The following is a 57,671-nucleotide window of genomic DNA, read 5'->3' on the forward strand; positions in this document are numbered from 1 at the left end:
AGCCCTGGCCGGGGAAGACGAACACCACCCGGCCGGTGACGGTGGGCTCACCGCGTACCAGGTCGGTGGCGGGCTGACCGGCGGCGAGCGCGTCCAGGGCGGCGGCGACACCGGCCTGGTCGGCGACGACCACCGCCCGGTGGTCGAAGCCGGACCGGGTGGTGGCCAGCGACCAGGCCACGTCCAGCGGCCGCTGGTCGGGGCGGTCGGCGAGGTGGGCGCGCAGCCGGCGGGCCTGCCCGGCCAGCGCCTCCGGGGTACGCGCGGAGAGCAGCCACGGCAGCGCCGCCGGCCCGGCCGGCGGTTGCGGGTCGGCGGCCGGCTCGGGCGGCGCGGCCTCGACCACCACGTGGGCGTTGGTGCCGCTGATGCCGAACGAGGAGACGCCGGCGCGGGCCGGCCGGTCGGCGCGCGGCCAGGGCCGGGCCTCGGTGAGCAGGTCGACCGCGCCGGCCGCCCAGTCGACCCGGCTGGTGGGGCGCTCGGCGTGCAGCGTGCGGGGCAGCCGGCCGTGCCGCATGGCGAGGACGACCTTGAGCACGCCGGCCACGCCGGCCGCGGCCTGGGTGTGGCCGAGGTTGGACTTGACCGAGCCGAGCAGCAGCGGCGCGACGTCGTCCGGCCGCCGGCCGTAGGTGGCCAGGAGCGCCTCGGCCTCGATCGGGTCGCCGAGCGGGGTGCCGGTGCCGTGCGCCTCGACCGCGTCCACGTCGGCGGGGTCGAGGCCGGCGGCGGCGAGCGCGGCCCGGATCACCCGTTCCTGGGACGGCCCGTTCGGGGCGGTGAGCCCGTTGGACGCGCCGTCGGAGTTCACCGCGGAGCCGCGCACCAGGGCCAGCACCGGGTGGCCGCGCCGGCGGGCGTCGGAGAGCCGTTCCACCACCAGCACGCCGACGCCCTCGGACATGCCGAACCCGTCGGCCTCCTCGGCGAACGCCTTGCACCGGCCGTCCGGGGCGAGGCCGCGCTGGCGGCTGAATCCGGTCAGCCCGGCGGGGCCGGACAGCACCGACACGCCGCCGGCGAGGGCCAGGTCGCAGTCGCCCTGCCGCAGCGCCTGCGCGGCCAGGTGCAACGCCACCAGGGACGCGGAGCAGGCCGTGTCCACGGTGACCGCCGGCCCTTCCAGGCCGAGCGCGTACGCGACCCGTCCGGACAGGACGCTCGCGGCGGTGCCGGTGAGCAGGTGCCCCTCGTCGGCGGTGGTCTCCCCGTCGTCGGAGGTGGCGCCGGGGGCGATCCGGTCGGTGTAGTCCTGGCCGTGGGTGCCGGCGAACACGCCGGTACGGCTGCCGCGCAGCGTGTCCGGGTCGATGCCGGCCCGTTCCAGCGCCTCCCAGGACGTCTCCAGCAGCAGCCGGTGCTGCGGGTCCATGGCCAGGGCCTCGCGCGGGCTGATGCCGAAGAACGCGGCGTCGAAGTCGGCCAGGCCTGTGAGGAAGCCGCCCGCGCGGGTGTAGGTGCGGCCGGGGGTGCCGGGCTCCGGGTCGTACAGGTCGGCCAGCGGCCAGCCCCGGTCGGTGGGCAGCTCGCCGATCACCTCGCCGCCGGCGTCGAGCAGCCGCCACAGCTCCTCCGGGGAGCCGATGCCGCCGGGGAACCGGCAGGCCATGGCGACCACCGCGACCGGTTCGTCCAGCGCCACGGTGGTGGCGTCGGCGACCTCGGTGGCGGTGGTGCCGAGCAGCCGGGCGTGCAGGTGCGCGGCGAGCAGTTCCGGGGTGGGGTGGTTGAACACCGCGTGCGGGGCGAGCCGGACGCCGGTGGCGGCGGCGAGCCGGTTGCTCAGTTCCACCGCCATCAGCGAGTCGAAGCCGAGGTCCTTGAACGGCCGGCGCGGCTCGACCAGCTCCGGACCGGCGTGGCCGAGGACCGTCGCGCAGCGGGCGCGGACCAGGTCCAGCAGCAGCGCGGCCCGGTCCGGCTCGCCGAGTCCGGCCAGCCGGTCGGCGAGGCCGGTTCCCGTCCCGGCGCCCGGCTCGGCGACGACGGCCCGGCGCGGGGGCGGCGGCAGCAGCGCCCGCAGCAGTGCCGGCACCTCCCCTCCGGCGCGGACCGCGGCCAGGTCCAGCCCGATCGGCACCAGCTGCGCCGGTCCGGCGCGCAGCGCGGCGTCGAACAGCGCCAGTGCGGCGGGGGTGTCCAGCGGCCGGGTGCCGGCGCGGGCGAGCCGGGCGAGGTCGGCGGCACCGAGCCGGCCGGCCATCCCCTCGGTCTCGGCCCACAGGCCCCAGGCGAGCGCGGTGCCCGGCAGCCCCCGGTCGCGGCGGTACGCGGCGAGCGCGTCGAGGAACGCGTTGCCGGCGGCGTAGTTGCCCTGGCCGGGGCTGCCGAAGGTGGCCGAGGCGGAGGAGAACAGCACGAACGCGGCCAGGTCGAGGTCGGCGGTCAGCTCGTGCAGGTGCCAGGCGCCGTGCACCTTGGCCCGCAGCGCCACCGCCCAGCGGTCCGGGTCGAGGTCGGTGAGCAGGGCGTCGGCGGTGGCGCCGGCGGCGTGCACCACCGCGACCAGCCGGTCGGCGAGCGGGGCGAGCACGGCGGCGAGGGCGTCCCGGTCGGCCACGTCGGCGGCGACCAGCCGGACGGTGACACCGGCCCCGGTCAGCTCGTCGATCCAGAGTGCGGGCCGGGCGGTGCGGCCGAGCAGCACCAGCTCGCGCACCCCGTACGCCTCGACCAGGTGGGTGGCGACGTGCCGGCCGACGCCGCCGGTGCCGCCGGTGACCAGGACCGCGCCGCTGGCCAGCGCGGGCGGCGCGTCGGTCTCCGGTTCACCGGCCGGGCGCAGCCGGGGCAGCAGGGCCCGGCCGTCGCGCACCGCGATTTCCGGCTCGTCGTCGGCGGCGGCGAGCGCGGCGCGGACCGTGGCGTCGTCGGTGGCGTCGAGGTGCAGCAGCAGGAACCGGTCGGGGTGTTCGGCGCGGGCGACGCGCAGCAGGCCGGCGGCCGGGGCGTGCGCCGGGTCGCCGTCGCGGACCGCGACCGCCAGCGTGGTGTCGGAGGCGCGCGGGTCGTCGAGCCAGCGGCGCAGCACCCCCAGCAGGTCCCGGCCGATCGTGTCGGCCCGCTGCGCGACGGTGGCGGCCGGGTCGCCGTCGGGCAGGCGCAGCACCAGCACCGGGGGCAGCGGCCCGGCCGGGGGTACGGCGTCGGCGAGCGTCCACGTGGGCACCGGCCCGGTCGGCGCGGGCGTCCAGTCCACCGTGTACAGGCCGGCCGGGGCGGTCTCCGGGGTCGGCGCGCCGGCCGCCGGCGCCGCCACGGCCCGCAGCGCGATCCGGTCGACGTCGAGCACCGGGCGGCCGGCGTCGTCGACGGCGCTGAGCGTCACCCCGTCCGCGCCGGCCGGGGCCAGGGTGAGCCGCAGCGCGTACGCGCCGGTGGCGTGCCGGCGCACGCCGGTCCACCCGGTCGGCTCGATCCGCTCCCCCGGCCCGGCGGGCGGGGCGAACCCGGCCAGCGGGAGCAGGCGCAGCGCGGCGTCGAGCACGTCGGGGTGCACGCCGTACCGCTCGGCGTCCGGGTCGGCGGCGTCGTCGGGCAGCCGCACGTCGAGGTGCAGCCGGTCCCCGGCGGTCCAGGCGGCCCGCAGCAGCGGGTGCGCCGCGTCGACCGGCCGGGCGCCGGCCGGCGGCCAGGTCACGGCCGGTACACCCGGCGCGGCGAGCGGATCGGCCGGGGCGAGCGTGGCGTCGGCGACGGCCCGCCAGGGCTCGTGCTCGCCGGCGCGGATGTGGCAGCGGGCGACCCGGCGGCCGGTCCCGTCCGGTCCGGCGACGTCGATCTGGAGGTCGACGGCCAGCCCGGCGGGCAGCGGCACCGGTTCGGGCGTGCGCAGGCGCTCCAGCACCGGCGCGTCGAGCCGCTCCCCGAGGTGGCTGAGCGCGTCGAGCAGCGCGGACCCGGGCAGCAGCGGCGCGGCGCCGTCCGGCGTGGCCGGTCGGGAGGTGGTGAACCGGCCGGTGGCGACCACCTGGCCGGTGCCGGCCACCGGCAGCACGGTGGCGAGCAGAGGGTGCCCGGTGTCGCCGGTCGGCGCGCCGGGTGCGGCGGGCAGCCAGTAGTGCCGGTGCCGGAACGCGTAGGTGGGCAGCGGGACGGGCGCGTGCGGGCCCGGCCCGGCCAGTGCGGCCCGGTCGACCGGCACGCCACGCACGTGCAGCCCGGACACGGCGGTGAGCAGCGCCACCGGTTCGGGCACGCCGCCGCGTAGGGTCGGCACGCAGGCGAGGTCGTCGCCGCCGTCGGCGAGGCAGTCGGCGGCCATCGCGGTGAGCACGCCGCCGGGACCGACCTCGAGGAACGTGGTGGCGCCCTCGGCGCGCAGCGCGCGGACGCCGTCGCGGAAGCGCACGGTGTCGCGGACGTGCGCGACCCAGTGCTCGGGCGAGGCGAGCCGGGCCGGGTCGACCGGCGCGCCGGTGAGCGTGGACACCACCGGCACCTGCGGCGCGCGGTAGGTCAGTCCGGCGGCGACCGCGCGGAACGCGTCGAGCATCGGCGCCATCCGGGGCGAGTGGAACGCGTGCGACACGCGCAGCCGGCTGGTCCGGCGGCCGGCGGCGCGCAGCGTCGCGGCGACCGCGTCGACCGCGTCGGCGTCACCGGAGAGGACCACGGCGGTCGGCCCGTTCACCGCGGCCAACCCGACCCGGTCGGTGAGGTGGGGTCGCACCTCCGTCTCGTCCGCCTCGACCGCGACCATCGCGCCGCCGACCGGCAGCGCCTGCATGAGCCGGGCCCGCGCGGCGACCAGCGCCGCCGCGTCGGCGAGCGGGAACACGCCGGCCACGTGCGCGGCGGCCAGCTCGCCGATCGAGTGGCCGAGCAGCAGGTCGGGGCGGACGCCCCAGGATTCGAGCAGCCGGTGCAGCGCCACCTCGACGGCGAACAGCGCGGGCTGGGTGTAGCCGGTCTGGTCGAGCAGGTCGGCACGGGCGTCGCCGGCGGGGGCGAGGACCACGTCGGCGACCGGGTGCGGGACGTGCCCGGCGAGGTGCCGGTCCAGTTCCGCGCAGGCGGCGTCGAACGCCTCGGCGTAGACCGGGTACGTCTCGCGCAGCTCCCGGCCCATGCCGGGGCGTTGCCCGCCCTGCCCGCCGAACAGCACGGCGAGCCGCCCGTCGCCGACCCGGCCGGTGAGCACCCCGGCCGGTTCCGCGTCGCCCCGACTCAACGCGGTCAGCCCGGCGCGGGCGTCGGCCGGGTCGCGGACCAGCAGCGCCGCCCGATGCTCCAGCGCCGCCCGGGTGGTGGCCAGCGCGTACGCCACGTCGGCCGGGTCGGCCTCGTGCCGGTCGAGCCAGGTGGACAGTCGGGCCGCCTGGTCGCGCAGGCCCTCCCGGCTGGCGGCGGAGAGCAGCCACGGCACGGTGGCGGGCGTGGCCCGGTCGGCGGTCGGCGCGGCCGGCGCGGCGGGTGGGGCCTCGACGATGACGTGGGCGTTGGTGCCGCTGATGCCGAACGAGGAGACGCCGGCCCGGTGCGGGCGGTCGACCTCGGGCCACGGCCGGGCCTCGGTCAGCAGCTCCACCGCGCCGGCCGACCAGTCCACCTCGCGGGTCGGCGCGTCCACGTGCAGCGTGCGCGGCAGCGTCCCGTGGCGCAGCGCCAGCACCATCTTCATCACCCCGGCCGCGCCGGCCGCCGCCTGGGTGTGCCCGAGGTTCGACTTGAGCGAGCCGAGCAGCAGCGGCGTGGCCGCGTCCCGGCCCCGGCCGTACGTGGCCAGCAGCGCCTGCGCCTCGATCGGGTCGCCGAGCCGGGTGCCGGTGCCGTGCGCCTCGACCGCGTCCACGTCGCCCGGTCCGAGCCCGGCGGCGGCCAGCGCCCGGCGGATGACCCGTTCCTGGGCCGGGCCGTTGGGCGCGGTCAGCCCGTTGGACGCGCCGTCGGAGTTGACCGCGGAGGCGCGCAGCAGCGCCAGCACCGGGTGGCCGTGACGGCGCGCGTCGCTGAGCCGTTCCAGCAGCAGCACGGCGACGCCCTCGGACCAGCCGGTGCCGTCGGCGGCGTCGGCGAACGCCTTGCACCGGCCGTCCGGGGCGAGGCCGCGCTGGCGGCTGAACTCGACGAACGCCTGCGGGGTGCCCATCACGGCGACGCCGCCGGCCACCGCGAGGGAGCAGTCCCCGGCGCGCAGCGCCTGCGCGGCCAGGTGCAGCGCCACCAGCGAGGACGAGCAGGCGGTGTCCACGGTCACCGCGGGCCCCTCCAGGCCCAGCGCGTACGCGACCCGCCCGGACACCACGCTGCCGGCGGTGCCCACGCCGAGGTAGCCCTCGGTGCCGGGCGGCGCCTGCCCCACCTGGGCCGCGTAGTCGTGGTGCATCACGCCGGTGAACACACCGGTGGCGCTGCCGCGCAGCGCGGTCGGGTCGATCCCGGCCCGCTCGAACAGCTCCCAGGACGTCTCCAGCAGCAGCCGTTGCTGCGGGTCCGTCGCGAGGGCCTCGCGCGGGCTGATGGCGAACAGGGTGGCGTCGAAGTCCCCGGCGCCGGCCAGGAACCCGCCGACCCGCGCGTACGAGGTGCCGGGCCGGTCGGGGTCGTCGGAGAAGAGGTGGGTCAGGTCCCAGCCCCGGTCGGTGGGGAACCCGGTCAGTCCCTCCCGCCCGGAGTCCAGCAGGTCCCACAGCTCCTCGGGGCCGGTGACGCCGCCGGGCAGCCGGCAGGCCATGGCGACGATGGCCACCGGGTCGTCGGTGACGACCGGGCCCGACCGGTGCCCGGCGTCCGGGGCGGCGGCGCCGCGCAGCAGCGTGGCCAGGTGCCGGGCGAGCGCGGCGGGGGTGGGGTGGTCGAACGCGGCGGTGGCGGACAGCCGCGCCCCGGTGGCCCGGTTCAGCCGGTCCCGCAGCGCGACCGCGCGGACGGAGGTGAATCCCAGGTCGGTGAACGCCCGGTCCGGCCGGACCGCGCCCGGCCCGGGCAGCCCGGCGACCTCGGCGGTGCTCGCGCGGACCAGGTCGGCCAGGACCCGGTCGCCGGCGGCGGTGGTGAGCGCGGCGAGCCGGCGGCGCAACGCGTCCGCGTCGCCGTCCGCGCGGGCCGGGCCGCGCCACGCCGGGTGGGTGGCCACCCGGTCGGCCGGTTCGGCCACCAGCACCAGGTCGTCGCCGTCGTGCGCGGCGTCGAACGCGGCCGTCTCGGCCCACGCCGGTCCGGCCACGCCGACCAGCCGGGCCGGCAACCCGGCCGCGTGCCGCCGGGCGACCAACGCGTGCAGCGCGGCGACCGCGCCGGCCGCGCTCTCCCGTCCGGCCGCGCCGAGCAGCAGGTCGGCGGGGACGAGCACGGTGTACGCGGTGGCGCCGGCGTGCCGGGTGCGCAGGTCCAGCCGGCCGGCGAGGTCGAGCAGCCGGGCGGCGCGGTCCGGGTCGTCCAGGTCGGCGTCGGACAGCCGCAGCACCGCCGCGCCGAGCGGTGGGGTGGACGGGTCGTGGTGACCGGCCGGTCCCGCGTCCGCGTCGGGGAACCGGTGCGCGGTGATCTCGGCGCCGGTCCCGGCGAGCGCCGGCGCCCGAGCGGTCCGGTCGACGGGGGCCAGCCACACGGTGCGGGCGCCGTGCGCACCGGTCAGGTGCCGGGCCAGCGTCGCGCCCTCCTCGGTGTCCGCGCCGACGAGCGCCACCGGCACGGACGGGTCGAGCACCGTGGCGGCACGCTCCCGGGCCGGCGCGCCGGCCGGCGCGGGGGCGGCGTACCGGGCGGTGCCGGCGCGCAGCGCGACCTGCGCCGCTGCGGCGTCCACCACTGACGGCAGCAGCGCGGTCGAGCGGGGGTCGCCGTCGGTGTCGACGAGCACGATCCGGCCCGGGTCCGCGGCCTGCCGGCAGCGCGCCCGGGCCCACGCGACGTCGGCGGCCGGGACGAGGTCGGGGTCGTCCGGCGCGTCGGCCGTGGACGCGTCCACCGCGCCGCTGGTCAGCACCAGCACCCGGGCGTCGGCGTACCGGCCGTCGTCGAGCCACCCGTCGAGCGCGGTCGGGTCGGCGTCGACCACCACCAGCACGTCGGTACCGGCGTCGGGCGGTCCGGTGTGGACGCCCGCTCCCTCGGTGGCGAGCGCGGCGGCGACGGGCTCGGCGTCGGCGCCGACCACCGCCCAGCGCCGGCCGACGTCGGCTGCGGCGGCCGGTTCGAGGGGCCGCCAGGTGAGTCGGGTCAGCGCCTCGTGGTGGGTGCCGTTGACCCCCCGCAGGCGGGCCGGTCGCTCCCGCAGCAGCCGCCGGGTGACCTTCCCCGAGGCGGTACGGGGCACCGCGTCGATCTCGTACAGCTCCTGCGGCACCTTGTGGTACGCGAGCCGTTCCCGGCAGGCGGCGTACGCGGCGGCCGGCGCGAAGCCCTCCGGCGCGGGCACCACGTAGGCCACCGGCACCTCGCCGAGCACCTCGTGCGGGCGGCCGGTCACCGCCACGTCGGCGACGCCGGGCACGGCCCGCAGCACGTCCTCCACCTCGACCGGGTGCACCTTCTCCCCGCCCCGGATGATCAGTTCGCGGTGCCGGCCGGTGACGAAGAGGTTCCCGTCGCCGTCGCGGCGGGCCAGGTCGCCGGTGCGGTACCAGCCGTCGCGCAGCGCCGCCGCGGTCGCCTCGGGCAACCCGTGGTAGCCGACCATGACCCCCGGCCCGCGCACCCACACCTCGCCCTCGTCGCCGGTCGCCACGTCCCGGCCGGTCTCCGGGCTGACCAGGCGGACGTCGACGCCGGTCACCGGCTGCCCGCACGAGCCCTCGACCCGGGGCCGGTCCGGCCGGGTCACCGCGATCGAGCCGCACGTCTCGGTGCTGCCGTACGCGTCGAGCAGCGGCGCGTCGAAGACCTCCTCGAACGCGCGGCGCAGCTCCCCGGTGGTGATCGCGCCGCCGACCAGGCAGATCCGCAGCGCCGGTGCGCGGAACCCGTCCGCGCGGGCGGCGGCGACCAGGTGGTGGTACATGGCCGGGACACCGGCCAGCACGGTCGCCTCGTCCTCGGCGACCGCGCGCAGCACGTCGGCGGCGGCGAACCCGTCGACCAGGCGGGCGCTCGCGCCGACCGCGGTCACGCTCAGCACGCAGCCGATGTGGGAGAGGCTGTGGAACAGCGGCAGCGGCCAGACCACCCGGTCGGCGGAGGTCAGGTCCGGCACCGGCACATAGCAGGCGGCCACCGACCACAGGCAGGTGCGCTGGGTGGAGAGCACGCCCTTGGGCCGGCCGGTGGTGCCGGAGGTGTAGAGCATCCAGGCGACCTCGTCCAGGCCGAGGTCGTCGCGGGCGTCGGCGACCGGCGGCGCGTCGACGAGCGCCGGCCATGGGGTCGCCCCGTCCGGGTACGGCCCGTCTCCGGTCACCCAGATCCGCAGGTCGGGCCGGTCCGCGCGCAGCCGCCGGAGCTGGTCGAGGTGTCCCGGGTCGGTGACCACCAGCACCGCGCCGGAGTCGTCCAGCAGGTGGGCCAGCTCCGCGTCGGTGCTGCGCGGGTTCAGCGGTACGCCGACCGCGGCGGCCCTGGTCACGGCCAGCCAGGTCTCCACCGTCTCCACCCGGTTGCCCAGGCAGAACGCGACCCGGTCGCCCCGGGCCACACCGGCGTCGACCAGGTGCCCGGCCAGCCGCCGGGTGACCGCCTCCAGCCCGGCCCAGTCCACCGCCCGGTCCGCGTCGCGGAACGCCACCCGGTCCGGCAGCCGGTCGGCGTGGGCCCGGAGCAGCTCCGGCACCGGCTGGACCAGGTCACTGCGCAGCATGTCACCACATCCGTCCCTCGCCGTAACGGCCCAAGTCTGGCCAGCGGCCCGGCGGCGACCTACCCCTGTCGCCCCCTAACCGGACCCCGGTTCCCGGCCGCGCGCGGGTGGTCCGGCGGGGCGGCGCGGTGATGATGGGCTCGCCCCGAGGACGCCGCGTACCCACCGCCGACAGTCGAGGTGCCATGGACCGCTCCTGGTTGTTCGCCGACCTCGCCGTGCCCGGCACGGGGTGCGTGGACGTGCGGGCGGCCGAGCTGGTCGGCACCGTGGTGGCGCGGCTGGTCGCCGAGGTGCGCACCGCCGACCCGGGGGTGTGCTGGTTCTTCGACCGCCTCGACTCCCCCGCCCCGACGCGGCTGCGGCTGGGCCTGCACGCCGGGCCCGCCGCGCTCGACCTGGCGCGCGACCGTCTCGGCCCGGCCGCCCGGCCGGCGCCCCCGGCGTACACGGTGCGGGACCCGGCGCGCGGCGGTCCGCTCGCGCACGCCGGCAGTGAGCTGGCGTTGACGCTGCTCGGCGGCGAGCCGCCGTGGCTGGCCGGGCTGGAGCTGCCGCTGGCGGTGGCGCACCTGCGGCACCTGTGCGGGTTGGTGCCGGCCGGCGACCGGGCGGCCTTCCTGTTCCTGCACTGGCAGGACCGCAGCCGCCCGCTGACCGGGGCGCAGCGCCGGGACCTGGCCGCGCAGGCGCAGGCCGGCGCGGACAAGATCGTGCTGGCCGCCGGCGACCTGCCGCTGGCCGAGGACCCGGTGGCGGCGGCCTGGGGTCGCTACCTGGACCGGGTCGGCGAGGTGGCCGCGCAGGACCACCCGGCCGCGCCGCGCGGCTTCCTGATCGCGACGCACGCCCAGCTGAGCCACCGCCGGTGGGGCATCGACCCGGCCGTCGACTCGCTGGCCGCGCTGGCGCTGCGGATGGCCGGGCCGGGCGTGTCCGCACCCGGCGGACGGGCCGGCTGACAGTGGTTTCCTCGACCGACGGGAGAGTCGCATGACCGTCCAGGGCAGCGTGGGCGCCCGTACCGTCGACGTGGAGCTGGGCGACCGGTCGTACCCGGTGGTCGTCGGGCCCGGGGTACGGCACCGGCTGGCGGCGGAGGTGGCGCGCGTCGGCGCCCGCCGGGTCGTGGTGGTCTCGGCCCGGCCGCCGGAGTGGACGCCCGACCCGGGCGTGCCGCACCGGGTCGTGCCGGCCCGCGACGGCGAGCACGACAAGACGCTGGCCACCGTGGAGTCGCTGTGCCGGGCGTTCGCCGGGTTCGGGCTGACCCGCGCCGACGCGGTGGTCTCCTGCGGCGGCGGCACCACCACCGACGTGGTGGGTCTGGCCGCCGGCCTCTACCACCGGGGCGTCGCGGTGCTCCACCTGCCGACGTCGCTGCTGGCCCAGGTGGACGCCAGCGTGGGCGGGAAGACGGCGGTGAACCTGCCCGAGGGCAAGAACCTGGTCGGCGTCTACTGGCAGCCGCGCGCGGTGCTCTGCGACACCGACTACCTGGGCACGTTGCCGGAGGTGGAGCGGCGCAACGGCTACGGGGAGATCGCCCGCGCCCACTTCATCGGCACCGGCGATCTGCGCGGGCGGACCGTGACCGAGCAGATCACCGCGTGCGTGGCGCTCAAGGCCCGGGTGGTGGCCGCCGACGAACGCGACGCGGGACTGCGGCACATCCTCAACTACGGCCACACGCTGGGGCACGCGCTGGAGCGGGCCACCGACTTCCGGCTGCGCCACGGCGAGGCGGTCGGCGTCGGGACGGTCTTCGCGGGCCGGCTGGCCGGCCGGCTGGGCCGGATCCCCGCCGCGCGGGTCACCGAGCACCACGAGGTGGTCGCCGGCTACGGCCTCGACACCGGCCTGCCGTCGGGGGTGGACGCCGACGAGCTGATCGCGTTCATGCGGCGGGACAAGAAGTCCACCGCCGGCCTGTCCTTCGTGCTCGACGGCCCGGCGGGCCCGGAACTGGTCCCCGACGTGCCGGAGGCCGAGGTCCGCGCCGCACTCACGAGCATCTCCACACCACGTCTCCAGTGACCGGACGTCGTCGAACAGTAGTAAGCTTCGATGCGAAGGAGGGGAGTATTCCCTCGCGTCGGCCTCGTCAGCACGGAGCGCCCGTCAGGGCAATCCCGGGGCCGGTGGCGCTGTTCCTCACGTGGCGCGGAAGAGACCTCCGAGAGGCGTGAGCGACGCGGTCCCCATGAGGATCGCGGTGAGCACGAGGGAGGCACACCACCAGACGTCGTCGGCCGGCCACTGACCTGTAGGCCGGCAAGTCCCGGGCTGAAGGGTGAACCCCGCAATGAACAGATACTGCTAGCGGGACGCAACCGTGGGAGACGCCGCGCGACTGGTCGCAGCGGTCGTTTCCCTCGTGATCTCGACCGGGCTGCTCCTGTTGACGCTCGACCTCGTGAGGAAGTCGACCAAGACAGGCGGAGCCTTCGAGATCTCGTGGCAGCCGTTTGCGTTCCATATCAAGTTCTGGGCCAAGGCGCCGGAAGGGCACCTTGGCGACACCGCCGGGGAAGAGCGACCACCACCAACGTCGACGAGCGACCAGCCGTCGACATCGGTGGGTGAGCTCGCACGGCCGGTGTCACCACCTCCGAACCCCTCCGACACGGGAGGGGGTGACGGCGGCTGAACCAGCCCGGGCACGCTGGCTTGGCACGTCTCCTGGAGACTCCGGCCAAGCCAGCGCCCACCATCTCGCCGAGGTGGCGGTGTCAACCGCGCTCGGACCCCGCCATCTCCCCGAGCTGGTGTGGATCACGGGCGGCGCAGTGGGTGAGCAGCTCGTCGGGTTTGTGGGCGACCAGGTCGGGGCCGGCCGCGAGCAGGGCCGTCACGTCGCCGCCGTGCCAGGTGGTGGCGACCGTGGTCACCCCGGCCTCCCGGCCGCTGGTCAGGTCCGTGATCGCGTCACCGACCATCATCGCCGCGGTCGGCGGCATGCCCAGCAGGTCCAACGCGCGCAGCACGATGTCCGGGGCGGGCTTGGGCCGGGGCACCTCGTCCGAGCCGATCACGTGGTCGAACAGGGCGAGCACGCCGAGCAGGTCGAGCAGCGACCGGGCGCGCGGCCCGCTCTTGCCGGTGGCCACCGCCATCCGGATCCCCCGCTCGTGCAGCGCCTCCAGCGTCTCGCGGACACCGGGGAACAGCGGCACCCGGTGGGCCAGCCGGTAGCTCTCCCGGACGAACGGTCCCTCCATCTCCAGCGGCAGCCCCATCAGCCGCATGATGTCCGGGAAGTACCGCCCCATGTGCCGGTTGTACTCCTCGAACGGCGCCGGCCCGCCGCCGACCACCTCGGCGTACGCGATGCTGAACGCCTCACGCATCACCGCCGAGCTGTCGACCACGACCCCGTCGAGGTCGAACACGACGGCCCGGATCGGGCCCGGTCGGGGGGCGAGGACGGCGGCGCCGGCGGTGGACGGCGGCTGGCTCATGGCTGCTCCCGGTGGGTGAGGTCGCCGGTGGTTCTCACCGGTCGCGCGCTCCCGCCAACGCGTGCACCGGCGGGGTGGGCCGGGCGCAGCGGTAGACGCGTTCGATGGCGTCGATGGTGCGGCGGGCGTCGGCCGCGGCCACGCCCCGGCTCGCCGGGTCGGCGAGCAGGTCGGGCAGGGCGTCGAGCTGCCGGTCGTACTCGGCGCCGATGGGCTCGGCGGGCAGCGGCAGGCGGACCGTCTCCCCGTCGCGGGTACGGGTCAGCTCCGGCGTGGCGTCCCGGTTGGGGCTGAACCCGAACGTGCAGCGCAACGTCACCGACCCGGCGGTGCCGTGCACGGAGACGGTGGTCCGGTCGCGCGCCTCGTGCGACGCCCAGCAGGCGTGCAGGGCGGCGGACGCGCCGTCGGCGGTGAGCAGGAAGGCCCGGGCGGTGTCCTCGACGTCGCCTCGCCCGCCGGTGCCGGCGGTGCCACGCCAGGCGGCCCGCGCGGCGTCGTCGTTGACGAAGTCGTCGGAGACGCTGCCCACGACGTGCGCGACCGGGGCCGGCCCGAGCAACGGCAGCACGGTGTCGAGCAGGTGCCAGCCGAGGTCGACCAGCGCGCCGCCGCCGGAGAGGTCGCGCCGGGTGAACCAGCCGCCGGCGTCGGGCACGCCGCGGGCGCGTACCCAGGCCACGTCGACGTGCCGGACCGGACCGAGACCGGCTGCGGCGTCGACCAGGGCACGCACGTCGGCCCGGTAGCGCGCGGCGCTGCCGGCCAGCAGCACCGCCCCACCGGAGCGCTCCGCGTCGGCCAGGTCGTCCGCCTCGGCCGAGGTGAGGCAGACCGGCTTCTCCAGGAACACCGGTACGCCCCGGCGCAGCAGCCGGGCCGCGACGACGGCGTGCAGGTGGTTGGGCACCGCGACCACCACGAGGTCGGCCGCGCCCGCGGGCAGGTCGGCCACGTCCGCGTACGCGTCGGGGACGCCGTGGTCGGCGCGCGCCCGGTCCCGGGCGGCGGCGTCCGGGTCGACCACGGCGGTGACCGTGAACCGGGGGTGCGCGGCGAGCCGGGGCAGCCAGATCTGCCGTCCGGCCCAGCCGAGGCCGGCCACCGCGACCCGGACGGTACGCCCCGGCGCGGCGGCCGGCTGCGACCCGGTCATCCGGCCAGCACGTCGGCGAGCACGGCGGCGATCAGGTGCATCTGCTCCTCGGTGCCGAGCAGCGTGCGGTGGTGCAGCCAGATGCAGTCGGCGTGGATCTGCTCGGTGTTCGGGCACCGTGCCGCGATCTGCTCGACGGTCTCGTCCGGCGCGCCGGCCAGCCAGAACCCGTCGCACCGGTAGATCGCGCGGAACGCCACGAACGCCGGGATGCCCCGGGCGATCAACGCGTCGACCACGGCCCGACGGCGTTCGATGGTGATCCCGGGTACGCGGAACATGGCCATGTAGTGCGGGTTGCGGTCACCGCGTTCGTCGCGGCCCTGCGGCACCACGCCGGGGATCTCGGCGAGCAGGCTCGCCAGCAGCGGCCAGCGCTGCTCGCGCAGCGCGATCTGACCGTCCAGCCGGGACAGTTGGGCGCGCAGCACGGCGGCGCTGAACTCGTTCATCCGGTAGTTCGAGCCGGTGGTGCGGTGCAGGTAGTCGCGGTCGGTGCGGGGCCGGCCGCAGCTGTGCACGAGGAACGCCTTCTCGTAGCTCTCCTCGTCGGGGAAGAGCACCGCGCCGCCCTCGCCGGCGGTCATCAGCTTGCCGTTCTGGAAGCTGAACGCGGCGACGGAGCCGAGTTCGCCGACCCGCTTGCCCTGCCACCGCGCGCCGTGGGCGTGCGCGGCGTCCTGGAGCAGCGCGACTCCGGCGTCTGCGGCGATCTTGTCGAGCGCGTCCATGTCGGCGAACTGCCCGGCCATGTGCACCGGCATCACCACCCGCGTGCGCGGGGTGATGGCGGCGGCGACCGCGTCCGGGTCGACGCAGTAGGTGTCCGGGTCGACGTCGACGGGCACGGCCACCGCGCCGAGGCGCTGCGCGGCCAGCGACGAGGAGATGAACGTGAAGGCGGGGACGATCACCTCGGTGCCGGGGCCGACGCCGAGCACCTCCAGCGCCACCTCCAGCGCGTGGGTGCCGTTGGTGACGGCCAGCGCGTACGGCGCGCCGTGGTACGCGGCGAACTCGGCCTCGAACGTGTCGACCTCGTCGCCCCCGACGCGCCACCACTGGCCCTGTTCCAGGGCCCGGACGAGGCCGGTCCGCTCCTCGTCGCCGAACTGCGGCCAGGCGGGGAACTCCGGCGCCGGCAGATCACTCATGATGTCCCACTCCCTGCTCCCGATAGGAACGGCCCGGCTGGGACGCTAACCGAGCCGGCAGGCCGCTGACCTCCCCTAACGGCCCCTAGCCGCCCCTAACCGCCCCCTGCCGGCGGTGGCCGGTCGGCGCGTCGGGCCGATACTCCGAGGACCTGTCGTCGTCCGCTCCCGGTGAGGTGCCACGTGTCCGAGGTGCTCCTGCTCAACGGCCCGAACCTGGGCATCCTCGGCCGGCGGGAGCCGGAGATCTACGGCACCGACACGCTGGCGGACATCGAGCGGGCGGTCGGCGAGGAGGTGGCCGGACGGGGCTGGCGGGTCGTGGCGAGACAGCACGACTGCGAGGGCGAGATGATCCGTACCATCCAGGACAGTTATGAGACGGTGGGCGCGATCGTGAACCCGGGCGCGTTGATGATCGCCGGTTGGAGCCTGCGCGACGCGTTGGCCAACTATCCCCGCCCGTGGCTGGAGGTCCACCTGTCCAACGTGTGGGCCCGGGAGAGCTTCCGACACGACTCGGTGCTCGCCCCGCTGGCCGCGGGGGTGATCGTGGGTCTGGGCGCGCTCGGCTACCGGCTGGCGGCCCGCGCGCTCGTCTCCACAGTGTCCTGACCGACCGCCCCACCGCACCCATCCCGGTCGCCCGTCGTGGCGACCCGACCCCCGAGGATCCCCGTGACCGTCGCGATCATCGTTCTCACCGTGCTGCTCGCCATCATCCTGGTGCCGCTGGCCGTGCAGAAGCTCACCGGCAACGCGCAGATGCGCCAGCGGATGTCGCACCTCGGCGTCTCCGCCGGGCTGACCCGCGTGATCGGCCTGCTGGAGCTGGCCGGCGTCGCGGGGCTGCTGCTGGGCCTGAAGTTCTGGCAGCTCGGCCTGGTCGCCGCGGTGGGCGTCACCGTGCTGCTGATCGCCGCCGTGGCCTACCACCTGCGCGCCAAGGACGACGGCAAGGTGATCATGGTGCCGCTGTTCTTCGCGTTCGCCGCGGCCGCGCTGGCGTTCCTGCACCTGCTGGCGCACTGAGGCCGGCGTGACGGGAGGGCCGGGCGCCGCGCTGCTGGGCGTCGACGTCGGCGGGACGAAGGTCGCGCTGCGCGCCGAGGCGGCCGGCCGGCCCGCGTACGAGCGAATCGTCACCTGGCCGACCGGCGCGGACCCGGCCGCCGACCTGTCGCTGCTGGCCACCGAGGCGGCGGCGCTGCGGGCCGGCTTCGGCCCGGTCGCCACGGTGGGCGTGGCCATGCCGGCCACCGTCGACCGGGGCGGCGCGGTCGTCGCCTGGCCCGGCCGCCCGAGCTGGGTCGGGTTGGACCTGGCCGGCGCGCTGCGCCGGCTGTTCCCGGACACCCGGACCGGGTACGCCGACGACGGCGACCTGGCGGCGCTGGCCGAGGCCCGGCACGCGGGCCGGGACGACGTGCTCTACCTGGGGGTGGGCACCGGGGTCGGCGGCGGGATCGTGCTCGGTGGCCGCAACGTCCCGGCCGGCGCGTCCGCCGAGGTCGGACACATGGTGGTCGACGTCGACGGAGAGCGGTGCGACTGCGGACGGGCCGGTTGCCTCCAGGCGACCGCGTCCGGGCCGGCGACGCTGCGCCGGGCCGCGCGCCTGCGCGGCGGGCCGGTGGACCACCGGCGGCTGCGCGACGGGCTGCGCGACGGGCGGCCGTGGGCGGTGGAGGCGATCCGGCCGGCCTGCGCCGCGCTGGCCGCCGCCGTGGTGAGCCTCGGCGAGCTGCTCGCCGTCGACCTGGCGGTCGTCGGTGGCGGCTTCGCCGCCGGGCTGCCCGGTTTCGTGCCGTTGGTCGGGCGCCTCGCCGCCGCCGGCGGCCGGGCGGGCCGACCCGCGCCCCGGGTGGCCGCAGCCGCGCTCGGCGGGCTCTCGTCCCTGCACGGCGCGCTCCACCTCGCCCGCGACCTCGCGGACGCACCGGTCCCGACCGGGCCCGGGTACCTCACCAGGGAGGCCAGCCAATGATCAGGATCGGGGTCGTCGCGGGCAGCACCCGCCCGGGCCGCAAGGCCGACGCGGTGGCGCGCTGGGTGTGCGACGTCGCCGCCGGGCGTACGGACGTCACCGCCGAACTCGTCGACCTGGCGGACCATCCGCTGCCGCACTTCGCCGAGGCGCTGCCCCCGTCGATGGCGCCCTCGGGCCGGCCGGCGATCCGCCGCTGGGGGTCGACCGTCGCGGCGCTGGACGCGTTCGTCTTCGTCACCCCGGAGTACAACCACTCGGTTCCCGGCGTGCTCAAGGACGCGATCGACGCGCTCTACCAGGAGTGGCACCACAAGCCGGCCGGGCTGGTCAGCTACGGGGTGCACGGCGGGACCCGGGCCGCCGAGCACCTGCGGCTGGTGCTCGGTCAGGTGTCGGTGCCGGTGGTCCGTTCCCAGGTGGCGCTCTCGCTGCACACCGACTTCGTGGCGTTCCGCGATCTGCGGCCCGGACCGCACCAGCGGGAGGCGGTGGGCACCGTGCTCGACGAGGTGGCGGCGTGGGCCGGGGCGCTGCGGACGCTGCGCCGACCGCAGCCGGTGCGATGACCGTGATCGGCGGCGCCACCCGTCTGTACGCGCTGCTCGGCGACCCGATCGCCCAGGTGCGGGCGCCGGGCCTGCTCAACCCGGTGCTGACCCGCCGCGGCACGGACGCCGTGCTGGTGCCGGTGCACGTGCCGGCCGCCGCCCTGCCCGACGTGGTGGCCGGGCTGCGCCGGGTGGCCAACCTGGACGGGATGCTGGTGACCGTGCCGCACAAGGCGGCCCTGCTCGGTCTGGCCGACCGGGTCACCGACCGGGCCCGGCTGGCCGGCAGCGTCAACGCGCTGCGCCGGGAACCGGACGGCACCTGGTCGGCGGACACGTTCGACGGTGACGGGTTCGTCCGCGCCCTGGTGGCGGCCGGGCACGATCCGCGCGGCCGGCGGGTCTGCCTGGTGGGGGCCGGCGGTGCGGGCAGCGCCATCGCGGTGGCCCTGCTCGACGCCGGGGTGGCCGCGCTGCACCTGACCGACACCGACCCGGCGCGCCTGGCCGCGCTAGGCGGGCGGCTGTCGGAGGCGTACCCGGACCGGGTGCACGGCGCGTCCCGGCCGCGGCTGGCCGACGCGGACCTCGCGGTCAACGCGACGCCGCTGGGGCTGCGCCCGACGGACCCGCCGCCGTTCCCGGTGGCCGAGCTGCCGGCCCGGGCGGTGGTGGCGGACATCATCATGTCGCCGGCGGAGACGCCGCTGCTGCGCGCGGCCCGGGATCGGGGCCTGGCCGCCCACCCCGGCGAGCCGATGCTGGCCCACCAGATCGACGGCTACCTGGACTTCTTCGGCCTGTAGAGGCGTCAGGACCCGGTCGCGGCCCGGTCGGCGGCGCTGCGCAGTACGCAGAACTCGTTGCCCTCGGGGTCGGCGAGCACCGCCCAGCCGGAGCCGTCCGGGTGGCGCCGGTCGTCGACCAGGGTGGCGCCGAGGCCGAGCAGCCGCTCCACCTCCGGCTCGCGCGAGGTCTCCGGGCGCAGGCAGAGGTGGATCCGGTTCTTCGACGTCTTGGGCTCGGGCACCTGGTTGAAGTGCAGCACCGGGCCCTCCGCCAGCAGCACCTGGGCCTCCGGGGTCACCCGGTCGGTCCTCCGGGTGCAGCGGCCGCCCGGTCACCTCGCTCCAGAAGCGCGCCAGCCCGTAGGCATCCGCACAGTCGATCGCCACGTTCTGCACCACCGAAACCATGACCGGGAGCCTTCCGGACCGGCGTCCCGGACGCCACCGGATTCCGCCGTCGGCGGTCGCGGCGGGTCAGGCCGGGCCCGGGCGTCCGGCCCGCGCCCGGGCGACGATCCGCCCGCGTTCGGATTCCGGGAACCGGTCGAGCATGGCCCGCAGCTCGTCGGCGCTCACGTCGGCCCCGAACGACTCGCTGCCCGGTTCCAGCCGTACGCCCTCGGCCAGCGGGCCCGCGACGACCGGGTCGAAGCCGAGCCGGTCCACCAGGGACGCGACCACGGCGAGGTCGTCCTGGCGGTCACCGGCGATCGCGATGGCCTTGCGGCCGTCCGCGCCCGCCGGCCGGGCCTCGTCCTCGAGGTCGTGGTAGCCCATGTGGTTGAACGCCTTCACCACGCGTGACCCGGGCAGGTAAGCCTGCACGGTCTCACTGGACGAGGTGCGCGGGTCGGTGAGGTCGTCGCGGATGCCGTCGATCTCCCACCAGTAGTTCATGGCGTCGACGACGAGCTTGCCGCGCAACGCGTCGACCGGGACGCTCCGGTACTTGCCCAGCGGCAGGGCGAGGACGACGACGTCGGCGCGGGCGGCCGCGTCGGCCGCCGTGGTGGCGACCGCGCCGGGCGTCAGCACCTCGACGGTGAGGGCGATCTTCGCCGGGTCGCCGGAGCCGGCGATGAACACCCGGTGGCCGGCGGCCACCGCGAGCCGGGCGAGCACCGTGCCCACCTTGCCGGCGCCGAGGATGCCGAGGGTCTGCGATCCGTCCACTGTTCTCCTTCCGGGCCGGCGTCAACCGGCGAGCATGTCGCGGACCAGCGGGATCACCCGGCTGCCGTACAGCTCGACGGCGCGCATGCGGGCGCTCACCGGCTGGGCGCCGGCGGTGTAGATGAGGTCGAACCGGCCGACGCCGAGGGCGCGGATCGCGTCGGTCATCCGGCGGGCCACGGTCTCCGGCGAGCCGATGTAGAGGGAGCCGTGCGCCACCTCGGCGTCGAACTCGGTACGCCGGATCGGCGGCCAGCCCCGCAGCTTGCCGATCCGGTCCCGCATGATGCGGTAGTGCGGCCAGAACAGCTCCCTGGCCTCCTCGTCGGTGTCGGCGACGAACCCCGGTGAGTGCATGCCGACCGGGTGGGCGGTGGTGCGGAACTGCTCGGCGGCCCGCCGGTAGAGGTCGAGGTAGGGCGCGAACCGCTCGGGTGAGCCGCCGATGATGGCGAGCATGAGCGGGAAGCCGTAGTGGGCGGTGCGCACCACGGACTGCGGCGAGCCGCCGACCCCCACCCAGGTGCTGAGGCGCCCCGACTCGGTCTTCGGGAAGACGTCGGCGTGCTCCAGCGCGGCGCGCGTCGTGCCGCTCCAGGTGACCGGCTTCTCCTCCAGCAGCTTCGCGAAGAGTTCGATCTTCTCCTCGAACAGCACGTCGTAGTCGCTCAGGTCGTAGCCGAACAGCGGGAAGGACTCGGTGAACGAGCCCCGGCCGAGGATGACCTCGGCCCGGCCGTTCGACAGTGCGTCCACGGTCGCGAAGCGTTGGAACACCCGCACCGGGTCGTCCGAGCTGAGCACCGTCACCCCGGAGGCGAGCCGGATCCGGGAGGTACGGGTGGCGATCCCGGCCAGCACGGTCTCCGGGGTCGACACCGAGTACTCCGGCCGGTGGTGCTCGCCGAGGGCGATGACGTCGACGCCCAGGTCGTCGGCGAGCACCGCCTCGTCCACGACCTGCCGGATCGCGGCGGCGTGCGACAGCGGCCGACCGGCGTCGTCCTCCGGCACGTCGCCGAAGGTGTCGAGGCCGAACACGAGGTCAGACATGGGTGGGCTCCTTCGCCAGCAGCTCTCGTACCCGCGGGGCGGCCTCGCCGCCGAGCAGCTCGATCGTCCGTGCGCGCGCCTTGCGGGGCAGGTGGGTGATGTCGTACTTCAGGTCGAAGCGGCTCAGGCGCAGGTCCCGGGCGGTCGCGGCGATCTTTCGGGCGACCGTCTCGGGCGACCCGACGTAGAGCGCCCCGTGGTCGATCTCGGCCTCGTAGCGCCGGCGGTCCGGCCGGTAGAAGCCGCGTTCCTCGGCGAGCCGGGTCACCACCGGCTGCCAGTACCGCCACCAGGTCTCCACCGCCTCCTCGTCAGTATCGGCGACGAGACCCAGCGAGTGCTGGCCGATCGGCCGCACCGGGTGGCCGGCCCGGGCGAGCGCCCGCCGGTAGAGCTCGACGTGGCCGGCGAACCGCTGCGGGCGTCCGCCGATGACCGCGAGCATCAGGGGCAGGCCGTAGCGGGCGGCGCGGAGCACCGAGTCCGGGCTCCCGCCGACGCCGATCCAGGTCGGGATGCCGCCCGCCGGCATGCGCGGGTGCAGGCGCTGCCCGACCAGCGGCGTCCGTACCGTGCCGCTCCAGGTGACCGGTTCGTCCCGCTGGAGCCGGACGAACAGGTCGAGCTTCTCCTCGAACAACCGCTCGTAGTCGGCGAGGTCGTAACCGAACAGGGGGAACGACTCGGTGGCCGACGCCCGGCCGAGGACGATCTGGGCCCGACCGTTCGACACCGCGTCGAGGGTCGAGAACTCGTGGTAGAGCCGGACCGGGTCGTTGGTGCTCAGCACCGTGACCGACGTCCCGAGCCGGATCCGGTCGGTGGCCGTCGCGATCGCGGCCAGCAGCACCGGCGTGGCCGAGTCGGTGTGGCCCTCCCGGTAGTGCTCGCCCACGCTGAACACGTCGAGCCCGACCGACTCGGCCAGCCGCGCCTCCTCGACGAGCAGGCGGACGGTCTCCGCGTCGGTCAGGATCCGGTCGCCGTCGGTGGCGACCTCGCCGAACGAGTTGAGCCCCAGGGCGAACGTCTCCGCTGTCATGTCCCCTCCTCCGATGACGGACGATTGACATGTCAAACACGGTAGCCTGCGGATTGACATGTCAATTGGAGGAAGAGGATGACGAACACCACACCCCGTCCGGGCCGTGGGCGCCGGCTTCCGAGCCGGGAGGAGCTGCGGATCTGGCGCGAATTCGTCGAGACCACGGAGGCGCTCCGGTCCCGGGTCGCGTCCCGGCTCCAGGTCGAGTCGTCACTGACACCGGGCGACTACGCCGTGCTGCTGGCGCTCAGCGAGGCCGAGGACCGGCACCTGCGCTCCTCGGAACTGGCCGCCCGGATCGGCTGGGAGCGCAGCCGGCTCTCCCACCACCTGGGGCGGATGGAACGGCGCGGACTCGTCCGCCGCCAGGAGTGCGCCGCCGAGCCGCGCGGTGCGGAGGTCCACCTGACGCCCGCCGGGGCGGCGGCGTTCGGTGGAGCCACCGCCCCGCACCTGCGCGCCATCCGCGAACTCTTCGTCGACGCGCTCACCGCGGACCAGCTCCGGGCCGCCGGCGAGATCGCCGCGGCGCTGCGCGCGCACCTGGACGCCGCACCCGGAGCCCCGGGCGGGCGTCAGTCGACGCGTCCGGCGTCCTGATCGCGGACGGCCATGTCCCCGGTCGCCGGGGTGCCGTCGGCGAGGCCGTAGCGCAGGTAGACGGTGCCCTTCGGGTTGGCCACCGGCGGCTCGACCAGGGTCACGTTCGTGGGCACCGCTCCCCCGTCGAACACCTTCTTCCCGACGCCGAGCACGATCGGGTGCACCCAGAGGTCGATCCGGTCGAACAGCTTCTCCCGCAGGAGCGTCTGCACCAGGTTCAGACTGCCGACCACCTTCACGTTCTCGTGCCGGTCCCGGAGCTCGCGCACCGCGCCGACCAGGTCCGGGCCGAGCTGCGTCGACCCGGCCCAGGACAGGTCCGGCCGGCCGCGCGAGGCCACGTACTTCGGGATGCGGTTGAACAGCGCGGCGATCCCGTCGTCCGGCCCGCCCTCCTGGTGCGGCCAGTAGGCGGCGAAGATGTCGTACGTCCGGCGGCCGAGCAGCAACGCGTCGGTGCCCTCGTACGCGGCCTGGACCTGCGCCCCGGTGACCTCGTCGATCAGAGGCGCCTGCCAGCCCCCGAACGGGAACCCGACCGGGTCCTCGTCGGGGCCGCCCGGCGCCTGCCCGACCAGGTCGAGCGTGGCGAACATTTCGATGTGGATGAGGCCCATGCCCTACTCCCGTGCCGTGGTGTGTCGGTCGGACGGTAGACCGACGCGGCTCGGCGAACTCATCGGCGCGTGGCAGGGTCTACGGCGTGCGGGCCGCGGCGGCCCGGCGGACCTGCCGGCGGGCCTCGTCGGCCGGCACGCCGGTGGCGCGGAGCACGTCGTTGGCGGCGGTGCGCAACTGGGAGACCACGATGGTGCCGGAGAAGCCGATGTCCTGCCGGCACGCCGCACCGGCGTCACGCACCGCGCGCAGCACCCGCTCCCGGGCGGCGTGCGGTTCCTGGGCGCCGAGGAACTCCCGGTGCAGCAACCGGATCGCCGTCCCGAAGTGCTCCAGCGCGGCCGGCAGGTCGGCCGGCACCGGCTCCCGGTCACGCAGGGCGGTGCCGACCCGGCGGACCAGGGCCCGGCTGTTGCGGAACGCCCGGTCCAGGTGCTCCGCGCCGTTGCGGTACGCGGCCAGCGCGCGCCGTCGCCGCCAGCGCACCGGGGAGAACCGGACCACCTCGTCGGCGGCGCCGACCACCTCGTCGATCCGGTTCAGCTCCGGTTCGGCGGCGCGCATCCGGGCCAGCACGGCGTCGGCCGCGCGGGCGTCGCCGCGGGCCAGCGCCTCCGCCGACGCGGTCATCTCCCGGGCGAACGTGTCCAGCGCCGGATCGGCTACCCGGCGCACCGTGCGCAGCGGGTTCAGCGGCGCCAGCACCAGCACCACGAGCAGGCCGACCAGGCCGCCGACCAACGCATTGATCGTGCGGGGCAGTTCCAGGTCGGGTGAGACCGGGGTGAGCGTGGCGACCAGCACGGCCGTACCGCCGGCCTGGGTGACCAGCGCGCCGGTGCCGCGGACCACCACCGCGGCGCTGACCGCCAGGAAGACGATCGCACCGGTCTGCCAGGGGCCGGTGCCGAGCAGGTGGATCAGCACGTCCCCGACGACGATGCCGAGCACCACCCCGACGACGAGTTCGACGGTGCGCCGGGTCCGGCCGCCGAGCGCGGCGGCGATGACACCGACCGCCGCGGCGGGCGCGAACGTCGGGTCCGGGTTACCGAGCACCTCGCGGGCGATCAGCCAGGCCAGCGCGGCGGCCAGGCCCGCCTGGACCGCCACGATGAAGTACGTGCGTACCCGCTGGCGGCTGGCCCGACCGGCCTCGCGGACCCGGTCGCCCAGCCGGTCGGTGGCTTCCCGCATGCGCCGGGGTACCCGCCGCCGCCCGGTCGAACCTCACCCCGGGTACGCCATCGTGCCGGTCAACGCCACCACGCCGGGCAGCCGGGTGTCCTGACGCAGGAACTGCACCACCACCGGCACCGGGGACCGCAGCACGCAGCCGTACGCCCGGTCCAGCCGCACCGCCTCCGGGTCGATCAGGTCGTTGACCCGCAGGTGCCGGATCCGGCGCGCGCCGACCAGCACCCGGTACGGACCGACCGGCTCGGCGTCCTCGTAGTAGAAGTCCAGCGTCAGGTCGGCGTCGTGGTCGGTGGTGTTGAGCACGCAGAGCTGGTCGAATCCGGTGAACTCCGGCTCCGGCCCGTGCGCCGGGAACGGCACGTGCCCGCCGGGCACCACCCAGATCCGGGCGCCGACCGGGGCGGTCACGACTCCTCCAGCAGTCGGGCCAGGTCCGGGGTGAGGAACACCCCGTCCGGGTCGAGCCGGCGGCGCACCGCCCGGAAGTCGTCCCAGCGGGGATAGAGGGGGCGCAACTCCCGCGCGCGGAGCCAGTGCCTCTTGCCCCAGTGCGGCCGGCCGCCGTAGTGCCGGAAGACCGCCTCCATGTCCCGGAAGTACTCCTCGTACGGCAGGGAGGTGTTCTGCAGGCAGGCGATGGTGGTGGTGGGCCGGCCGTAGGCGTTGCTGAGCCAGATGTCGTCCGGCGCGATGGTGCGCACCAGCACCCGCCAGCCGGCCACCCGGCGGTGCCGCTCGCGGATGCGGCGGCGCACCTCGGCGAAACAGGCCGGGAACGCCTCCGACGGCAGCATGTACTCGATCTCCTCGAAGCGCAGCTCCCGGTTGCGGGGAATGGTGCGGTGAGTGGGCCCGACCTGGCTCTGCCGGGGCTCGCCGTCCGGCTGGCCCGTCCCGGGCCACAACGGCCGCTGGTTGGCCTCGTCGGTCCGGTTGATCACGCGGATCTGGGTCCGGTCGCTGCGCGGATACCAGTAGAAGTCCATGTTGCGGTTGGTGTGCTGAAGTTCGGCGAGGTGGTCCAGGGTCCAGTCCAGGTGCGCGCACCAGGAGCGGCGGTGCAGCTCGTAGCGGGGCTGCACGTCGAGCGTGATCCGGGTGACCACGCCGAGAGCGCCGAGCGAGAGCCGGGCGGCCGGCAGCAGGTGCGGGTTGCGCTCCGCGTCGACGTCCAGCGTGTCGCCGGTGCCGGTGACCAGGCGTACGCCGGTGACCTGGGTGCTCAGGTTGCCGAAACCGAGGCCGGTGCCGTGGGTGCCGGTGGCGGTCGCCCCGGCGATCGACTGGTAGTCGACGTCGCCCAGGTTGTCCATCGCCAGCCCGGCGTCGTAGAGCCCCTCACCGAGCGCCTTGAGCTTGGTGCCGGCCCAGGCGGTGGCGAGCCGGCCGTCGTCGGAGATCACCCCGGCCAGCCGGTCCAGGCCGAGCAGGATCCCGTCGGTACGCACCAGCGGGCTGGACGAGTGCCCCGAACCGACCGGCCGCACGGTGGTCCCGGTCTCCCGGGCCTGGCGCACCAGCGCGCGCACCTCGTCCTCGTCGGCCGGTTCGACCCACCGCTGGGGAGTGAAGGACAGGCTGCCGGACCAGTTCACGAACGCGCGTGTCACTCGGCCCCCTCCCCCGGCGGCGGTCGGCGCCCGCTTACCCACGCCCACCCCGGGTAGTCACCGGTGTGCCCTTCCCACCGATCGACGCGTACGCGTTCCTGTCCGACACGCACACCACCGCGCTGGTCGCGCCGGACGGCGCGGTCGAGTGGCTCTGCGTCCCGGACGCGGCGGGCGACGCGCTGCTGGCCCGGCTGCTGGACCGGGACGTCGGTGGCCGGTGCACGCTCACCGTGGCCGGCGCTCCGATGCCCCGGCGTCGCTACCTGCCGGACACGCTGGTGCTGGAGAACCGGTGGTCCGGCCCGGCCGGCGCGGCCGTCGGCGAGGACCTGCTGGCCGTCCGGCCGGGCGCCGTCGACCGCCCGATCCACGCCGAGCGGGTGCTGGTGCGCCGCCTGCGGGTCACCGCCGGCACGCTGCGGGTCCGCGCGGAGCTGACCCCCCGCCCCGGGTACGGCTCACGCCCGGTGCGCTGGCGGCGCGACGGACCCGGCTGGCACGCCGAGGGCACCGCGCTGCGGCTGCGGACCGACCTGCCGGTGACCGTCGAGGGCGGCGCCCTGGTCGCCGAGGCGGAGCTGCGCGCCGGGCAGAGCGCCACGCTGCTGCTCGGGTACGCCGACCGGGCACCCGACCCCGCCGACGCGGAGGCGTTGCGGGACCGGACGTGCACCACCTGGCGGGACTGGTCGGCGCGCGGCGACTACCGTGGCTTCGCCGCCGACGCGGTGCGCCACAGCGCCCTGGTGCTGCGCGGCCTGTCGTACGACGAGACCGGCGCGTTGCTGGCCGCCCCGACCACCTCGCTGCCGGAGGAGATCGGCGGCGTGCGCAACTGGGACTACCGCTTCACCTGGCACCGGGACGCGGCGCTGCTGCTGCTCGCGTTGTTCCGGCTCGGGCACGCCGAGGAGGGCCGCCGCTACCTGCGCTTCCTGCTCGGGATCTGCGCCCGGCAGGAGCCGCTCGCCCCGCTGGTCGGCATCCACGGCCATTCCACCGCGGAGCGTGAGCTGCCCCACCTGTCCGGCTACGCCGGCTCGGCGCCGGTCCGGGTGGGCAACGGGGCGGCGGAGCAGACCCAGTTCGACACGTACGGGCACGTCCTCGACGCGGCGCTGGCGTACCAGCAGCTCACCGGCGAGCTGACCGAACCGCAGTGGGGACTGCTGCGCCGGCACGTGGAGACGATGGCGCGGCGGTGGCGGGAGCCCGACCACGGGGTGTGGGAGATCCGCGGTCCGTGCCGGCACTACGTCAACTCCAAGGTCATGACCTGGGTCTGCCTGGACCGGGGGATCCGCCTGGCCGGGCTGCTCGGAGACCGGGACGCGCCGGTGGACCGGTGGCGCCGGGAACGCGACGCGCTGCACGCCGAGGTGGTGCGACGGGGCTACGACGAGCGGATCGGCAGCTTCGTCCTCGCGTACGGCTCGACCGAGCTGGACGCCTCGCTCCTGCGCATGCCGCTCGTCGGCTTCCTCCCCGGCGACGATCCCCGGGTCGTCGCCACGGTCGACCGGATCCGCGCCGACCTGGCCGTGGCGCCCGACCTGATCCGGCGGTACCGGGTCGACGACGGGTTGCCGGGCACCGAGGGCGCGTTCCTGCTCTGCTCGTTCGAGCTGGTGTCCGCCCTGGTGCTGGCGGGCCGTCCGGGCGAGGCGCGGGAGATCTTCGACCGGTTGGCCGGCCGGGCCGGACCGCTCGGCCTGCACCCGGAGGAACGCGCGCCGGACGGCACGGCGCTGGGCAACCACCCCCAGGCGTTCACCCACCTGGCGCTGGTCGAGGCGGCGCTGAACCTGGACGCGGCCGGCGACCGGGACGCGCTGCACGCGTGGGCCGAGCGTACGGGCAGCGTGTCGGCCTGATCCGGCACCCCGCCGGGAACCAGACGGCCGGTACGGACGACTATCCCTACATGGCGTGTGAGCGGTGGCGGGAGATCCTGTCGGCACAGCTGGACGGTGAGGCGTCCCGGTCGGAGACCGAGGCGGCCGAGGCGCACCTGAGCGGCTGTGCCGGCTGCCGGGGCTGGTTCGAGTCGGCCGCCGCGGTCACCCGACGCGCCCGTACGCAGCTGGCCCCTCGGGTGCCCGACCTGGTCGAGGCGGTGCTGGCCGCCGCGCCCCCGCCCCGGCCGAGCCGGCGCCAGCGGGTGGCCCTCGGACTGCGCGGCGCGCTCGGCCTGCTCGGCGCGGTGCAACTGGTGCTCGGCCTGGCGCAGATCGGCCGGGAGGCGGTGGTCGCGCACGCGCACACCTCCGGCCAGCACCTGTGGCACGAGTCGGCGGCGTGGAACGTGGCCGTCGGCGCCGGCTTCCTCTACGTCGCGCTGCGCCGCACCACCCCGTCCGGACTGCTGCCCATGCTCAGCGCGTTCGTCGCCACGCTGGTGCTGCTGTCGGTCAACGACCTGATCACCGGCCAGGTGGCGCTGACCCGGCTGGTCAGCCACGGCTTCCTGCTGGTCGGCTGGGCGGTGATGCTGGTGCTGTCCCGGCCGGGCTGGCGTCCCGGCGACACCCCGCCCGGGCGGGGCCGGTCGACCGGCTCGCGGTGGGCGCTGCGGACCGAGGAGCCGGCCGCGCCGGCCCCGCTGCGGCTGGTGCCGCCCGGCCCGTACACGGCACAGGCCCGCGACCGCCGCGCCGCCTGACCGCGCCCGCGCGGCGGTCACCTGCCGCAGGGTCCGGACGGCGGCCGCCCGCCTCCTGGTGAGCCGGCCCGGTCAGCGGGCGCGGCGGTCACGGGCGTCGCCGGCCCAGGCGGCGACCAGGTCCTCGCGGGCGCGGGCGACCCGGGACCGGATGGTGCCGACCGGGCAACCGCACACCTCGGCGGCCTCGGCGTAGGACAGGCCGAGCACCTGGGTGGCGACGAACGCCTCGCGCCGTTCCGGGGCGAGCCCGGCGATGAGCCCGCGCAGCGCCACACCGTCGTCCCCGCCCGCGGTGACCGCCCCGGCCGCCTCGGCGGCGGCCTGCCAGTCCGGCAGCGCCGCCACCCGGGGGCGTACGGTCGCGGCCCGCACGTGGTCCACGGCGACCCGACGCGCGATGGTGAAGACCCAGGTGCGGGCGGAGGACCGGCCGGCGAAGCCGGGCAGGCTGCGCAGCGCGCGCAGGAACGTCTCCTGGGCGAGGTCGTCGGCCTCGGCCGGACCGGCGAGGTGGGCGAGGAACCGCCACACCGGGCCCTGCAACGCCCGGACGAACGCGGCGGCGGCCTGCTGGTCCCCCCGGCCCGCGCGGTGCGCCCAGCGGGTGACCTGTTCGTCGTCGGTGTCCGGGCTCATCCGCGGCCGGCCCGCCGGCCCGAGGTGGTCATGCCCGACGGTACGGATGCCGGCCCGGCTCGGTTCATCCCTGGCGCCCTTCCTGCCACCTCGCCGCCGACCGGACGATCGGTGACCCCGCTGTTGGTCGGCCGGCGGGCGGAGAAAGTTCCCGACCGGCCGTCAGTCGTCGACGGAGACCGTCACCGGCCCGACCCGCAGCACGCCGTCGGTGAGCGGCTCGCACCGGACGCCTCCGCGTCGGCGCATCGCCGTCCAGGTGCCGGGTGCGACCACCACGTCGAGCCAGGCGCACGGCGGGGCGGCCCGGTGCACCCGCAGGCTGACCGGGCCGTCGCCGGAATCCAGGGTCAGCACCCGGCCGACCAGCTCGTCCACCGCGATGCCGCTGGTCAGCACGTTGCGCCGGAGCTGGGCGAGGTCGGCGCCGGCCGGCAGCGACTCCTGCGCGATCAGCGTGACGCTCGCGGTGCGGTGCGCGGGCCGGCCGAAGTAACGGTCACCGACGATGCCCAGGCCGGACCGGATCCGCACCTGCTCGACCAGTTCCCCGGGCGGCGCCGGGGCGGGCCCGTCCGCGGGCCGGCCCAGGTACCGGTGCACCGGCGAGGCCAGCAGTTGCAGGATCCGCGGCATGACCCGATTCTAAGCAAGGGCATACCCCTACCAAAGCGGACGATAGCCACGCTCACGTATCCGCAGCTCAGCGGCACGCGTTGTACCGGGCGTGACGGCGAGACAACCCGGAGCGGTCGGGCCCCACCTGGGGCGCCGGTTGGCCTGGGCGCGGCGCGAGAACGAGCGCCGACGCCGGGCGTACGAGACGGCGGCGCGCGCCTGGCGGCGCCGCGCGGAGCACCTCGACCGGCTGCGGATCGAGGCGGACGCGTTCCACGGGTGCGCCCTGCCCGGCACGGCACTGCCGGTGCCGCTGCACGACGGCGAGGTCGTCTACCGCATCCTGCCCGCCGTCGAACTGGTCGAGGCCACCGCCCGGCACCTGCCCGGGCTGCCCGTGCCCGATCCGGGGCTGGCCGGGCGGCTGGATTCGACCGAGGGGCCCCTGCCGGCCGGGCTGCGGGTGGTCGACAGCGGCGCCGCCGTGGTGACCGACCGCCGGGTGGCCTTCGTCGGGCGGGAGGCCCGGCGCGACTGGTCCCTACGGGACCTGCGTGGACCCGGGCACCACCCGGACCGTCCGGTCACCCTGCTGCACCACGCCGACGGCGGTACGCCGTCCGGGCTGCGGATGCCGGCGGCCGGCGCGCCGAACGCCCGGTTCTACCTCACCCTCGCCCACGCCGACGCGGCCGGGGCGCGGGAGGTCGTCGTCGCCGACGTCGAGGCTCTGGTGGCCGCCCACCGGGCCGCGCGACCACGGCCACCCCGTCCGCTCGGTCCGGCGGACGCGCCGGTCGAGCGGACGCGCCCGCAACGGCTGGTCGCGGCCGGGGTCGCGGCGGCCGCCGTCCTGCTCGGCGCCACCTCGGCCGGCACCTGGCCCGCCACCGCCGAGTCGACGCGTCCGACGGCGGGCGCCGCGTCCGCTCCCGGGCCCACCGTCGTGCCCCGGCCCGACGTCACGGCCCGGCCGGACGCGCCTCCGGCACAGCCACCGGCGTCGGTGTCCCGCCGTCCCCGGCCGACCCCGGCCGTCCCGCGCCCGGATCGCGCCTCGGCGCCACCCACCTCACCCGCCGGCCGGGTCCCCGCCGTGCCGCTGGCCGGCACCGACGACCCACCGGTCACCGCATCCCCGAACCCGCCGACGGCCCCCGCGGAACCGAGCCCGGGCACGAGCCCGACCAGCGAGCCGTCCCCCACCGGCAGCCCGAGCCCGCCCGGGGAGCCGACCCCGAGCGCGACCTCGGTCCCGAGTCCGACCACGGCGGCGCCCCCGGCATGACCGGCCCCACCACACCGAGGTGGTGGTGTCCGGCTCGCGTCGGTGCCGGCGGGCCCGGGGCGGCGGTCAGGGCGCGTGCGGGGTGAGCAGGTAGTCGCCGTCGTCGGGGCTCCAGCGCAGCTCCACCGCGCCGGCGGTCGCGGCGGCCTTGCAGAACTGCAGGAAGCTGCGGTAACCGAGCTTCTTCTCGCTGAAGTCCGGTCGGGCCCGCCGCAGCTGGTCCTTCAGGCCGGACAGGGCCACCGCGCCGCCCTCACCGGCGAGGTCGACCACCACCGAGCGGAGCAGCGCGAACTCCACCTCCCGGTCGCCCCGCTCGGGCAGCGACACCTCCGGGTCGCCCTTGGCCGGCCCGGGGGCCAGCTCCACCACGTTGTGCCCGGCCAGGTGCCGCAGCAGTTCGCCGAAGGTGCGGAACCCGTAGTCGGACTCGCTGAACGTCGGGTCCTTGCGCAGCAGGGCCCGCTTGAGCCCGGACGCGGTGACCTCGCCGCCGGCGCTGCCCTGCATGCCGGCCACGGTCTGCACGAGCAGGACGGCGAGCGTGTCGACGTCCCGCGGGGTCTCCTCGGCGGCGGGCGCGGCGTCCAGCGGCGGCTCGGCCACCGGCCCGACGGGCGCGGTCGACGCCGCCGGCTCGGGACGGGTCGGCCGGGTCCGTCGGCCGGCGGAGGGCGGTACGTCGACCCCCTCCAGCCGGTCGTAGTAGAGGAACTCGTCGCAGGCCGGTGGCAGCAGCGCGGAGGTCGACTTCTCGACCCCGACCCCGATCACCCGCTTGTTGAGTTCGCGCAGCTTGTGCACGAGCGGAGTGAAGTCGCTGTCCCCGGTGCAGATCACGAACGTGGAGATGTAGCCGCGCTCGAAGGCCAGCTCGACCGCGTCCACGGCCATCTTGATGTCGGCCGCGTTCTTGCGGGAGGCGCCCATCCGCTGCGGGATCTCGATCAGCTCGACATGCGAGCGGGTGAGCATCCGCCGGTCCTCGTCGAAGTACGACCAGTCCGCGTACGCCCGCCGCACCACCACCCGGCCGCGTTCGGCCAGCGCGTCGGCGATGGGACGGAAGTCGAACGGCCTGCCGCCGTGATGGTCGCGTACGCCCAGCGCCAGGTTCTCGTAGTCGAGGAACAGCGCGATCCGGTCTTCCTGATCCACGCCGGTCAGCCTAGCCCGGCCGGGTCACCGGGCCGGTCAGCGCCGCCGATCGTCGCGGTAGACGGTCTCCCGGCGGGCCACCCGCTGAATCGCGTAGCTGGTGAGCAGGAGCAGGAGCGCGAGCACCACCTCGACGCCGGCGACCGTGCCGCTGGCGACGGTGAGGCCGAGCAGCAGCAGGATCAACCCGACCACGGCCAGCAGGCCGGCGAGCAGCAGCCGGTTGCGCCGCCGCGCCGACCGATCGCCGCCGTCCGCGTCCACCGTGCCGCCTCTCCGCCCGACTCCGCCGCTCCCCCGTCGAGCCTAGGCGCTGCCGGGTCCGCCGGTGGCCGATCGCCGGGTCGGCTCTCAAGACGCCTCCGGGGCCGGACGCCGAGGCGTCCGGCCCCGGAGGGACGGGGGTGCGTGCGGATCAGTGGATCGGCACCGGGGTGCGCGGCTGCTCGTCGCCCGCCTCGCCGTCGAGCAGGTGCGACGGCTCGCGGCGGCGGGGCAGGAACGCGGCCGGCACGAAGGTGAGCAGCACCAGGGCGAAGGCGACCCAGAACGTGGTCGCGAACGAGTTGGCCGCGAAGTCGAGGCCGCGCTCGATCATCGACGGCGGCACCGGGAGCTGCTGGGCCAGCTCGGGCTGCTGCTGCACGCCGATGGCGAGCTGCGCCTCGGTGACCGGGGCGCCGGTGCCCGGGTCGGTCACGCCGGGGATGACCCGCGAGCCGTTCAGCTCGCTGGTGAGGATCACCGACATCACCGCCGCGCCCACCGACCCGCCGATCTGCTGGAGGATGTTCACCAGTGTCGAGCCGCGGGCCACCTCGGCGGCGCTCAGGGTCTTCAACGCCGACGTCATGATCGGCATCATGGTGCCGCCCATGCCCAGGCCCATCACGAACAGCGAGCCGCAGAGCAGCAGGTAGGACGTGTCGGTGCCGAGCTGGGTGAAGGTGAAGAACCCGGCCGCGATGAGCACCAGCGCGAACGGCACCGTCCGGCCGACCGGCACCCGGTCGGCGAGCATGCCGGCGATCGGCATGGTCAGCATCGCGCCGAGGCCCTGCGGCGCCATCAGCAGGCCGGCGGTCAGGGTCGACTCGCCACGGATCTGCAGGAAGTAGCTCGGGAACAGCAGGCCCGCGCCCATGAACGCGATGATGAAGACGAACAGCGTCACCGCCGCGAGGGTGAGGTTGCGGTTGCGGAACAGCCGCAGGTCGAGCAGCGGGTGCCGCGGGCGGAACGAGTAGAGCACGAAGGAGACCACGAGCGCGGCGCCGACCAGCATGGGCAGCCAGACCTCGGTGTCGGTGACCGTGCCGGCCTCGGGCAGCGAGGAGACGCCGTAGAGGAACAGCGCCAGACCCGGCGAGAGCATCAGCATGCCGAGGAAGTCGAAGGACTCCGACGGCTCGGGGGCGTCCTTCGGCAGGGCCAGCTGGGCGTAGATCAGCGCGACGACGCCGATCGGCAGGTTGATCAGGAAGATCCAGTGCCAGCTCGCGGTGTCGATCAGCCAGCCGCCGAGGATCGGGCCGCCGATCGGGCCGAGCAGCATCGGGATGCCCAGCACGGCCATCAGCCGGCCGATGCGGTGCGGGCCGGCGGCCCGGGTCATGATCGTCATGCCCAGCGGCATGAGCATGCCGCCGCCGAGCCCCTGGACCACGCGCCAGGCGATCAGCTCGCCGATCGAGTCGGCCGTGGCGCAGAGCCCGGAGCCGATGGTGAACAGCGCCAGCGCCACCATGTAGAGGCGTTTGGTGCCGAAGCGGTCGGCGGCCCAGCCGCTGAGCGGGATCACCGTGGCGAGCGCCAGCGTGTAGCCGGTCATGGTCCACGCCACCCGCGCGTACGAGGCGTCGAACTCGCTCTGGAACGTCGGGATGGCCACGCTGACGACGGTCACGTCGAGGATCGACATGATCGCGCCGAGCACGACGACGCCGGCCACCTTGAGCACCGCGGCGTCGAGTTTGTTCGATGTCGCGACGGGTTGCTGGGTCACAGACAGTCTCCTGGTTCCGGTCCGGTCCGAGGGGTCGCGGCGCCGCGCACGGGGCGTGCGGCGGGCCAGGGTCCGGCGAAAGCCTAGTCACGGCCTGCGACATCGCGCGTCCGGTTTTGCCCAGAGGCGAACTCCCCCACCCCCCGCACCCTCCCGCCGCACCCGGCACCGGCCCCCGCCGAGCCGCTTCCTCCGAGAGAAAGACCCCGATCCGCCCCGTTTCGCCACTCCCCCAACCGCTCCCGCCCGCACCCCCGCCCGCCACCCCCGTGACGAACGTCATGCCCCACCCGGCCCCGGCCCGGCCCGGCTCGGCCCAGCCCGGCCCAGCTCGGCCCGGCCCGGCCCGGCCCAGCTCGGCCCGGCGCAGCTCGGCCCGGCCCAGCTCGGCCCGGCCCGGCCCGGCTCGGCCCGTCGATCTTGGACTTGTGGTCGTTGACAAAGGGCGCATCACCGACATCCGGGGTGCCCCAAGTCCAAGATCGACGAGATCAGCGCCGGGACGCCGGGCGCAGGGTCGCCATGAGGGCCACCTCGGCGGTGCGGGAGCGGTCGATGCGGGCGGCGAGGTCGCGTACCCGAGCACTGGTGCCGGCGGCGACCTGGGCGCGGGCCAGGGCGGCGGCGGTGCGCTGGTGCGCGGCGAGCACGTCGAGCAGCACCCGGTCCACGTCGGCGGCCGAGGCGGCCCGCAGCCGGGCCAGGCCGGCGGCGGCGTCGCTGTGCCCGGTGTGGTCGTGGCGCGCGGCGGCGGCCGCCGCGGACGGGCCGGCCTCGCGCAGCCAGCCGCGCATGGTGGCCAGCTCGTCGGCCTCGGTGGCCCGGACGGCGGAGATCAGGGTGCGGACCTCGGTGTCGGTGACCCGGCCGAGCCCGACGTCGACGATCTCCAGCGTCTGCGCGGTGTGCGCCACCATCATGGCGAGGAAGAGCGCGTCGATGCCGCTGGTCGTGTCGTCCACGGCCGGCGTGGGCCGGGGCGTGGCGGGTGCCGGCGACGAGCCTCCGCAGCCGGCGACGCCCGCGGCGAGCAGGGCGGCCAGCAGGGCGGCGGCGAACGGGCGGCGCATGTCGGTCCTCCGGTCGGGTCGGGTGGTGATTCGCGGACCCGCGATCCGGGCGCCTTGGACGGTCGGACGGGGGCCGGCCGACGCGGGTCTCACGCGCGGCGTCCGGCCGGGCGCCGGACCGCGCCTTTCGACACGCGGGCCGGAACCGCTCCGGCGCGCCGGAGCGGTTCCGGCCCGGCGAGGCGACGCGGAGGCGCGGTCCGGCGCGGCCGTGCGGTCCGGCGCGGCGGCGGTGGTCAGACCTGCTGCCAGAGCGCCGGCACGTTCGGCGGCTCCCATCCGGCGATGGCGGTGTGCGCCTGGCGGCAGCGGTAGCCGCGGCCGTCGTAGGTCACCGTGTCGCCGACCTGGTAGGCCCGGCCGGCGGTCCAGGTGCCGCCCGGCACCGGCGAGCCGGTCGGGGTGGGCGTGGGCGACGGCGTGGCGGTCCGGGTCGGTGACGGCGTCGGCGACGGGGTGGGCGTCGGGTTGCCGCCACCGCCGCCGATCTGCAGGTCGACGCAGGAGTAGAACGCGTTGGCGGTGTCGGCGATGTTCCAGACCGCGAGCAGCTTCTGCCGGCCGGTGAAGCCGCCCAGGTTCACCGTGTGCGACACGGTGGCGTCAGGCTGGCGACCGCCGCCGTCGACCACCGCGACCCGGGTGTTGCCGATCCAGTACTCCCAGTTGGCGGTGGAGTGCCGGGCGGTGTTGACCCAGGTGAACGTCACCGTGCTGCCGACCGAGGTGGCCGGCCAGTTGCGGCTGTCGTCGTTGAGCACCGCGAACTGGGCGATGCCGGCGTGGCAGGTCTTCAGCCCCTTGGGGCCCTCGACGCTCTGCGGCTCGTACCTGATCTGGCCGCAGTCGGGCACCCGGTTCTGCGCGCACAGCGCCTGCCGGCTGGGCGGCGAGGAGACGTAGCCGTGGGCCTGAGCCGGCGCGGCGATCGCCAGGGTCGCGGTCACCGCACCGGTGGTGAGCAGCGGAAGAGTGAGTCTTCGACGCATGGTGGCAACTCCTTCGGGGGGAAGGGAAGATGCCACGAACATAAATTAAACCTTGTTAACAGTAAAGACTCCTGTCTATAAATTAAGCCCTGACGGCTTGAGCGCGCCGCGCGGCCCGTGGAATCCTGATACGTCGATGGCTCACCGCGCGGAGCCGATCACCGTTCCTGGGCATCCGGGCGCCGTCAGGCCCCGGAAGGACGGCACCACCGACCCGGGCACCCACCCGCCGTCCGATCCCACGAAGGACACCCGCATGAGGAGAATCCTGCCGCGCGTGCGCCACTGGACCGCGTACGCGGCCGGTCTGCTGCTCGTCACCACCGCGCTGGCCACCGTCGACCCGCCGGTCGCCGGCGCCGCCGCCGACCCGGTCGCGGTGACCGTCAACGCCCGCGCCGGGCTGGCCACCGTGCCGGACACCGCGCTCGGCGTCAACCACGCCATCTGGGACTCCCAGCTGGGCAGCGCCGAGACGTCCGACCGGCTGAAGGCCGCCGGCGTGAAGATGCTGCGCTACCCCGGCGGCTCGTACGCCGACATCTACCACTGGGAGAACCACACCGCGCCCGGCGGCTACGTCGCGCCGGACACCGACTTCGACACGTTCATGGCGGCGGCCCGGCGCGTCGGCGCCCAGCCGATGATCATCGCGAACTACGGCACCGGCACGCCGGCGGAGGCGGCCGCGTGGGTGCGGTACGCCAACGTCACCAAGGGCTACGGCGCGAGGTGGTGGACCGTCGGCAACGAGAACTACGGCAACGGCCACTACGGATCGGCCTGGGAGGCCGACGACCACCCGGACAAGAGCGCCACCCAGTACGCCCGACTGGTGGTCGAGTACGCCGACGCGATGAAGGCGGTCGACCCGAGCATCAAGGTCGGCGCGGTGCTGACCATGCCCGGCAACTGGCCGGACGGGATCACCGCCGGCGCCGACCCGGGGCCGTGGAACCAGACCGTGCTCTCGATCGCCGGCCCGAAGATCGATTTCGTCGACGTGCACTGGTACCCCGGCGGTACCGCCGCCGAGTCGCTGGCCCGGACCGACCAGCTGCCCGACGCCGCCTGGCTGCTGCGCCAGCAGATCGCCCGGTACGCCGGCCCCGGCGCGGACCGGATCGGGATCAGCCTCACCGAACTGAACGTCGACACCGGCCGCACCACCGCGCCGGGCGCGCTGTTCCTGGCCGACGCCTACAGCGGCCTGCTGGAGCAGGGCGTGTTCACGGTGCAGTGGTGGAACGTGCACAACGGCATCGGCAGCGTCTCCGAGGTGGCCGGGCAGACCGACTACGGCGACTTCGGGCTGCTCTCCAGTGGCGGCTGCACCGCCGACGGCGAGGTGTGCGAGCCGCCGTTCAACACCCCGTTCGCGCCGTACCACGCGCTGTCGATGATGAACCTGTTCGCCCGGGCGGGCGACCAGTTGGTCCGCGCCGGCACCGACCAGCCGCTGGTCACCGCGCACGCGGTGCGCCGGCCGGACGGCAGCCTCGCGGTCCTGCTGGTCAACAAGGACCCGGACACCGCGTACCCGGTGGCGGTGGACTACGCCGGTTTCACCCCGGCGGACGAGGCGCCCACCGTGCACACGCTGACCAACGGCGCGACCGGGGTGAGCACCGGCCGCTCGGGCAGCGCGAGTGCCCGTACGCTGCCGCCGTACTCGCTGACCACGCTCGTGCTGCGACCGGCCTCAGGGTCCGCCGGGCGGCCCGGAGCCCCGGGGCGGCCGACGGCGGGCGCGGTGACCGACCGCGCGGCGACGATCTCGTGGCCGGCGGCGACGCCCGGCGCGGCGCCGATCGCCAAGTACGAGGTGTACCGGCAGCGCGGCGCGGTCAGCGAGCAGCTCGGCGAGACCGCCGGCACCTCGCTGAGCGTGGACAACCTCGAACCGGGCGCCCGCTACACGGTCAACGTCCTGGCCCGGGACACCGCGGGCCGGGTGTCGTGGTCCTCGCCGCCGCTCACCTTCGCCACCGGCAGCCCGGCGGCGAGCGCCTGCGCGGTCCGCTTCCATTCCGACACCGACTGGGGCAACGGCTACGTGGCGACCGTCGAGGTGGTCAACACCGGTCCGGACGTCGTCGACGGCTGGACGCTCACCTGGACCTGGCCCACCGGCTGGCAGCAGGTCAGCAGCGGCTGGAACGGCACCTGGACGCAGACCGGGCGGGACGTCCGGGTGACCTCCACCGCCGACAACCGCCGGCTCGCCGCCGACGGCGGGAGCACCAGCGCCGGATTCGTCGGCGCGTACGGCGGGCCGAACGTGCCGCCGGGCGCGTTCCGCCTCAACGGGACGGTCTGCGCCGTCCGCTGAGACGCGGTCAGATCCGACCGGGTGGCCGCAGCCGCACGTCGGCCGTCGCCGGGACCTTCGTGTTCCGGCGACGGCCGGGGCGGCGCGGCGGTGGGACCACGTGCGGGCGCGACGGGCCGGCGGGCGGGGCCGGGGGCGGGGGCGTCGCGGCGGGCCGGGGCAGCACGGCCAGGATCAGCGCGAGCAGGGCCACCGCGACCACCCCGTCCAGCCAGTAGTGGTTGCCGGTGCCGACGACCACGAACGCGGTGATCAGCGGGTGGGCCAGCCAGAGCCAGCGCCACCGCCCGGCGGTGACCGCCACCAGGGCCAGCGCGACCGCCAGCGACCAGCCCACGTGCAGCGACGGCATGGCCGCGTACTGGTTGCTGAGCTGGTCGGTGTCGGGTGGCCCGTAGACGGTCGGGCCGAACCGGCGGCCGGTGTCCACCAGGCCGGTGAGCGTGGTCAGCCGCGGCGGCGCGAGCGGCACGCAGACGTGCAGCACCAGCGCCGCGGCGGTCAGCGCGGCGAGGGCCCGCCGCAGCCGCAGGTAGTGGGCCGGCCGACGTAGGTAGAGCCAGAGCAGGCAGAGCACCGTGGCCGGGAAGTGCACGTAGGCGTAGTAGGAGTTGGCCAGGCGGACCGGCAGCTCGTGCAGCAGCAGCGGCGCCTGCACGACGGCCTCGTCGGGCAGGTGCAGCAGTCGCTCCAGCCACCAGATCCGCTCGCCGTTGGCCCGCGCGGCGGCGGCGTGCCCGGCCACCAGCTGCCGGCCCGCCTTGTAGGCGAGGAAGAGCACGGCGACCAGCGTCAGCTCGCGGGCCGCCCGACGCAGGGCGGCGGCCCGCGCGGGCGCGGTCGACGGGACGTCCACGGCTCCTCCTTCGGTGCCCTGCGGCACGGGCCAGGGCCGCCGCCGGGGTCGGCGACGGCCCTGGGTTGCGGGCTCAGCGACGGGCGCGTTCCTCCCGGCCGCCCGGCTCGATGCTCACCTCGTCGAAGGCGGGCGCACCGTCGACCGCGTCCGCGCCCACCGCCACGGTGCGGCCGGTGTCCGGCAGGTCGAGGCTGGAGCGAAGGGTAACCGGGCGCAGCAACAGCGCCGCCACGACGCCGACGACCGCGATGGCGGCCGAGATGAGGAAGATGTGCCCGGTCGCGTCCCCGTAGGCGGCCCGGACGATCTGCCGTACCGGCTCGGGCAGCGCGTCGAGGTTGAGCGTGCTGCCGCCGCCCCCGCCGGTGGTGGGGATGCCGGCGGCGGCGAGGTCGTGGGTGATCCGGTCGCTGACCCGCCGGGCCAGCACCGCGCCGAGCACCGACACGCCGATGGTGCCGCCGAGCGAGCGGAAGAAGGCGACGCTGGCGCTGGCCGCGCCGATGTCGGAGAGCGCGACGGTGTTCTGCACCGCGAGCACCAGGTTCTGCATGGTCATGCCGACCCCGACGCCGACGACGAACATGGCGACCCCGACCAGGACCAGCGAGGTCTCGTGGTCGACGGTGCCGAGCAGCGCGAAGCCGGCGACCAGCACGATCGAGCCGAAGACGATGTACGGCTTGATCCGACCGGACGTGGTGATCATCCGTCCGGCCACGATCGAGGAGATCAGCACGCCGGCCATCATCGGGATGGTGAGCAGGCCGGCCTCGGTCGGGCTGTAGCCGCGGCCGATCTGGAAGTACTGACCGAGGAAGACCGCGCCGCCGAACATCGCCATGCCGACCGCGAGGCTGCCGAGGATGGCCAGGGCGGTGGTGCGCTCGCGGACGATGTGCAGCGGCACCACCGGCTCGGCGGCCCGCGACTCCACCCACACGGCCAGCGCGAGCAGCAGCGCCGCCCCGCCGACCATGGCGCCGGTCTGCCAGGAGAGCCAGGCGAACGAGTCGTCGACGAAGGAGATCCAGATCAGCAGCACGCTGACCCCGGCCGCGATGAGGGTGGCGCCCAGGTAGTCGATCTTCACGTTCCGCCGGCGCACGGTGGGCAGGTTCAGGGTGACCTGGAGCAGGAACAGCGCGATGATCGCGACCGGCACGCCGACGAAGAAGCACCAGCGCCAGCCGAGCCAGGAGGTGTCGACGATGAGGCCGCCGAGCAGCGGCCCGCCGACCGTGGCGAGCGCCATCACGCCACCGAGGTAGCCGTTGTAGCGGCCCCGCTCGCGCGGCGGGATCATCGCCGCGATGGCGACCTGGACCAGCGCCTGAAGTCCGCCGACGCCGATGCCCTGGAAGGCGCGGGCGGCGATGAGCTGCCCGGCGCTCTGCGCGAAGCCGGCGGCGACCGAGCCGGCCAGGAAGACCACGATGGCGACCTGGATCAGCAGCTTCTTGTTGAACAGGTCGGCGAGCTTGCCCCAGATCGGGGTGGTCGCGGTGGCGGTGAGCAGGGTGGCGGTGACCACCCAGGTGTACTGGGTCTGCGAGCCGTTGAGCGCTCCGATGATCTTCGGCAGGGCGGTGGAGACCACGGTGCTGCTCAGCATGGCCACGAAGAGCACCAGCAGCAGCCCGCTGAGTGCCTCCAGCGTCTGCCGCCGGCTCATGGGCGCGGCCTCGGCCGTCGCGGTGGGTGCGCTCATCGCGCGTCCTCCAGGTGTGTCGATTCGGGGGGCCGCTTCGTTGCCTCAAGCAATCATCAACAAATCTTGCCCAACAGGCAACTTTGCCCATTGAGAAAAGGATCACGTACGCTGGCCGCCATGGACGAGTGCACCGGGCTGCGCGAGCGCAAGAAGGCGGCGACCCGCCTGGCGCTGCACGAGGCGGCCCTGCGCCTGGCCGTCGAGCACGGCCCGGACCGGGTCACGGTCGAGGCCATCGCCGACGCGGCCAACGTCTCCCGGCGCACGTTCTCCAACTACTTCTCCGGCAAGGAGGAGGCGCTCTTCCACGGCGACACGCTGCGACTGCGCCGGCTGCTCGAACTGGTCGCGCGGCAGCCGACCGACCTGCCGCCCTGGCGGGCGCTGACCGAGGCCGCCCTGGCCCAGGCGGACGAGGGCTACGACGATCCGGCCGAGCCGTGGCTGAGCCGCCGACGGCTGCTGCACGGGCATCCGAGCCTGGTCGCCCACCAGGTCGGCGCGTACGCGGCGATCGAGCGGGAGCTGTCCGCGGAGATCGCCCGCCGGCTCACCGGTCCGGACGCGCCGCTGCGGGCCCGGGTCCTGGGCGCCACGTTCCTGGCCACCCTGCGCGTCGCCGCCCAGCAGTGGATCGAGCACCCGGACGAACCGCTGCGCGCCGTGCTGTCCACCGTCCTCGCCCACGCCACCCCGGCGACCGGCTGAGCCACGCCCCAGCCGCCCCGGTGGCGGACGAGGGAATGCGTGGCGATTCCGGCACGCCGTCTGACCTGCGCTGACACACTCGGCCGGTGGGTGGCGGCGACCGGTGGCGCAAGGGGCTCGGGCCCGCGGCCCGCGTCGCCCCGGCCACCCGGGTGGACAAGTTCGAGATCTTCTTCGACCTCGTCTTCGTCGTGTCCTTCTTCATCATCACGCGCGCCACCGCGGCGAACGTGACCGTGCGGGAACTGCTGCACGCGCTGCTGGTACTCGCCGTGCTCTGGTGGTGCTGGGTGGTGCACAGCGCGGTCGCCGCCCGGCTGCGTCTGGGCGAGGGCTTCGTGCCGATCCTCATGGTGATCGGCATGGTCGCGTTGTTCACGTTCGCGCTGGCGCTGCCCCAGACCTTCGGCGACCTGCGTCAGGGCAGCGCCGGCCCGATGCTGGTGACGGTCAGCTACGTGGTGATCCGGATCGTGCACACGGCGCTCTACTGGTACGCCACCCGGGGCGACCCACCGGCGCGGCGCAAGGTGTGGGTGTTCGCGCCGGAGGTGCTGCTCTCGACCTCCCTGCTGCTGGTGGCAGCGCTGCTGCCGCCGCGGGTCGACCCGGAGGTCGGACCCTGGCTGCGCGACGGACTCTGGATCGCGGTCGTGGTCATCCAGTACAGCAGCGGCCTGCTGGCCGGCACCGACGGCTGGAAGATCACCTCCGCCGAGCACTGGACCGAGCGGTACGACCTGATCCTGATCATCGCGCTGGGTGAGTCGGTCATCTCGGTCGGTGTCGGCGGCAACCTGCTCGGCAAGGCGGTGACCTGGCCGGCCATCCCGGCGGCGATCTTCGGGATCCTGTTCGTCGCGGCGCTCTGGTGGGCGCACTTCGACATGATCGGGCCGGCCGCCCGGATCGCGTTGCACGCGGCGCAGGGCCACCCCCGGGTGGCGATGGCCCGCGACGCGTACGCCTACCTCTACCTGCCCATGATCGCCGGGGTGATCCTGTTCGCGATCGGCGCCGAGGAGCTGGTGCGGACCGTCACCGACCCGGTGGGCGGCAGCATGGAGCGGGGTCACGGGCCGGCGGTGCCGCTGCTCTTCGGCGGGGTGATGATCTACTTCGCCGCGAACATGGCGTTCCAGTGGCGCACGCTGCGGACCCTGTCCTGGACCCGGGTCGGCGCGCTGGCCGCGCTCGCGGTCGCGCTGCCCTTCGGTCGGCACCTGCCGGCACTGGGGGCGCTGGGTCTGCTCACCGTGATCTGCGTGGCCCTGGTCGCGGTCGAACTGGTGGTGTTCGCCGACGCCCGGGCCGCGCTGCGGCGCACGGTCCACCAGGAGAAGATCAGCGCGGAGGAGAGCGAGGCCGCCTGGCGGGCGCGCTGGCACGACGGCAGGTCGGAGTGACCTGACACGTTCTTGACTCAGGCCCTAGAGTCTCCGCGTGATCGAGATCGCCACCGAGGTCGACCTGTTCCACCCGCCCGCCCGGATCTGGCGGGCGCTGACGGAACAGGCGCTGCTGGCCAAGTGGTTCGTCGAGAGCACCCCGCAGGCCGACCGCTGGGTGCTGGCGTCCGCGGCGCTGCCCGGTTACGACGCCGACACCGAGGTGGAGGTGGTCGAGCTGCGGACCCCGGAACGGCTGGTGGTCCGCTGCCGGGAGGCCGACCGGGCCACCCGCCTGGCCTGCGATCTGACCGCCACCGCGCACGGCACCCGCCTCTCCGTGCGCGAGGTGCTGGAGGAGGGCGACTGGGACGCCGACGCCCGCGCCGAGCAGCACGAGCAGGCGCTGACCGGGCGTCTGCCGGCGATCCTCGACTGGCTCGCCTTTCAGGCTGTCGACCTGCGCCGGGCCGAGGGCGGGCTGACCGCCGAGCTGCCGGTGGTCCGGCTGCTGGGCGAGGCGTCGGGCCGGTCCCGGCGACGTCGCACGCTGGTGGCCGCCGGCGTGGTGACGGTGCTCGCCGGCGTCGCCGGGGCGGTGCTGTGGGCGGTGCGGCCCACGCCTCCCGCGCCGGCCGCGCCCGCGGTGTCCGCGCCGCCGCTGGTCATGCCCTCCCCCACCGCCGCCGCCGCGCGCCCCACGAGCGCCCGACCCACGCCGAGCGCCAGCCGCCGGAGTCCCTCACCGTCGCCGTCCGCGTCCCGCTCCCCCAGCCGTACGCCGAGCCCTGCGCCACCGGCCGTGATCCCGCTGACCGCGACGTACGAGACGGTCAACGACCGGGTCTTCGGCTACCGGGGCGAGGTGGTGCTGGCCAACCCCGGCCCGACGGCCCGGCCGCAGTGGACGGTGACCGTGGCGCTCGGCGACGGCGCCACGCTGGGCTCGGTCAGCGGTGCCGAGGCGGCGCAGGACGGCGCCGTGGTCACGTTCACCGGCGACGCGCTGCCGGCCGGCGGTTCGACCACCATCCGCTTCGACGTCCGCGATCCCGACCCTCTGCACGACGGCCCGGAGAGCTGCGCGGTTGACACCACCCCCTGCGCCACCTCCTGACCGCACGCATCGATCGACGTCATGTCATCGACGTTCACCCATTGAGCCGATGGGAGCGCTCCCGTAGCATGGGCGAACGCGGCTGTTAACGCTCACAACACAATTACCCCGACGAATGCGTGGAGCCGCCACCACCACAGGAGGGTCCATCATGCCCCGATCGAGAACGGTCAATGCCGCAGTGGCGTCAGCCGGCGCCGTGCTGCTCGCGTCCACGGGAATCGCCGTGGCACTGCCGGCCGGCGCGGCCGCCGCCGGCTGCTCCGTGGCCTACACCGTCCCGTCCCAGTGGCAGGGCGGCTTCGGCGCCAACGTCACCATCACCAACCTCGGCGACCCCGTGTCGAGCTGGACGCTCACCTGGTCCTACGCCGCCGGCCAGACCGTCACCCAGGCCTGGAACGCCACCGTCACCCAGAACGGCGCCGCCGTCACCGCCCGCAACGTCGCCTACAACGGCTCCATCCCCACCAACGGCACCACCTCGTTCGGCTTCAACGGCGCCTGGACCAGCAGCAACCCCACCCCCACCAGCTTCGCCCTCAACGGCGTCACCTGCACCGGCGGCACCACCACCCCGACCACATCACCCACCACCTCGCCGACCGCCTCGCCGACGCCGACGACGACGCCACCCGGCACGTGCAACCTGCCGTCGAGTTACCGCTGGAGTTCGACCGGTCCGTTGGCGAACCCGCGGTCGGGTTGGGTGTCGTTGAAGGACTTCACGGTCGCTCCGTACAACGGTCGGCATCTGGTCTACGCGACGACGCACGACTACGGGTCGTCGTGGGGGTCGATGAACTTCGGGTTGTTCAGCAACTGGTCGGAGATGGCCTCGGCGAGTCAGAACGCCATGTCGCAGGGCACCGTCGCGCCGACGTTGTTCTACTTCGCTCCGCGCAGCATCTGGGTCCTGGCCTACCAGTGGGGTCCGACCGCGTTCTCCTACAAGACCTCGAGCGACCCGACCAACCCCAACGGCTGGTCGTCGGCGCAGCCGCTGTTCACCGGCAGCATCTCCGGCTCCGGCACCGGCCCGATCGACCAGACGCTGATCGCCGACGAGCAGAACATGTACCTGTTCTTCGCCGGTGACAACGGCAAGATCTACCGGGCCAGCATGCCGATCGGGAACTTCCCCGGCAGCTTCGGCTCGACCTACACCACGATCATGAGCGACTCGACGAACAACCTCTTCGAAGCCGTCCAGGTCTACAAACTGCAGGGCCAGACCCGCTACCTGATGATCGTCGAGGCGATCGGGGCGCAGGGCCGCTACTTCCGCTCCTTCACCGCGACCAGCCTCAACGGCTCCTGGACCCCGCAGGCGGCGACCGAGAGCAACCCGTTCGCCGGCAAGGCCAACAGCGGCGCCACCTGGACCAACGACATCAGCCACGGCGAGCTGATCCGTACCAGCGCCGACCAGACCTTCACCGTCGACCCCTGCAACCTGCAACTGCTCTACCAGGGCCGCGCCACCAACTCCGGCGGCGACTACGGCCTGCTGCCCTACCGCCCCGGCCTGCTCACCCTCCAACGCTGACGGTTCGGGAGAGATCCGATGAGAAGACTCAGCGCACCTCGTACCGCACTGGTCACGGCCGGGACCGTCCTACTGGCGTCGGCCGCCGCGGCGGTGGCGGTGCCGGCCGGGGCGGCAGCCGCCGGCTGTTCCGTGACCTACGCCGTGTCCTCGCAGTGGCAGGGCGGCTTCGGCGCCAACGTCACCATCACCAACCTCGGCGACCCCGTGTCGAGCTGGACGCTCACCTGGTCCTACGCCGCCGGCCAGACCGTCACCCAGGCCTGGAACGCCACCGTCACCCAGAACGGCGCCGCCGTCACCGCCCGCAACGTCGCCTACAACGGCTCCATCCCCACCAACGGCACCACCTCGTTCGGCTTCAACGGCGCCTGGACCAGCAGCAACCCCACCCCCACCACCTTCGCCCTCAACGGCGTCACCTGCACCGGCGGCACCACCACCCCGACCACATCACCCACCACCTCACCCCCGCCGTCGCCGACGCCGACGTCGTCGCCGTCCACGCCGCCGCCGGGCGGGCCGGCGGACATCACGGTGAACACCGGCACGACCTACCAGACGGTCGACGGGTTCGGGGCGGCGGTGTCGATCTGGGGCGGCGCCTGGTCCACGGCCGAGACGCAGACGCTGGTCGGGCTCGGCCCCAACCAGCTCGGTCTGTCCATCGTGCGCACCGGGCTCTCGCCGGTGTCCAGCGAGTGGGCGACGCAGGTGAGCGCGCTGAGGACGGCCAAGTCGTACGGGTCGAACGTGAAGATCATGGCGTCGCCGTGGACGGCGCCGGCGGCCTGGAAGACGAACAACAGCCGGATCAACGGCGGCAAGCTGAGGCCCGAGTACTACGACGACTACGCCAACCACCTCAACAGCTACGTGCAGTACATGCGCAACCAGGGCGTGACGATCGACGTCACCTCGGTGCAGAACGAGCCGGACTGGCACCCGGACTACGACTCGATGGACTGGAGTGGCACCGAACTCCAGACGTTCGTCCGGGAGCAGGGCGCCAAGGTGCAGAACACCAAGCTGATGGTCGCCGAGGCGGTGAACCTCAACTACGGCTACACCGACCCGACGCTCAACGACGCGGCGGCCCGCAACAACATCGGCTACATCGGCGGCCACCTCTACGGCACCGAGGCCGCCGGCCGGCTGAAGCCCTACCCGCTGGCGCAGCAGTACCAGAAGCCGGTCTGGATGACCGAGTGGAACCTGCACGAGGCCGACGGCGGCGGCTCGAACATCTGGGGCAACCCGGCCAACGCCACGGTCTGGAACGAGACGCTGGACGACATCATGCGCACCGTGCACAGGTCGATGGAGTCCAACTGGAGCGCCTACGTCTGGTGGTACGGCAAGCGCTACTACTCGTTCATCGGTGACGGCGAGTCCGCGTACGGCACGGTGGCCGGCGCGCCGCTCAAGCGGGGGTACGCGTTCGCCCAGTACGCCAAGTACGTGCGCCCCGGCTACCAGCGGGTGGGCCTGACCAAGAGTTCCAAGGCGTCGCCCCTGGAGGTGACCGCCTACTCCGGCGACGGGAAGGTGACCCTGGTGATCCTCAACCGGTCCACCAGCGCGGTGAACAACGCGGTCGTCCAGGCGCCGCAGAACGTCAGCCGCGCCGAGTACGTGGCCACGTCGCAGAACGCCAGCGCGGCGAGCCAGCCGGTCGGCGTGAACGGCAACCAGGTCACGGTGAACGTCGGCGCGCGGAGCATCTCCACCGTCGTGCTCACCCTCTGACAGGGGACAGGACAAAGGGCGGGGGCGGCCGGATCGGCCGCCCCCGCTCGTCGCGCCGGACTAACTGGCGTACGTCTCGAACTCGCCGACTCTCGGCGTACCGCCGGAGCTGTTGATCCTGAAGTTGATCTTCTTCAGTGAGGTCGCGCCGAAGGTGATCTGGCCGGCCCCGCTGCCGGAGGCGAGCACCGCGCCGGTGTCGTTGTTGACCAGCTGCCACGACCCGATCGAACCCGAGGTGCCGGACGGCTCACGGATGACCACGCGGGACACCGTGGTGGCCGAGCCCCACTTGATCGAGACGGTGCCGGTCGACCCGGCCGGCGACCAGTACGTGCCGAGGTTGCCGTCGCGGACGTTGCCGTAGCTGGTGCCGTCGGCCTTGCTGGACCCGTCGGCGCCGGCGCCGGAGGCGAGGCTCAGGTTCGTTCCGCCGCTCGGGGGCGGGGTGGTCGTCGGCGGCGGGGTCGTCGGCGCGGGCGTGGTCGGGGCCGGGGTGGTCGGCGTCGGCGTCTGCGGCGAGCAACTGCCGTTCGACACCTTCAGGCCGGTGTTGGCGCCGGCCGTCTGCCGGACGATGTCCGGCACGCAGCTCGCCCCGTCGAGACGGTACGAGTAGGGGATGCCGACCGTGGTGGTGGACGTCGGGTTCGGCCCCGCCGGGTAGTTCTCGTTGCCGGTGGCCGACCAGGTCACGTTGTCGAAGATGTTGCCGGCGACCTGCCAGCTGCCGCGCTCGTTGGTGTAGAACGTGCCCAGGACGTCCTTGGAGTTGCGGAAGTAGTTGTTCTCCACCTTCGCCCGGGCCCCGGCGCGGGAGTTGATGCCGGACTCGCGCAGGCCGGTGTAGTGGTTGTTGAACATGTGGGCGACGCCGCCGCGCAGCAACGGCGTACGGGAGTCGATGTTCTCGTAGAGGTTGTGCTCGAACGTGACGAAGCCGTTCGAGCGGTCGCTCTCGCTCGACCCGATGAGACCGCCGCGGCCGGAGTTGCGCAGGATGCTGTAGGACAACGTCACGTACTGGGTGTCGTCCTTCATGTCGAACAGGCCGTCGTAGCCCTCCGACTCCCCGCCCGACGCCTCCAGCGTGACGTGGTCGACCCAGACGTTGCGGACCGTGCTCTCCATGCCGATGGCGTCACCACCGTTGGAGGTGGGCGATCCCGACTTCTTGACGTTCCGCACCGTCACGTTCTGGATGATGATGTTGCGGGAGTCGCGGATGTGGATGCCGAGCTGGTCGAAGACGGCGCCGCTGCCCACCCCGACGATGGTGACGTTGCTGATCTGCTTCAGCTCGATCACGCCGTCGGCGGTGTTGCAGCTCGACCCGGACACCTTGCTGGTGTTGCCGTGGTTGATCGTTCCGGTGACCTCGATGACGATCGGGGTGCTGCTGCTGGCCCGGCCGCACAGCGCCGCGTGGATCGCGGTGCCCGTGGTGGCGCGGACGGTCTGGCCTCCCGCGCCGCCGGTCGTGCCACCGTTCTGGGTGGCGTAGCCGGTGGCGGCGCCGACCGCCGCCGACGCCTGCGGGCTCGGCAGGGCCACGGCGACGGCGATCCCGACGATCGCCGTCGCCAGTGTCGCGTGGAGTCGCAGCGCGACTGGTCTTCTCATGTCGCCTCTTCTCGTTTCGAGCATGCGGGAATTGCCGCGCAACGGCGGCATTCAGGGAAAGGAAACAATGGGAGCCGCGACGCGATCAGGCGCGTCGCCGGCGGCTGTCGTTCATCTGCGATGCCCGGCTCGCCTATGAAACATCGATGTAACGCGATCGTATGAAAGCGCTTTCGCCGAGGGCAAGAGATATCGTTTGCAGGTTTTTTGCACCGCGTGCTCCGGGGGTGGACCCGCGGCGAACCACTTGACGAGCCCGATGGTAAGTCGTAGCTTACCGTTCGTGGTGACTTACCGGGTGGAGGACGGGTGGGACGCCCTGGGCGACCCGACCCGGCGGGCGATCGTCGCGTGCCTCGCGGAGCGACCGAAGGCGGTCGGCGAACTGGCCGCGCTGCTGCCGGTCAGCCGGCCGGCCGTGTCGCAGCACCTGCGGGTACTGAAGGACGCCGGTCTGGTGACCGACCAGACGGCGGGCACGCGGCGCGTCTACCGGCTCAATCCCGCGGGCGTGGCCGCGTTACGGGATCAGCTCGACACCTACTGGAGTCGGGCGTTGGAGGGCTTCCGGGACGCCGTCGAGCGTCCCGACGAGGAGGAATCATGAGTGGCACGGATGCGGTGGTGCGGCGGCAGATCGTGGTCCACGCGCCGGTCGAGCGGGCGTTCGCGATCTTCACGGAACGGTTCGGTGACATCAAGCCGAAGGAGCACAACCTGCTGGGGTCGCCGATCGTGGAGACCGTGTTCGAACCGAAGGTCGGTGGACACATCTACGACCGCGGCGAGGACGGCAGCGCGTGCGCCTGGGCCCGGGTCCTCGTCTTCGAGCCGCCGGACCGGGTCGTGTTCAGCTGGGACATCGGTCCGACGTGGCAGGTCGACCAGGATCCGGACCACGCCAGCGAGGTCGAGATCCGGTTCGTCGCCGAGACGCCGCAGCGGACCCGGGTCGAGTTGGAGCACCGCAACCTGGACCGGCACGGTCCGGGCTGGGAGTCGGTTCGCGACGGCGTCGCCGACGACCGGGGCTGGCCGCTCTACCTGGACCGCTACGCCGGCCTGTGCACCGAGGTCGGATAGCCTCGCCGGCCGGTCCGATCCCGATCGGGCCGGCCGGCGAGGGGGGTGTCAGTCCCGGACGACCCGTGCGGGGGACGGGTGTGGCGTCGCGGCGCCTCGGGTGCGCTGGATGAGCACGACGCAGGCCAGCACCGCCCCGGCCGCGACGACCGCGCCGGCCGTGACCGCCTCGCCGAGCAGCAGTGCCGACCAGAGCAGCGTGAGCACCGGCTGGGCGAGCTGGATCTGACCGACCGAGGCGATGCCGCCCCGGGCCAGTCCGGCGTACCAGGCGAAGAACCCGAGGAACATCGAAACCACGGTGAGGTAGCCGAACGCAGACCAGGCCGCGACGCCGGCCTGCGGCCGGTCGGCGATCGCGGCCACCGCCGTGACCGGCGCGGTGACCGGCAGCGAGAGCAGCAACGCCCAGCAGATCGTGCGGGCGCCGCCGAGTTCCCGGGCCAGCACGCCGCCCTCGGCGTACCCGAGGCCGCAGAGCACCACGGCGGCGAGCAGGAACAGGTCGGCCGGGGACAACGCGCCGCGCATCGCGCCGCCGGTGGCGAGGAACGCGAGCACCAGCGCCAGCCCGGCGGCGCTGGCCAGCCAGAACAGGAGCGGCGGACGTTCACCGGCCCGGAGCACCGCGAACGTCGCCGTCATCGCGGGCAGCACGGTGACCACGACCGCGCCGTGCGCGGAGGTCTGCGTGGTCAGGGCGAGCGAGGTGAACAGCGGGAAGCCGACCACGACGCCGAGCGCGACGACCGACAGTCGACGCCACTGGCGGCGACCGGGCCACGGGGCGCCGGTCAACCACAGGTACGCCCCGGCGAGCAGCGCCGCGCCGACGGCCCGTCCGAACGCGACGAACCACGGGTCCAGTTCGTGCACGGCGACGCGGGTGGTCGGCAGCGACATGCTGAACGCGAGCACGCCCAGCGCGCCGAGGGCGACCCCGGCGCCCGGTCTGACCGTTACCGTCGCGGGCACGGTAGCGCTACTCTGTCTTGTCATGAATGATGGTAGCGCTATCGACCGGGTCGTCCAGCACCTGCGGGGGCTGGTGACGGCGAGCGCTCCCGGCGCGCAACTGCCCTCGGTGCGGGAACTGACCGCCCACCACCGCGTCTCCCCGGTGACCGTCGCCGAGGCGACCCGGCGACTGGTCGCGGACGGGCTGGTGGAGACCCGCTCCGGTCGCGGCTCGTTCGTCGCCGCCCGGCGCGCCGATCCGCCCCGCGCGGACCTGTCCTGGCAGACCGTGGCGCTGGGGTCGCGGCCGGCCGGCGAGGAGGAGATGCAGGCGCTCCTGGCGTTGCCGCCCGCCGGGACCCTCGCGCTGACCGGTGGCTACCTCGACCCTGACCTCCAACCCGCCGCCGCGCTCGGTGCCGCGCTCGCCCGCGCCGCCCGGCAACCCGCGGCGTGGCAACGCGGCCCGGTGGAGGGGCGCGCCGACCTGCGGGCCTGGTTCGCCCGTGCGGCCGGCGGCGGCCTGCGCGCCGAGGACATGGTGATCTGCCCCGGCGGGCAGGCCGCGCTCTCCTCCACCCTCCGGGCGCTCAGCACGCCCGGCGACACCCTGCTGGTCGAGTCCCCCACCTACCTGGGCGCGCTCGCCGCCGCGCGCGCCGCCGGGCTGCGGGTGGTGCCGGTGCCCGCCGACTCGGACGGGGTACGCCCCGACCAGCTCGCCGCCGCGTTCGCCCGCACCGGCGCCCGGTTGTTCTACTGCCAGCCGCTGCACGCCAACCCGCACGGCGCGACCCTGGCACCCGCGCGGCGCGCCGCGGTCGCCGAGGCGGTCCGCGACGCGGGCGCGTTCCTCGTCGAGGACGACTACGCCCGCGACCTGACCATCGACGGCGAGGCGCCGCCCCCGCTGGCCGCCGACGACCCGGACGGGCACGTCGTCTACCTGCGGTCGCTGACCAAGCCGGTCGCGCCCGGCTTGCGCATCGCCGCGCTGGGCGCGCGCGGTCCGGCCGGCGCCCGGCTGCGTGCCGCCCGCCTGCTCGACGACCTCTTCGTCGCCGGGCCGCTGCAACAGGCCGCGCTGGAGTTCCTCACCGCGCCGGCCTGGGACCGGCACCGTCGTGCGCTGCGCACCGAGCTGCGGGCCCGCCGCGAGGCGCTGCTCGCGGCCCTGGACCGGCACCTGCCGTCGCTGGCCCCACGCGACGTGCCCCGGGGTGGCCTGCACCTGTGGGTCCGGCTGCCCGACGGCACCGACGACGTCGCGGTGACCACGGCCGCCGCCGCGGCGGGCGTCACCGTCTTCCCCGGCCGCCCCTGGCACGCCGCCGAACCCCCGGCCCCGCACCTGCGCCTCACCTACGCCGCCGCCCCACCGGCCCTGATGGACGAGGCGGTCCGCCGCCTCGCCACCGCCCTCCCCCACTGAGCAGACCTCACACCCCCCGATCTTGCAGTTGCACACCCCCGATACCGGGCGCAGTCCGGCATTCCACGAGCCGAAAGTGCAAGATCGCGGGAAGGGGGGCGGGCGTGGCGGGGCCGCCGGGGAGGTGTCTCCCCGGCGGCCCTTGGTCGGCGTGGTCAGTTGCGGGTGATGGTGAATGTGCTGGTGGTGTTCTTGATGTCCTGGGCGTTGTCGGTCAGGCGCAGGTTGGTGAAGGTGGCCGCGCCGACCGCGGGGCCCTGACCGGCCTCGGGCATCTCGTTGACCCAGATGCCGAAGCCGGACTTGGCGTCGAACGCGTCACCGCTGCGCCGCGCCCCGGAGATCGAGACGTTGGTCAGCACGGTGTCGGTGATCGGGTTCTCCGGCTGGCTGCCGGTGTACTTGGTCTGGAACATGATCCCCGAGTACGTCGGATCGACGATGTCCACGTCGCTCACCCGGATGCCGCGGAACTCCTTGGACGCGGAGAACAGCCACATCGCCGGGAACGTCTGCGCGCCCCAGAAGTGCCCGCCCGAACGGATCAGCGAGATGTTCTCGAACCGGGTGGGCGGGCTGGCGCCGAACCCGACGAACGGGTAGCCGAAGTCCAGCGAGCTGATGGTGATGCCCGAGTACGTCAGCTGGTCGGCGATGTAGAGGTTGCGGAACACATTGTCGTAGCCGCCGTACACGGCGATGCCGGCCGCCCGCCAGGTCAGCGTCGCGGTCAGGTTCTCGAACACGTTGCCGTGGTTGCCGCCGGAACCGCCCTGGTCGGTGGCGGAGAACAACGCGAACGCGTCATCGCCGTTGGAGCGGCCCTCCGAGTTGGTGACCAGGGCGTTGGTGCTGCCGTTGGTCATGTTCACCGCGTCGGCGAAGGTGTTGCGGAACCGGCTGTCCCGGATGGTCAGCCCGTCCACGCTCACCCCCCAGTAGGCGCAGACGGTGTGCTCGACCCAGACGCTGTCCAACGTGAGGTTGTCCACGTCCTTCAGCTCGCCCCACACCTTGCCCGGACCGTCGATCCGGTTGGTGTAGTTGCCGAAGAAGGCGAGGTGGGAGAAGGTCGCCCCGCTGGCCGAGGACTCCACCCGGAAGCCCGCGTCGGTGTTCTGCTGGTTCGTCGGGGTCTGGAAGCGGGTGTACCACATGCCCGCTCCGACGACCTTCACCGCCTTGCCGTACACCTGGAGCTTCTGTGCGGTCTCGTAGGTGCCGGCGGGCAGGTAGACGCCGACCAGTGTGCCGGTGGTGTCCATCCGGACCGCGTCGAGCGCGTTCTGCACGTCGGCGTGGCTGAACCCGGTCGGCACCTTGTAGCGCGTCGGGTCCGGGTTGGCCCGGGGCGACACCAGCTCGGTGTTGACGAAGTCGATCGCGTACGTGGTGCTGTTCGCCGGGTCCTTCTGGAGCCGGATCCGGCTGCCCGCCGGGACGGTGGAGTTGAGCAGCACGTTCGCCTCGTCGTACAGGTGCCGGGGTGCGCCCGCGCTCGGCGAGTCGCTCGGGCCGGCCTCGGCGCCGTAGAGCCAGATGTGCTTCGAGGTGAGGCTGATCGGCTTGTGCAGCACCCCGTTGACGTAGACGTTCAACGTCGAGTCGATCCCGCCGCCGCCCGCGGCGTCCGGGATGGAGAAGCGGGTGACCAGGGCGTTCGCGGCCGACCTGGTGGTCCACTCGACGTACGCGCCGGTGGTGTTGAGGGTGACCGCCCGCCGGCCGGACGCCTCGCCGGCCAGGTCCCCGATCGTGCGGTTGGGGCCGATCACCTGCGCGCCGCCGCCGACCGAGCCGTCCTCGGCCTCGTACATGTCGTAGCCCAGGTCGGCCCCGCGACCGACGAACAGCGCGCGGTCGCTGGTGTTGTTCTGCCGCTTCACCGGCAGCTCGTTGGCGTCGTCGGCGAGCACCACCCGGACGGTGTACCGGCCGTTGGCGGCGGTCCAGGTGCCGAGCGACACCGGACCGGCGGTGGCCCCGGCGGCGATCGTGCCGGAGTACGCGCCGGTCAGCGTGCGGACCACGGAGCCCGAGTCGTTGAGCACGGTGAGCGTGATGCCGTGCGACCCGCTCGCCGAGGCGATCGTGCCCTGGTTGCGCAGCGTCACCGCGAAGCTGACCGTGGCGCCGGCGGCCGGCGTCCCCGGCGACCAGGTCACCGCGGACGCGACCAGGTCGGAGCTGGCCACCGGGCTGACCGTCAACGCGGTCGGGTTGGTCCAGGAGTTGTTCGCCTCGTTCTGCTCGATCACCGCGTTCGACTCGTCGACCTTCGCGGTGAGCTGGTAGCTGCCGGCGTTGCGCGCGCCGATGCTCGCCGAGACGGTGCTCGACGCGCCGGCCGCGAGCGCGCCGACGGCGGCGGTGCCGACCTTCGTCGTACCCAGGTAGAGGTTGACGTTGGTGGCGACGGACGCCGCGCTGCCGGCGTTGCGCACGGTGGCCGACAGGGTGATCGCGTCGGTCTCCACCGGGGCGGACGGAGAGGCGGTCAGGGCGGTGACGGTGAGATCCGGGTTGGGTGCCGGGACGCCGATCACCTGGAACTCCGCGACCTGGCCGTTGGACGAGCCGGAGTTCGCGGTGAACTGGAGCCGGACGTCCGCGGCGGTGGCCGAGACCGGGACGGTCACGGTGTTGCTGCTGTTGGGGTTGAAGGAGTAGGTGGCGGAGGCGACCAGGCTGGTGAACCCGGAGGCGGACTGCTCCCGGCCGAGCACCTGGAACGTCTGGGTGCGCGCGCCCCAGGCCGGGTCCGGGTTGAGCTTCACCACGACCGCGCTGATGCTCGCGTTGGCGCCCAGCGCGACGGTGAGCGTGCTCGGGTACGTGCCCGGCGCACCCTCCCAGTAGGTGGTGACGTCGTTGTCGACGGCGTTGGCGGCGTTGAACACGTGCACCACGGACGAGGCGGTGGCCGGCTTGCCGACCGCCAGGTTGGTGCCGCCGGTGGTGCTGCCGGTACGGGTGACCGTGTTGCTGTTCGCCGACACGTTCCCGGCCGCGTCGCGGGCCCGCACGTGGTAGGAGACGGTGGCGCTGTCCGGCTGGCTGTCGGTCCAGGTGAGCGTGGAGCCGCTCACGGTGGTGCGCAGCGACCCGTTGGCGTAGACCTCGTAGCCGCTGACGCCGACGTTGTCGGTCGACGCGGTCCAGGTCAGCCGGATCTGCCCGCTCGCCGGCTGGGTGTAGGCGAGGTTGGCGGGCGCGGTGGGCGCGGTCGTGTCGCCGGTGTTGCCGGCGCGGGTGACCGTGTTGCTGTTCGCCGACACGTTGCCGGCGGCGTCCCGGGCCCGCACGTGGTAGGACACGGTGGTCCCGGCCGGCTGGGTGTCGGTCCAGGTGAGCGTGGTGCCGCCGACGCTGGTGCGCAGCACGCCGTTGGCGTAGACGTCGTAGCCGGTGACGCCGACGTTGTCGCTGGACGCGGTCCAGGTGAGCCGGACCTGGTCGGTGGCCGGCTCGGTGAACGCCAGGCTCCCCGGCGCGGTCGGCGCCTGGGTGTCCCCGGTCGCCGGGCCGTATATCTCCAGCTCGGAGAGCTGCCCGGCGGGCCAGGCGCTGTTCGCGGTGAACAGCAGCCGCAGGTAGCGGGTGGACGCGGTGGGCACGGTGACGGTGACCGTGTTGCCGGCGGCGGGGTCGAACGCGTACGACGCGGACCCGACCAGGGTGCCGAACGAGGAGCCGGTGGTGCTGCCCTGCACGGTCAGCGTCTGGTTGCGCGCGCCCCAGCCGGTGGGCAGCCGCAGCACCAGCCGGTTGACGCTGGTGGCGGCGCCCAGGTCGGCCTGGATCCACTGCGGGAACGCGTTGTTCGGGCTCTCCCAGTAGGTGGCCGCGTTGCCGTCGTTGGCGTTGCCGGCGGCGTACACGTCGGAGTGGCCGCTCTCGGTCATGGTCTTACCGAGCGCCAGGTTGGTCGACGAGGAGGCGGTGCCGTAGACCTCCAGCTCGGCGAGTTGGGCGGCGGCCCAGCCGGTGTTCGCGGTGATCACGACCCGCAGGTAGCGGGCGTCGGTGGCGGAGAAGCCGAGCGTCACGGTGTTTCCGGCGGCCGGGCTGAACGACCGGGCGGCGGACGCGACGACCGTGGCGAAGCCGCTGCCGTCGGCGCTGGCCTGCACGGACAGCGTCTGGCTGCGCGCCTCCCAGGCGGCCGGCAGCTTGAGCACCACCTGGTCGACGGCGCGGCTGGTGCCGAGGTCGACCTGGGCCCACTGGGGCAGCGTGCCGCTGCTCTCCCAGTAGCTGCCCTGGTTGCCGTCGGTGAGGTTGGCCGCGACGTAGGGGCCGTTGACGCTGCTGGCGGTGGCGGTGCGGCCGGCGGCGAGGTTCGGGCCGCCGGCGGCCAGGGCCGGTGGGGCCGGCGCCGCGGTGACGGCCAGGCCGACCGCGGCGAGCACCGCGACGACTCTGGTACGGAGTCTGGACATGGTGGACGGACACCTTCTTCCGGGGGAGGTGGAGAGGCGTTGACGGGGGTGTTGGGGGGTGTGGTGCGGCGGGGACCCGGGGCGGGTCCCCGCCGCGCCGGTCAGGAGGCGTAGACCTCGAACTCGGACAGCTGGCCGGCCGGCCAGC

General features: G+C 74.6%; 45 protein-coding genes and 1 pseudogene (2 of these 46 running past the window's edge). 21 read left to right on the top strand and 25 right to left on the bottom strand.

Going from position 1 to position 57,671, the window contains the following annotated elements:
- A protein-coding gene (locus tag GA0070622_RS19315; protein WP_091574899.1) for a type I polyketide synthase crosses the window boundary here: on the bottom strand, window positions 1–9,739 show its 5' portion. Its footprint begins 4,943 nt before the window's first position; the window shows 9,739 of its 14,682 coding nt (coding positions 1–9,739); it begins with the start codon at window positions 9,737–9,739; its stop codon lies off the left edge, out of view.
- 185 nt (window positions 9,740–9,924) lie between these two features.
- On the opposite strand from GA0070622_RS19315, the gene GA0070622_RS19320 reads away from it, so the two are divergent.
- The 3 genes from GA0070622_RS19320 to GA0070622_RS32090 all read left to right on the top strand — a co-directional run bounded on the left by GA0070622_RS19320 (window position 9,925) and on the right by GA0070622_RS32090 (window position 12,389).
- Window positions 9,925–10,701 (top strand): hypothetical protein, encoded by a 777-nt coding sequence (locus GA0070622_RS19320; RefSeq protein ID WP_091574903.1) that lies wholly within the window; start codon window positions 9,925–9,927, stop codon window positions 10,699–10,701.
- Window positions 10,702–10,732: 31 nt separating this feature from the next.
- Complete coding sequence (locus GA0070622_RS19325; protein WP_091574906.1) at window positions 10,733–11,776, top strand: 3-dehydroquinate synthase family protein; 1,044 nt, start codon at window positions 10,733–10,735, stop codon at window positions 11,774–11,776.
- Window positions 11,777–12,074: 298 nt separating this feature from the next.
- Window positions 12,075–12,389, top strand: a complete 315-nt coding sequence (locus tag GA0070622_RS32090; RefSeq protein ID WP_141684594.1) for a hypothetical protein — start codon at window positions 12,075–12,077, stop codon at window positions 12,387–12,389.
- Window positions 12,390–12,471: 82 nt separating this feature from the next.
- Here the strand turns inward: GA0070622_RS32090 and GA0070622_RS19330 are convergent, their stop codons facing one another.
- The 3 genes from GA0070622_RS19330 to GA0070622_RS19340 are packed head-to-tail and all read right to left on the bottom strand — an operon-like array spanning window position 12,472 to window position 15,510.
- The gene (locus GA0070622_RS19330) at window positions 12,472–13,200 is read right to left on the bottom strand and encodes an HAD-IA family hydrolase (protein ID WP_091574910.1); all 729 of its coding nucleotides are present in this window, start codon (window positions 13,198–13,200) and stop codon (window positions 12,472–12,474) included.
- Between the two features lie 34 nt (window positions 13,201–13,234).
- Window positions 13,235–14,356: a Gfo/Idh/MocA family protein gene (locus tag GA0070622_RS19335; protein WP_091574913.1), complete on the bottom strand. Its 1,122-nt coding sequence runs from the start codon at window positions 14,354–14,356 to the stop codon at window positions 13,235–13,237.
- A complete protein-coding gene (locus GA0070622_RS19340) occupies window positions 14,353–15,510 on the bottom strand; it encodes a DegT/DnrJ/EryC1/StrS family aminotransferase (RefSeq protein ID WP_091574916.1) in 1,158 nt (385 codons plus the stop codon). Before GA0070622_RS19340 ends, GA0070622_RS19335 begins: the two co-directional genes overlap by 4 nt.
- 183 nt (window positions 15,511–15,693) lie before the next feature.
- Between GA0070622_RS19340 and GA0070622_RS19345 the strand changes: the two genes are divergently transcribed.
- The 5 genes from GA0070622_RS19345 (at window position 15,694) to GA0070622_RS19365 (ending at window position 18,854) form a co-directional block, all read left to right on the top strand.
- Complete coding sequence (locus tag GA0070622_RS19345; protein ID WP_091574919.1) at window positions 15,694–16,125, top strand: type II 3-dehydroquinate dehydratase; 432 nt, start codon at window positions 15,694–15,696, stop codon at window positions 16,123–16,125.
- A gap of 63 nt (window positions 16,126–16,188) precedes the next feature.
- Entirely contained in the window at window positions 16,189–16,542 is a 354-nt protein-coding gene (locus tag GA0070622_RS19350) for a DoxX family protein (protein ID WP_091574923.1), read from the top strand.
- Between the two features lie 7 nt (window positions 16,543–16,549).
- The gene (locus GA0070622_RS19355) at window positions 16,550–17,497 is read left to right on the top strand and encodes an ROK family protein (RefSeq protein ID WP_091574927.1); all 948 of its coding nucleotides are present in this window, start codon (window positions 16,550–16,552) and stop codon (window positions 17,495–17,497) included.
- Entirely contained in the window at window positions 17,494–18,066 is a 573-nt protein-coding gene (locus GA0070622_RS19360) for an NADPH-dependent FMN reductase (RefSeq protein ID WP_091574930.1), read from the top strand. Before GA0070622_RS19355 ends, GA0070622_RS19360 begins: the two co-directional genes overlap by 4 nt.
- Entirely contained in the window at window positions 18,063–18,854 is a 792-nt protein-coding gene (locus tag GA0070622_RS19365) for a shikimate dehydrogenase family protein (RefSeq protein ID WP_091574933.1), read from the top strand. The genes GA0070622_RS19360 and GA0070622_RS19365 overlap by 4 nt, the downstream gene beginning before the upstream one ends.
- 5 nt (window positions 18,855–18,859) lie before the next feature.
- Here GA0070622_RS19365 and GA0070622_RS19370 read toward each other — a convergent pair.
- The 4 genes and pseudogenes from GA0070622_RS19370 to GA0070622_RS19385 form a co-directional block, all read right to left on the bottom strand.
- A pseudogene (locus tag GA0070622_RS19370) lies at window positions 18,860–19,244 on the bottom strand (VOC family protein).
- Between the two features lie 66 nt (window positions 19,245–19,310).
- Window positions 19,311–20,009, bottom strand: a complete 699-nt coding sequence (locus tag GA0070622_RS19375; RefSeq protein WP_091574937.1) for an NADPH-dependent F420 reductase — start codon at window positions 20,007–20,009, stop codon at window positions 19,311–19,313.
- A gap of 21 nt (window positions 20,010–20,030) precedes the next feature.
- The gene (locus GA0070622_RS19380) at window positions 20,031–21,062 is read right to left on the bottom strand and encodes an LLM class flavin-dependent oxidoreductase (RefSeq protein WP_091574940.1); all 1,032 of its coding nucleotides are present in this window, start codon (window positions 21,060–21,062) and stop codon (window positions 20,031–20,033) included.
- The gene (locus tag GA0070622_RS19385; protein WP_091574943.1) at window positions 21,055–22,104 is read right to left on the bottom strand and encodes an LLM class flavin-dependent oxidoreductase; all 1,050 of its coding nucleotides are present in this window, start codon (window positions 22,102–22,104) and stop codon (window positions 21,055–21,057) included. Before GA0070622_RS19385 ends, GA0070622_RS19380 begins: the two co-directional genes overlap by 8 nt.
- A gap of 78 nt (window positions 22,105–22,182) precedes the next feature.
- Between GA0070622_RS19385 and GA0070622_RS19390 the strand changes: the two genes are divergently transcribed.
- Window positions 22,183–22,707, top strand: coding sequence for a MarR family winged helix-turn-helix transcriptional regulator (locus tag GA0070622_RS19390; protein WP_091574947.1), 525 nt, complete (start codon window positions 22,183–22,185; stop codon window positions 22,705–22,707).
- On the opposite strand, the gene GA0070622_RS19395 is transcribed toward GA0070622_RS19390, so the two are convergent.
- From GA0070622_RS19395 to GA0070622_RS19410, 4 genes are all read right to left on the bottom strand, one after another.
- The gene (locus GA0070622_RS19395) at window positions 22,683–23,327 is read right to left on the bottom strand and encodes a dihydrofolate reductase family protein (RefSeq protein ID WP_091574951.1); all 645 of its coding nucleotides are present in this window, start codon (window positions 23,325–23,327) and stop codon (window positions 22,683–22,685) included. The two genes, GA0070622_RS19390 and GA0070622_RS19395, sit on opposite strands and share 25 nt — an antisense overlap.
- A 79-nt stretch (window positions 23,328–23,406) precedes the next feature.
- Window positions 23,407–24,525: an FUSC family protein gene (locus tag GA0070622_RS19400; protein ID WP_091574956.1), complete on the bottom strand. Its 1,119-nt coding sequence runs from the start codon at window positions 24,523–24,525 to the stop codon at window positions 23,407–23,409.
- 33 nt (window positions 24,526–24,558) lie between these two features.
- A complete protein-coding gene (locus tag GA0070622_RS19405; RefSeq protein ID WP_091574959.1) occupies window positions 24,559–24,936 on the bottom strand; it encodes a sensory rhodopsin transducer in 378 nt (125 codons plus the stop codon).
- Complete coding sequence (locus GA0070622_RS19410) at window positions 24,933–26,138, bottom strand: D-arabinono-1,4-lactone oxidase (RefSeq protein WP_091574962.1); 1,206 nt, start codon at window positions 26,136–26,138, stop codon at window positions 24,933–24,935. Before GA0070622_RS19410 ends, GA0070622_RS19405 begins: the two co-directional genes overlap by 4 nt.
- A 65-nt stretch (window positions 26,139–26,203) precedes the next feature.
- On the opposite strand from GA0070622_RS19410, the gene GA0070622_RS19415 reads away from it, so the two are divergent.
- Complete coding sequence (locus GA0070622_RS19415; RefSeq protein ID WP_091574966.1) at window positions 26,204–28,015, top strand: glycoside hydrolase family 15 protein; 1,812 nt, start codon at window positions 26,204–26,206, stop codon at window positions 28,013–28,015.
- Window positions 28,016–28,065: 50 nt separating this feature from the next.
- Window positions 28,066–28,803, top strand: coding sequence for a zf-HC2 domain-containing protein (locus tag GA0070622_RS19420; protein ID WP_091577676.1), 738 nt, complete (start codon window positions 28,066–28,068; stop codon window positions 28,801–28,803).
- A gap of 72 nt (window positions 28,804–28,875) precedes the next feature.
- Here GA0070622_RS19420 and GA0070622_RS19425 read toward each other — a convergent pair whose 3' ends face one another.
- Both GA0070622_RS19425 and GA0070622_RS19430 read right to left on the bottom strand, forming a co-directional pair.
- A complete protein-coding gene (locus GA0070622_RS19425; protein WP_091574970.1) occupies window positions 28,876–29,442 on the bottom strand; it encodes a sigma-70 family RNA polymerase sigma factor in 567 nt (188 codons plus the stop codon).
- Window positions 29,443–29,604: 162 nt separating this feature from the next.
- Window positions 29,605–30,078 carry a molybdenum cofactor biosysynthesis protein gene (locus GA0070622_RS19430; protein ID WP_091574973.1) on the bottom strand — a complete coding sequence of 158 codons (474 nt, stop codon included), beginning with the start codon at window positions 30,076–30,078 and terminating at the stop codon, window positions 29,605–29,607.
- Between the two features lie 91 nt (window positions 30,079–30,169).
- Here GA0070622_RS19430 and GA0070622_RS19435 point away from each other — a divergent pair, with 91 nt between their 5' ends.
- Window positions 30,170–31,348 carry a hypothetical protein gene (locus GA0070622_RS19435; RefSeq protein WP_141684595.1) on the top strand — a complete coding sequence of 393 codons (1,179 nt, stop codon included), beginning with the start codon at window positions 30,170–30,172 and terminating at the stop codon, window positions 31,346–31,348.
- Window positions 31,349–31,414: 66 nt separating this feature from the next.
- Here the strand turns inward: GA0070622_RS19435 and GA0070622_RS19440 are convergent, their stop codons facing one another.
- The 5 genes from GA0070622_RS19440 to GA0070622_RS19460 form a co-directional block, all read right to left on the bottom strand.
- Window positions 31,415–32,506, bottom strand: coding sequence for a PIN domain-containing protein (locus tag GA0070622_RS19440; RefSeq protein WP_091574980.1), 1,092 nt, complete (start codon window positions 32,504–32,506; stop codon window positions 31,415–31,417).
- A gap of 36 nt (window positions 32,507–32,542) precedes the next feature.
- Window positions 32,543–32,770 (bottom strand): DUF3040 domain-containing protein, encoded by a 228-nt coding sequence (locus GA0070622_RS19445; protein WP_091574985.1) that lies wholly within the window; start codon window positions 32,768–32,770, stop codon window positions 32,543–32,545.
- Window positions 32,771–32,921: 151 nt separating this feature from the next.
- Window positions 32,922–34,511: a DHA2 family efflux MFS transporter permease subunit gene (locus tag GA0070622_RS19450; protein WP_091574988.1), complete on the bottom strand. Its 1,590-nt coding sequence runs from the start codon at window positions 34,509–34,511 to the stop codon at window positions 32,922–32,924.
- Window positions 34,512–35,002: 491 nt separating this feature from the next.
- Window positions 35,003–35,581: a DUF305 domain-containing protein gene (locus GA0070622_RS19455; protein ID WP_098745003.1), complete on the bottom strand. Its 579-nt coding sequence runs from the start codon at window positions 35,579–35,581 to the stop codon at window positions 35,003–35,005.
- Window positions 35,582–35,817: 236 nt separating this feature from the next.
- Window positions 35,818–36,570, bottom strand: a complete 753-nt coding sequence (locus tag GA0070622_RS19460; RefSeq protein WP_091574995.1) for a lytic polysaccharide monooxygenase — start codon at window positions 36,568–36,570, stop codon at window positions 35,818–35,820.
- Between the two features lie 256 nt (window positions 36,571–36,826).
- Between GA0070622_RS19460 and GA0070622_RS19465 the strand changes: the two genes are divergently transcribed.
- Complete coding sequence (locus GA0070622_RS19465) at window positions 36,827–38,902, top strand: cellulose binding domain-containing protein (protein ID WP_176710509.1); 2,076 nt, start codon at window positions 36,827–36,829, stop codon at window positions 38,900–38,902.
- A 7-nt stretch (window positions 38,903–38,909) separates the two neighbouring features.
- Here GA0070622_RS19465 and GA0070622_RS19470 read toward each other — a convergent pair whose 3' ends face one another.
- Window positions 38,910–39,758 (bottom strand): phosphatase PAP2 family protein, encoded by an 849-nt coding sequence (locus tag GA0070622_RS19470; protein ID WP_091575002.1) that lies wholly within the window; start codon window positions 39,756–39,758, stop codon window positions 38,910–38,912.
- Window positions 39,759–39,831: 73 nt separating this feature from the next.
- Window positions 39,832–41,472, bottom strand: a complete 1,641-nt coding sequence (locus tag GA0070622_RS19475; protein WP_091575005.1) for an MDR family MFS transporter — start codon at window positions 41,470–41,472, stop codon at window positions 39,832–39,834.
- Window positions 41,473–41,592: 120 nt separating this feature from the next.
- On the opposite strand from GA0070622_RS19475, the gene GA0070622_RS19480 reads away from it, so the two are divergent.
- The 5 genes from GA0070622_RS19480 (at window position 41,593) to GA0070622_RS19500 (ending at window position 47,986) form a co-directional block, all read left to right on the top strand.
- Window positions 41,593–42,183 (top strand): TetR/AcrR family transcriptional regulator, encoded by a 591-nt coding sequence (locus GA0070622_RS19480; RefSeq protein WP_091575009.1) that lies wholly within the window; start codon window positions 41,593–41,595, stop codon window positions 42,181–42,183.
- Window positions 42,184–42,269: 86 nt separating this feature from the next.
- The gene (locus tag GA0070622_RS19485) at window positions 42,270–43,589 is read left to right on the top strand and encodes a low temperature requirement protein A (protein ID WP_091575012.1); all 1,320 of its coding nucleotides are present in this window, start codon (window positions 42,270–42,272) and stop codon (window positions 43,587–43,589) included.
- Window positions 43,590–43,626: 37 nt separating this feature from the next.
- Window positions 43,627–44,688 carry an SRPBCC domain-containing protein gene (locus tag GA0070622_RS19490; protein WP_091575015.1) on the top strand — a complete coding sequence of 354 codons (1,062 nt, stop codon included), beginning with the start codon at window positions 43,627–43,629 and terminating at the stop codon, window positions 44,686–44,688.
- 151 nt (window positions 44,689–44,839) lie between these two features.
- On the top strand, window positions 44,840–46,237 hold the full coding sequence (locus GA0070622_RS19495) for a non-reducing end alpha-L-arabinofuranosidase family hydrolase (RefSeq protein WP_091575019.1): 1,398 nt from the start codon (window positions 44,840–44,842) through the stop codon (window positions 46,235–46,237).
- Between the two features lie 18 nt (window positions 46,238–46,255).
- Complete coding sequence (locus tag GA0070622_RS19500) at window positions 46,256–47,986, top strand: cellulose binding domain-containing protein (RefSeq protein ID WP_091575022.1); 1,731 nt, start codon at window positions 46,256–46,258, stop codon at window positions 47,984–47,986.
- Between the two features lie 60 nt (window positions 47,987–48,046).
- Here the strand turns inward: GA0070622_RS19500 and GA0070622_RS19505 are convergent, their stop codons facing one another.
- Window positions 48,047–49,609 carry a pectate lyase family protein gene (locus GA0070622_RS19505; RefSeq protein ID WP_091575024.1) on the bottom strand — a complete coding sequence of 521 codons (1,563 nt, stop codon included), beginning with the start codon at window positions 49,607–49,609 and terminating at the stop codon, window positions 48,047–48,049.
- A 259-nt stretch (window positions 49,610–49,868) separates the two neighbouring features.
- Between GA0070622_RS19505 and GA0070622_RS19510 the strand changes: the two genes are divergently transcribed.
- Both GA0070622_RS19510 and GA0070622_RS19515 read left to right on the top strand, forming a co-directional pair.
- Window positions 49,869–50,216: an ArsR/SmtB family transcription factor gene (locus tag GA0070622_RS19510; protein ID WP_091575028.1), complete on the top strand. Its 348-nt coding sequence runs from the start codon at window positions 49,869–49,871 to the stop codon at window positions 50,214–50,216.
- Window positions 50,213–50,692, top strand: a complete 480-nt coding sequence (locus GA0070622_RS19515) for an SRPBCC family protein (protein WP_091575031.1) — start codon at window positions 50,213–50,215, stop codon at window positions 50,690–50,692. Before GA0070622_RS19510 ends, GA0070622_RS19515 begins: the two co-directional genes overlap by 4 nt.
- A 48-nt stretch (window positions 50,693–50,740) precedes the next feature.
- On the opposite strand, the gene GA0070622_RS19520 is transcribed toward GA0070622_RS19515, so the two are convergent.
- A complete protein-coding gene (locus tag GA0070622_RS19520; RefSeq protein ID WP_245666427.1) occupies window positions 50,741–51,667 on the bottom strand; it encodes a DMT family transporter in 927 nt (308 codons plus the stop codon).
- A 22-nt stretch (window positions 51,668–51,689) separates the two neighbouring features.
- On the opposite strand from GA0070622_RS19520, the gene GA0070622_RS19525 reads away from it, so the two are divergent.
- Window positions 51,690–53,081: an aminotransferase-like domain-containing protein gene (locus GA0070622_RS19525; RefSeq protein WP_091575037.1), complete on the top strand. Its 1,392-nt coding sequence runs from the start codon at window positions 51,690–51,692 to the stop codon at window positions 53,079–53,081.
- A gap of 155 nt (window positions 53,082–53,236) precedes the next feature.
- Here the strand turns inward: GA0070622_RS19525 and GA0070622_RS19530 are convergent, their stop codons facing one another.
- Both GA0070622_RS19530 and GA0070622_RS19535 read right to left on the bottom strand, forming a co-directional pair.
- Window positions 53,237–57,523: a galactose-binding domain-containing protein gene (locus GA0070622_RS19530; protein WP_091575041.1), complete on the bottom strand. Its 4,287-nt coding sequence runs from the start codon at window positions 57,521–57,523 to the stop codon at window positions 53,237–53,239.
- A gap of 101 nt (window positions 57,524–57,624) precedes the next feature.
- Window positions 57,625–57,671 carry the 3' end of a galactose-binding domain-containing protein gene (locus GA0070622_RS19535; protein WP_091575044.1) on the bottom strand. Its footprint extends 2,827 nt past the window's final position, so the window shows 47 of its 2,874 coding nt (coding positions 2,828–2,874); its start codon lies off the right edge, out of view — the gene reads right to left on this strand; the stop codon is at window positions 57,625–57,627.

It is taken from the genome of Micromonospora sediminicola (assembly GCF_900089585.1).
Classification (GTDB): Bacteria; Actinomycetota; Actinomycetes; order Mycobacteriales; family Micromonosporaceae; genus Micromonospora; species Micromonospora sediminicola.

Bases quoted from the DNA above. Each gene is read 5' to 3' on its own strand.
- GA0070622_RS19320 (WP_091574903.1), top strand. From the start codon at position 9,925: ATGGACCGCTCCTGGTTGTTCGCCGACCTCGCCGTGCCCGGCACGGGG.
- GA0070622_RS19325 (WP_091574906.1), top strand. From the start codon at position 10,733: ATGACCGTCCAGGGCAGCGTGGGCGCCCGTACCGTCGACGTGGAGCTG.
- GA0070622_RS19330 (WP_091574910.1), bottom strand. From the start codon at position 13,200: ATGAGCCAGCCGCCGTCCACCGCCGGCGCCGCCGTCCTCGCCCCCCGA.
- GA0070622_RS19335 (WP_091574913.1), bottom strand. From the start codon at position 14,356: ATGACCGGGTCGCAGCCGGCCGCCGCGCCGGGGCGTACCGTCCGGGTC.
- GA0070622_RS19340 (WP_091574916.1), bottom strand. From the start codon at position 15,510: ATGAGTGATCTGCCGGCGCCGGAGTTCCCCGCCTGGCCGCAGTTCGGC.
- GA0070622_RS19360 (WP_091574930.1), top strand. From the start codon at position 17,494: ATGATCAGGATCGGGGTCGTCGCGGGCAGCACCCGCCCGGGCCGCAAG.
- GA0070622_RS19365 (WP_091574933.1), top strand. From the start codon at position 18,063: ATGACCGTGATCGGCGGCGCCACCCGTCTGTACGCGCTGCTCGGCGAC.
- GA0070622_RS19380 (WP_091574940.1), bottom strand. From the start codon at position 21,062: ATGTCTGACCTCGTGTTCGGCCTCGACACCTTCGGCGACGTGCCGGAG.
- GA0070622_RS19385 (WP_091574943.1), bottom strand. From the start codon at position 22,104: ATGACAGCGGAGACGTTCGCCCTGGGGCTCAACTCGTTCGGCGAGGTC.
- GA0070622_RS19390 (WP_091574947.1), top strand. From the start codon at position 22,183: ATGACGAACACCACACCCCGTCCGGGCCGTGGGCGCCGGCTTCCGAGC.
- GA0070622_RS19395 (WP_091574951.1), bottom strand. From the start codon at position 23,327: ATGGGCCTCATCCACATCGAAATGTTCGCCACGCTCGACCTGGTCGGG.
- GA0070622_RS19400 (WP_091574956.1), bottom strand. From the start codon at position 24,525: ATGCGGGAAGCCACCGACCGGCTGGGCGACCGGGTCCGCGAGGCCGGT.
- GA0070622_RS19420 (WP_091577676.1), top strand. From the start codon at position 28,066: ATGGCGTGTGAGCGGTGGCGGGAGATCCTGTCGGCACAGCTGGACGGT.
- GA0070622_RS19425 (WP_091574970.1), bottom strand. From the start codon at position 29,442: ATGAGCCCGGACACCGACGACGAACAGGTCACCCGCTGGGCGCACCGC.
- GA0070622_RS19430 (WP_091574973.1), bottom strand. From the start codon at position 30,078: ATGCCGCGGATCCTGCAACTGCTGGCCTCGCCGGTGCACCGGTACCTG.
- GA0070622_RS19455 (WP_098745003.1), bottom strand. From the start codon at position 35,581: ATGCGCCGCCCGTTCGCCGCCGCCCTGCTGGCCGCCCTGCTCGCCGCG.
- GA0070622_RS19460 (WP_091574995.1), bottom strand. From the start codon at position 36,570: ATGCGTCGAAGACTCACTCTTCCGCTGCTCACCACCGGTGCGGTGACC.
- GA0070622_RS19465 (WP_176710509.1), top strand. From the start codon at position 36,827: ATGAGGAGAATCCTGCCGCGCGTGCGCCACTGGACCGCGTACGCGGCC.
- GA0070622_RS19475 (WP_091575005.1), bottom strand. From the start codon at position 41,472: ATGAGCGCACCCACCGCGACGGCCGAGGCCGCGCCCATGAGCCGGCGG.
- GA0070622_RS19480 (WP_091575009.1), top strand. From the start codon at position 41,593: ATGGACGAGTGCACCGGGCTGCGCGAGCGCAAGAAGGCGGCGACCCGC.
- GA0070622_RS19495 (WP_091575019.1), top strand. From the start codon at position 44,840: ATGCCCCGATCGAGAACGGTCAATGCCGCAGTGGCGTCAGCCGGCGCC.
- GA0070622_RS19500 (WP_091575022.1), top strand. From the start codon at position 46,256: ATGAGAAGACTCAGCGCACCTCGTACCGCACTGGTCACGGCCGGGACC.
- GA0070622_RS19505 (WP_091575024.1), bottom strand. From the start codon at position 49,609: ATGAGAAGACCAGTCGCGCTGCGACTCCACGCGACACTGGCGACGGCG.
- GA0070622_RS19510 (WP_091575028.1), top strand. From the start codon at position 49,869: ATGGTAAGTCGTAGCTTACCGTTCGTGGTGACTTACCGGGTGGAGGAC.
- GA0070622_RS19515 (WP_091575031.1), top strand. From the start codon at position 50,213: ATGAGTGGCACGGATGCGGTGGTGCGGCGGCAGATCGTGGTCCACGCG.
- GA0070622_RS19525 (WP_091575037.1), top strand. From the start codon at position 51,690: ATGAATGATGGTAGCGCTATCGACCGGGTCGTCCAGCACCTGCGGGGG.
- GA0070622_RS19530 (WP_091575041.1), bottom strand. From the start codon at position 57,523: ATGTCCAGACTCCGTACCAGAGTCGTCGCGGTGCTCGCCGCGGTCGGC.